The sequence below is a fragment of the Novosphingobium sp. 9U genome (assembly GCF_902506425.1).
GTDB lineage: Bacteria > Pseudomonadota > Alphaproteobacteria > Sphingomonadales > Sphingomonadaceae > Novosphingobium.
Window position 1 is genome coordinate 1 of the sequence record NZ_LR732491.1, and the last position, 44,462, is coordinate 44,462.

Sequence of the window (44,462 nt, forward strand, 5' to 3'; positions counted from 1 at the left end):
GGCGATCACGCTGGCTGTTGAGTGGCTGGTGCAGCCCGTATTTCTGGAAGGCGAGGTTTGCCAGGAAGTGCGGGCCGAACATCCCGCGCGGGGTTACGGGGAACGGTGCCGGAGGCTGGCTGATCTTGGCGCAGCGGCGGCAGGATACTTTTTCCCGCCCTGTCTGGATCACCTTGTGGCGGGCCGGCACTCGCTCGAGCGTCTCGGTTATGTCCGCGGGCAAGTTCGATCCAACCTCTCGCTTTGAACCGCAAGAACACCCTCTTTGCCGGATCAGACGAAGGTGGCGACAACTGGGCTGTGATCGCCACCCTCATCGAGAACTGCAAGCTCTCCGGCATCAACCCGCACGACTGGCTCACCAGAACCCTCGTCGCTCTCGCCAACGGACACCCAGCAAACCGCCTCGCTGAGCTCATGCCTTGGATCGCCGTGCCTTAAAAAGACCGCTTACAAACGATCGCAGCTTGGCGGCATCGACGGACATCAAGGTGCTTCGAGGAAAGCCCGATGTCAGCCGCTAAAGCCGCACTACTTCATGGCGAGGCAGACCGGTGTCGACGCTTGGCGCGGATGGTTGGCGATCCCGATGCAAGGCAATTTCTCGACTTGGCGTGCGACTACGATGAGAGGGGGAACCAGGTCGCACACGACCCGTACAGCTTACTCGATGATCGACCCCGAACGTTCGGCCGATCCGATTGGTAAGCTGCTGCTGGATCTTGCGTCTAGTGAGCCATATCGACGCTCCGCTACGAGCTCATCACCAGCCTCGAGCTCGTGCAAATGGGCGCCGACAGGATGTTCAAAGATGGACAACGCCTATCAGCGACGCCAGCGCAAGCGTGCCGCCTAGCGCTACTGCCCACAATCCGGCGGAGGCAGCTACGATCACACCTAATTTTGTCGTCGGGAGAACAGCTTTCATGTTGCGACCTCTCTCGCCGCTGTTTCCCAGCGTGCGCCTCTAATGGCTCCATGTATTTAACGACTTAGCTAACGTCCAGTTCCATCGTCCACGTTGCTGCGCCCTTTGGAGCGGGGAAGTCTGCGCCAAGCCATTTGTGTCAGCGCGCCAGAGCCTAACAGAAACAGCCAAACGCCCACTGTTGCGGTCGCACGCACGTAGAACGATTGATCCGGATTCATAAACCCCACGACTGCTAAAATCGGCCCGGAAAGGATGAGTGTCCAACAGAGCAGCTTGAGGAGCAGAACGGTGCGCATTGCGTTTCGTAGCGCTTGCGCCTGCCGTTTTCCTTAACGGTCGATGGGCATGCGCCAGTTTCATGGTGACTGGTGCGGCATGCGGACGAGGCAAGTTCTCGTGTGGTCTTAGACAGAGGGGAAGGCAGGATAGCTCCCCCCTGAGTACCGGCCTGCCGCGTTCACCTGGGCTCGATTGGGCGCTCGCTAGAGCCTGGTAAAGAGCTCAGCACACCGACCTGAGAAGAACTGGTGCAGGACGCGCACGCTCAGGATCCGCTACTGCGGCAGCTCTGTTTCTCCGAGCAGCGACACCCACTTCTTGGGCCTGCGCGCGCACACGCTCACGCCCCCTTGCACGGCAAACCTTTGCAATGGCAAGGATGCGCTGATGCTCTTGCCAAACAGCAATATGAGCAACCGCAAAACCGTCGAAGTAGGCAGCTTCTGAGTAATTCATGCGCGCTCACCAGCGCAGCACTTCCAAATGGAAGGCGCTGCAGAACACAGCCTGCGCCCCTCGTACCCGCCCCGCGCAGGCTCGTGGCCACTGAGTACGGCAATAGTTTTAGGAAAGAATTTCATGGAAACCTTCCGGTTGATGAAGGCCGCAGACCCAGGCGAATCTGCGACCTCCATTCGGGTACCGCCTCGGCTTCAGGAGTTCGGGGGGTCTGCCGGGGCAAGTTCACGATGGGGGCAAAGCTTTAACGAGCTGTAAATCTCATTTAAGAAAACGAGCACTTGCGCTAACCATCTAGCGTTAAGAAACGTTCATCAAAGCGGTATTCTGCACGGCCGCAGACGCGGCGCGCCGCGTTCTTCATCACTGAGCGCACCTGCCGAATAGTCCGAGGCGCTTGCGGGTATTGCGCCAGCGACACGGCATGGTAATCTCATCGAAAAAGGGTCGCGATCATTGTCCGTAGGCTCCAGGGATTGATCGTGTATCATACTGACAAAACCACCTGCTATGGCGATCGTTCAATTGCCAATGGGCGCGAGCGTGACAGGCTCAGGCGCATGGCGGAAATGATTGCCGTCCGAGAGCTGCATCGTCTTCGAGCGCTTCGCAAGGAACTCTCTCGGCTGTCACGACATCAAGACGCTGACCTTGCTGCTGGTGGACATCGAGACCACCAACACACTGGTCGAGACGGCGGATCACCTGTTCGATAGTGAGCGTGCGCCGAAGTCCGCGCTGGCAGGCCGCTGAGGAATTACACACACCCGCCGCGGCGCTCACACAGGGTGATTGCAGATGAGGGCTCACGATGACCGATTCTTTTGCACCTTCCGCCGGCCTGCCGCCTGACCTCACCGGCTCCTCCTATGTTCCCCGTGTCGTGCATGCCGAGGGACGAACCTTCGCGTCGATCAGGGAGGCTTCGAGGGAACTGGGTATCACAGCTGTAACGGTCCGAGCACGTTTGCGGCGCAAGGAGCCCGGCTACTTCGTCGAAGAGGTGGAGACAGATCAGCCCGTCACACGCTTCCGAAAGGATGGCCGGCCTGTCGTGATTAATGGCGTGCGATACCTTACGTTGAGAGCCGCGGCCATGGCGTCAGACATAACCGTAAACCGCGTTAAGCGGCAGATAGAGCGCGGCGTTGAGGGCTGGTTTTACGAAGATGAAGGGCCGCTCGTCGATAAGCGTCGCGACATCAGGCGACCAGTTGTGATCGACAGCGTCGTGTACGAGAGCGGCGCTTACGCAGCGCGCGAGCTAAAGATCTCCCGGGCGACGGTCGTGACGCGACTGCAATCTTCCAAGTTTCCGAACTACGCCTACAAAGAATAGCGAGCTTGGCGAGCGAAGTGCAGCATTATCTTGAAAGGCTGTGAGCGCCTTCACCGAATCGCAACACATGTTGCTTACGTAGTTGGCGTCGGTTCCGGATGCCGCCAGTCTTCCAGTGCCTTGGCTGGCCCCGTCCGGAACCGGCAGCATGGTCACTCCTACTCAAGAGCTTGCCGCCAATGCGGACTCGCCAGAAGCCACAACGCCGCCTTGGTCTGCTTGTCGGGGTAGATCTTCGCCGACCTGTCACACCCGAAGCATCGGGGATTGTCGGCTCTTGGCTCACCCTCCGCATCTCGCGAGCGATGCCACGCAGCCGATCAAAGTCGGAGAAGTGAGGCATAGTCGGGATCAATAGATCCCTTCGTACCGCGCTCGTACGTTTGCGTGCCAGACTTCATCTTTTTGTGCTGGTCTGCCGCTGCGAGCAATGATCTGCCAACATCGAACCCGGCTTTCACCAGCGCCATTGTGCCGGCGCTGGGCTGAGCGTTGGCTTCCCCCGCGAAGTTGGACGCTTGGATGTCGTGCCCGCGGACGTCCTGCAGCGTCTGCTGGTAGATGCGCTGGGCGTTCTCACGTTCCAGCATTTCCGTGTCGTCCTGCACCCACTGTGCCGTTCCCATATCGACAGACAAGCCACCAGCAGCGGCACGCGCCCACTGCGCGCCTTTGAGCTGCCCTAGCTTGCGGTAATGATCGAGGTTCGCCTCACACCCGTTCTGAAGCGTCTGTTGCGCCGCCTCACGCTCTATCGACGCGTTGCGGTCGGCAATCTTAGCTTTGAAGCGAGCCTGAGCATTCGCAGCAAGACCGCGTGAAAGTGAGCCGGCGATGGCCAGGCCAGCAGCGGCGAGCGGTAGGCTGCACATGGTCAGCCCCTCCCGCCGAGGGCGCGGCGCCGGCCCGTTACCCAGGCTTGCCACCCCGAGCACTCGACCTCGCCGGCAGGCGCGCGCGTTAGGAGACTGTTCGGCTGCACCTGCCGATCGAAAGGCACATCACCCGAGGCAAGCTGTCCCGCGAGGTAGCCGACCGAGCTATCAGCCAGGCGCACCGTTGCGACCCCATCAGTTCCGAGGGTATGCGCGCCCGAGTTGCCCAGGATCATCACCGGACCACCCGCACGACGTCAGCACCGCGCGTATCGTCGCCGGCGCCATTACGCCGCGCTCCGCTTCCTCGCGGAGAGCCTCCTGCACGGCGTGCCAGCCAGACACCGGATACGACCAATCGCGCACGCGAGCCAGCTCTTGCCGATGCCGGTTGGCCCGATGATGGCACAGTTTTCGTGACGGGCGATCCAGTCACCTTTGAGCAGCATGTCGAGCAGCCGGCGTTCAAGGCCACGAGGAGGGAGCCCGGTGGTCGATGTCCTCAGGAGTGGCACGGTGGCGCAGTTTGGCGTATCGCAGGCGCAAGGCGAGGCGCCGATCGTTTCGGTATGTCGCCTCATGGTCGAGGAGCAATGCCAGCCATTCGGCGTGGCTTAGGCTGGTGGTCTCGTCGTTGGCTGCCAGATCAGCAAAGGCCTTTGCCATGCCGTCCAGCCCGAGCTGGCCCAGCAGGTCGAGTGTGGGGGTGGCGAGGTGATCAAAAGGCGCTGCAAGTTATCCGCTAAGCCGAACGTACGCCGAGGTTTTGGAGGCGCCTAGGTGCTTCGAACGGAACGGTCGAGCTAGCACGACTGCGCAGGGCCACCGACCAGGCGGGATCAAGAAGTGGATGAAGAAGACGGTCGAGAATTGCGGCGCTATGGTTGTCAAGACTGCTGCTGCCGGACCGGCGAAAAGCTCATTAAGAAGAGTTCATCAACAGTCAAGGTCGAAAACGATGATCGATCATCCCGTTCTACTAAGTTTGGCGATAAGTCCATTCGACAACTCTTACGGCTGACCATCGCCCGCTACCGCGATAAACGCATCAGTTTGCATCCCGTCTTGAAGCACCAGCTTCTCAATCTTGTAGGTGGACGGCGCACGCGTTCTGGTGAAGATCACAATTTCAGCGATCAAGCCAACCGCCGCAATCTGCACACCTAGAACGAGCATCACGACGCCTAAGAGCAACATCGGACGATCGGCGAGGAAAACTCCGTGAACTAGCTTCTCGAACAGAAGCGCCGAGCAGATCATCAATCCGAGAATGAACAGCCCTGCCCCAATGGAACCGAAGAACCGGAATGGCTTCTGAAAAAAGGCCACGAGGAAGCCAACGACGATGACATCAAGCACACCTCCCAAGTGGCTGCCGACGCTGTGCGTCCTTAACCGTCGATCATCCTCGGCTTGCGGAAGTTGCACTTCTTCGACCAAAAAGCCCTGGCGTTCGGCCAGCAGCGGCAGGAACTGGTACTGCTCCTCTTGCAGCACCAGTTCGCTGAATACGGCGGGCCGCACCGCCCGGACAATGCAACCGGGGTCGGTGTAGCGCGAACCAGCGATGCCTGCGAGCCATTCAAAGACCCAGCCTCGCATGCGATTGACAATATTGTCTTCGCACCGATCCCGCGATACCGTCACGACGTCGGCTGTCGCTAGCCGGTCAATAAGGACCGGCAGTGCTCCCGGCGCAATCTGGAGATAGGGCGGCAGGATTATCAGCCCATTGCCGCTTGCATGTCGCACCGCTTCCGTCAGACAGGCCGCCTCTCCAAATCGGCGTGCTAGGCGGATGACTTGCACATCATCCCGGGAACTCTCAATTTGTTCGAACTCCCGGTCGAAATGTGGATTGGGCCCATCCAAAACGTAAATGAACTCAAGCGTCAGGCCGATGCTCGTCAGCGCATCGTGATAAGCTCGCCACACATTTGGCGGCGAATCGAAGCGCTTCGCTACCGGAATCAAGACCGACAACGCCGTGATTGGCCGCTGATCTACTGGCAGTTTCATGTCCCGGCTTCCTGATCAAGATGAGCTTCTAGTCGCGTCGACATGGTGGACGCGAGCGTCGCATAACGTGCCATCTGTCGATCCATAATCGTCAGCGACTGGCCAATCAGGCCCCACGCGAAAAGAAAGGCGGCGAGTGACACGAAGCAGAATGCGATGCCTATCAGGATGAGCGAATTATGAGCCTCATTCGCCATGCTTATAACGAAAAACAATAATCCAGTCAGCAGTGACAGCAGGATAGGCAAGCGGAGCCATCGCATAGGCCGCCGAGCGTAACTCAGCAGCGCCCGAATTGATACAATGTCGAGCATGACCTTGTAGATGCGGGAGAAGCCGTATTTCGATACGCCAAACTGGCGAGGTCTATGATTTACCTCGATCTGAATAAGCCGCGCGCCGGCGAGCTGCGAGAGTGCAGGGATGAACCGGTGCATCTCGCCATACATCGGCAAATTCTGTATGAGCGGCGCACGGAAGGCCTTTAGCGAACAGCCACTATCCCTGATTCTGACGCCCATGATGCGTGCCATGATCGCATTCGCAATCTTTGAAATCAGAACGCGCGCGATCTCGTCCTCGCGCTGTTTTCGCCAGCCGACTGCAATGTCGTAGCCCTGATTGATAAGCGTAAGGAGCCGCGGGATGTCGGCAGGATCGTTCTGAAGGTCGCCATCCATTGTGACGATTACCTCGCCGCGTGCGGCCTCTATGCCCGCCGCCATCGCGGCGGTCTGTCCGTAGTTGCGGCGAAACTTGAGAACGCGGACGTGGCGGTCGTGCCCGACCAACGCGATAGCAACGGCACACGTAGCGTCGTGGCTTCCATCGTCGACGAGCAGGAGCTCATAATCGATCCCGATCGGAGCCAGCGCATCGCTGACTGCGTTATAAAGCAGAAGAACATTGTCTTCTTCGTTGTAGAGCGGCACGACCACAGACAGCGGAAGCGACATGCGGGGTACTTTCGTCATCGCTGGAGTATACATAGATCCTCCACTTCCCGATCGGCTGTCAAGGTAGCCAGACTTTCAACTTGATGCAAAGAGCGAAGGGTCACTTGAAACGCCTATCGTCGAAAGCATTGCCTCCTATATGTGGCAGCTCAGACTACCTTCCCATGCCGAGCTTCCGGGATTCGACCCAGTTATAGAGAAGACCACCGACTCCAGCCGCGAGGAATGTCTTCAATCGGTGAAGCAGCGCCGCTGAGAATGCGACGGCTGGTGGAACGCCAAAACTGGTGAGCACAGCCGTATAGGCAAATTCCTCGATCCCAATATTGCCGATGCTCAGCGGAAGATTCATGATCGTCATCATCAGTGGGCATGCAATCAAGACTGAAAGAAGCGGGATCGTCGGGTCAAATGCGACGATGTTAACCCAAAAACCAACACCTGCGGCGAGGTAGAAGACGCTGGACACCAAAAACGCTAACAGCAAATGTGCCCACCTGCTACGGTAGAGCGTAATGCCCCCGCGAACCTTCTCCATTCGGGTGAAAAGCTTGTCGAGACGGGGAAAACGTTGGGTTAGCCGCGCCCGTATGAACTCGAAAGGCCGTTGGTCCAGAATCATCCACAATACGAGGCCCAGCCCCGCTACGGTGACGATGATCGCCTCCGTCACCAGCGGCTGGTTGACGGATCGCAGGGTCAGCAATGTCGCCACCAATGCGAACGCCACCAGGGTAATAAGCCCCGTGAGCCGGTCGACAAGCACGCTCGCCGCGGCTGACGCTGTGTTGCCGCTGATTCGCGCCTGCAGGCCCACGCGCAAGACATCTCCACCGATATTGCTTGGCAGCACCAGATTGAAGAAGCGGGCACTCAAGTAAATCTCGAATAGCTCCCATGTGCTTCCCCGCAGCCCTAACGCTCGCGACAGGATGCGCCATTTAAAGGCGCTGACTAGATCGAGCAATCCGTTCATGGCGATCGCCGCAAATATGAACTCGATGCGTGTTCCCGCCAACGTCTCGGCTAGTGTGCGACGCCCGGCCGTGTTGAACAGGCCGGAGTAATAGAACACGGCTCCGAGAAGCAGAATCGTGGCGCTAGCCCGCAACAGCTTCAACTCAGCCCGCCCCTTCATCACTGTGGCAAAGCTAGCATGGCGCCGCTGATCCAGTCGAGATCTTCCTTTGGACCAGACGCAGTGCCTGCTTCCGAAACCGTGATGCGCGGAGCGGACGGAGCCATCGTCAGCTCTCCGGCGCTGGCGAGGCTGGACATGGCGGTAGGGGCCCGGTATTCGACCATGTGAACAGGTGGAACCCTGGCACTGAAGATGGTATTCTAGTGGCAATCCGCTCGATGCGATCAGCCGTATCGGCCGGTATCCAAGCCGCCGATCGCCAGCGCCTGTCCGGTGAGACGATCAGCCCTTTTTCATGGCAGGCGATCACGCGAGCGACCCCGTCGGGTGAGAAAAGCACCGGCCGGCCAGTCCGGAAATCCTTGGCGAATTCGACGGCAGGAAATATCTCGTCGATCCTTGAGCGGTTGATCAGATAATCATATCGTCCGAAACGATAGACCGCCTCCGTGTCCTGCGCGGTGAGTAGCGTAGGGTATTCGGCGGCGAGCTTGCGCAATTGCGCTAAGTCGGCGGACCAAGGCGGATCGTCGATCTCCCTTGTCACTCTTGCGGGCTGACGTGCCGCCTGAATTCCTTCGATTGCGAAAAGGCGCACAGTTCCGCGATAGCCTCGGTCCAGCAGCATGATTCCAGCTAGCACCGCCACTGTCAGCGCGCCTGTGGTCACCCCGGCGCGGCGCCAAGATAGGATTGCAGGGATTCTTTGCAGACGCTGAACCGCGATCCCAATAGCGAGTGCCCAGATGCCGAGGAAGAACGGCGCCAGATAAAGAATGTACCGTTCTTCTTTGCGCGCCGCGACCGAGTGAATGGCGAGGGGAACGACCAGTAACACTAGCATGCCGCGGGTTAGCCGGGCGTCCCGGCGCCAAGCCAGCAGGACTGCGACAGGAAAGGCGAGCGTGAGCAACGGCATAGACGCGAGAAAACACCGAGCGTAGTAGAAGGGCGCACTCATCCGGTCCGCTTCAAACTGTGGCGCCTGGAAGAAGCCGGACGCATAGGGTCGAACGAAATACCCGGCCAGCGCGACGATCACCGGGAGCACAAGCAGCCACCGCTTGTGATCGCGCCATAACCGCAATGTGCCCGACAGCTCGGCTTCCAGAACGAGCCAGATCATGACCGCTGTGATAAGGAAGACCGTGGTAGGCTGAAAAGCTAGCGCGACGAGAAAAGATAACAATGACATGATCGTGGCCGCAAGCATGACCGCGGGCGATCGGCTCGCCACCGAACGAAACAGGAACATTGCGCCGATCCAGACGAACAGCGCCTGCATGGTATAGAAACGAGCGAAAGCAGAGTTCCGGAGCGCCCACTCATTGAAAATCCATAAGAAAGCAGCGGAGCAGGCCGCGACCGCGCCGGCCTTGTGATACGCCCAATAAGTGAACGCCCCTGCCAGAGCCGCGTTGGCCGCCATAGCGGGCAATCTGGCAACGCCAAGGCTGTCGCTCCCGGTCAGTTTCATCAGGCCGCCAACGAGCAGCGTATAAACCTTGCCGCGTTGATAAGTACCCTCGGCGATATCGAAGGTGCCGAGATGCACCCAGGATCGCGCGGCGAGAAGATGAAATAGCTCATCGGTCATTACGGTCAGAGCCGGCGAACAAACAAGATGGAGTAAACAGGCGAGCGCCGCTGCCGCAAGGGCAATTGCGTGCGGCCGCCACACCGATTTGTGAACCATTGCTCCCATGCCAAACATATGCTCGGGCGCATTCCGGCGTGTCAAGCAGAGGACTTGTTAGTTGCGAAACTTGGTCTTGGCCTTCAGGCTTGATTTAGCTGCGCCATTCGTGTGCATGGTTGTGTCATGCGGATCGACGGATCAGCATCCTGATTCGAAAAGGGGACGGCCATACGCTACCGTGCGGACATTGATGGCCTTCGCACTGTCGCAGTGCTGCCCATCGTTCTCGCACATGCAGGCGTTCGCCAAGTTCCCGGCGGTTTCGTTGGCGTCGATGTATTTTTCGTAATCTCCGGATTTTTAATTACGTCCATCATTCAGCGGGCAATCAACGAAGGGTCCTTTTTTTTAATACAGTTCTACAAGCGGAGAATAGTTCGCATATTGCCCGCCTTACTCCTCATGATTCTGATGGTCAACGCAGCAGCAATCGCATTGCTTACGCCGGCCGAGTTCCGCACCATAGCGCAAAGCTCCGCCGCGACCGCTGGCTTCGTATCGAACATTTATTTTTGGAACCTTATCGACTACTTCGACAGCTCAGCGCTCGTCAAGCCATTACTGCATACATGGTCACTCGGCGTCGAAGAACAATTCTATATCCTCTATCCGTTAATCTTGCTGGTACTTAACAAGTTATGGCCAAGCCGGCTTGTCGCGGTGCTGGCAGTGATCGTCGTGCTGTCTTTCGCTCTGTCGCTCGTCCTTGCGTACCGGCAACCAGAATCCGCCTTTTATCTTTTGCCGAGCCGCGCCTGGGAACTGGGCATTGGCGGCCTAGTAGCGCTGAACGCTCTCCCAAAAGCCCGCTCCCCGTTTGAGCAAAGTGGATTGGCTCTGGCCGGTCTGGCGCTGATATCTACCGGCATATTCGCCATCAGGCCCGGGATCGCGTTCCCCGCGCCCTGGGCCCTGTTGCCCTGTATAGGGACGGCGTTGGTGATCGGTTATGGCGAGTTGTCCATAGCGGCCAAGCTCCTGTCCGTGCCTCCCGTGCGCTGGATCGGTAGGGTCTCCTATTCGCTCTATCTGTGGCATTGGCCGCTCATCACCTTCTGGCGCCTCCAGTTTGGGCCAACTCTCTCCCGTCCTGAAACCGCTCTTCTGATCGGCATCTCATTATTCGCCGCCACGATGTCCTATCTGCTGATTGAGCGCCCGTTCATTCAGCGCTTCAAGGCAAGTGCGGCAAGGGCGACGAATGTGGCTGGATGTGGCGCGGTCTTTGTCATGGTCGCACTCACTCTGGGAGTGGCGGCCAACGCGACGCGGATAAAGCCAGTGCCCGAACAGATCCGGCATATCACCTCATTTCTCACCTACCGTTATTCAACTACCAACCACTACCAGTTCCGGCGCGGGCTCTGTTTTGTCGCGAAGGGTGACGAGACTTTCGACTGGAATACATGCATGAGCGCACGGCCGGGTCGACGAAATGTTCTGATCGTCGGAGACAGCCATGCAGCCCAATATTGGCGTGCCTTCGCGCTGCGCTATACCTCAGATAATGTCATGCAGGGAACCGCCTCGGGTTGTCGTCCCGCGATCCTGCCAGCCGGTCGAGCGCGCTGCACGGCACTGATGAGCCGTATTTTGAATGATTTTGCCCGCGAAAGTCGCGTTCATATAGCGGTCCTTGCGGGACAGTGGCGCGCAAAGGACTTGCCCGCTCTGCTTCGCACAATTCGAATCCTCCGTTCGCGCAACGTCGGCGTCGTGGTGATCGGGCCGACGGTCGAGTACGATGGGCAGTTTCCTCACATCCTGTCCCAGGCGTTGATGAGGGGCGACATGGCGATGGTCGATCGCATGAGGATCAGGCGTCCCTTCGACCTCGACCGCAAAATGGCTCGTTTGGTCCGCGCTACCGGCGCGCGCTATTTCTCAGAAATCGAGGTCGAGTGTTCGTCGGGCGAATGCCGGCTGTTCGACAGCCGAGGCGGTCCCTTCCACTTTGACTATGGTCATCTCACGCTTGACGCCGCCCGGGACGTAGTGAGGCAATTCCCAGCGCTCTAGAGGTGTCCTGGCCGGCGACACCGAGCCTATTGTCGGCGGCACACCGGGACAGCAAGGGAGAGATCATCGTCCATGAAGGTATAATAAGCGCTTGTGCACCTCAGAAGCATTCTCAGTCGTGCATTCCTGATGGCTTCACGGACATGGCCGCCGAGCGGCTCCAGCAACGCTGCACGAACCCGGCGCTCGAACACACGGTTGCCGCCAGAGCGGATAGCACGGCGCAACGCTTGCCGTTGCGGAAGGTCCCAGAGCACGCCCGGCGCTCGCATCGCGTGACGAAGCAGGGACATGTCCAGCGAATAGCATTCGCCCGGCTTGAGGCCGGCCGCCATCCGGCTCGCTTCGGCAAAGTCATCGTACGCGAATTGCCAAAGCCCGCGCGCGCTCATGGCGGCGGCCCGTGCAAGCAGCGCTGAGATCTGCTGCAGGCTGGTCAGTTCCGCGGAAGTGGGCAGCTGAAGATAGAGCGGCAATCCGTATCGGTGATAAGCGTTCGCAAAAATGCGCTGACCGAATCTGCGCCAATTTGCGACCACATCGGCCGCTGTGACCTGAGCATGGGCCGGCCCTCGCATGCCATCATGCTTTCGCTGGTGGAAGATCACTTCCGGCAAGTAGACGCTCGAATAATTCGCGGCCAGGCGAAGTAGCATGTCTATATCCATACTCCGTGGCAGCGACTCGTCGAACGCACCGAGCGCGTCGTAACAGGACTTGCGCACAAGCATGGCTGGCTGATGAACATAGGTCCGAACCATTGTGTCGGCGAACAGCGTTTCCGAACTAGACGGTGGCGCTGCAGCTTCCTTGATTTTACGGATACCGTTTTCGTCCCAGAAATGTCCATAGCGCCCAAATACAAACCCGGCGGTCGGATTAGACACCAGCGAGCGTTCCAGCAATTCGAGGGACCGCGATAACGGAAGATCGTCGTCGTCGAAAATCCAAATCATTTCGCCAACGGCGCTGGCTAGACCATGATTGAGCGCCTTAGACTTTCCGCTGTTTTCTTGCCTAAGGTAAAGAATGGACGAACCGAGTGACCGGGCGTAATCTCCGGTTCCGTCAGTCGAGCCATCGTCGATGACAATGATCTGACGCGGCTGCACCGTTTGAGAGAAAAGCGCCGCAAGACTTTCGCTGAGATACGTCACTCGATTGAAGGTTGGAACCAATATAGTTACATCGCAGGAGCGAGTCTGCGGCATTGTCATCTTCTCCACAGATAATATGTGGCGACGCTAGACGTTGGACGCTATGATGAGCCTGCATCTTTGACTTGAATTCGACGCGATACATCACGATCTGGCGGCCACCACAACGGCTTGTCCGGTCTCTGGAAACATTTCCTCGTAAGTGCCACGCCGTACGATTGCGCCCGATCGGAGTTCGACGACGAGGTCGCACTGCCGGAGCGTGCTGGTGCGATGCGCGATCATGATGACGGTGATATCGGCACCCAGCCGGGCAACCGAATTCATAATCGACAATTCGGTTTGATCGTCCAGCGCGCTCGTTGCTTCGTCGAGGATCAGAACCGACGATTGCTTGTACAGCGCGCGCGCAATGCCGATCCGCTGGCGCTGCCCGCCCGAAAGCCGCACGCCTCGCTCACCGATCACCGTATCGAATCCGTCCGGCTGCTGCAGGATGAACGATGCGATATCGGCGTGTTCGGCGGCCCTTCTCGCACGTTCGAAATCGATTGATTGCCGTTTCACGCCGAAGGCAATGTTTTCGACTATTGTCGTATCGGAGAGGTAGATGCTCTGGGGAACATGCGCAATCTGCTTATACCAGCGGCTGATATTGTCGGCATTCAGGGGCACGCCATCAATCGTCACACACCCTGCCGTGGGCATGAGCAGGCCCATCAGCAGGTCGACAGTGGTCGTCTTGCCGCTGCCCGTTTTCCCGACCAGTCCCACTCGCGAACCTTTGGGAATGACCAGATCGAGATTGTCAATTACCGGAGGCAGCGCCGATGCGTAGCGGAACGCAACTTGGTCAAACCGGATCTGCTTTGTGAACGGCAAGGGTGGCGCATTCCGGCTATGCTCGCGATCGACAGGCAGAGGGCGGCCAAGCAACTGAAGCACGTCGTGCAGCAGTACGCTATTACCCTGCATCGAGGTCCACCCAAGATAGATCTGCTGGAGGAGCGGCAGCAGGCGCTGCGCGCCTAGCGCGATGGCTCCGAGCACCGGCAAGGCCGACGTGAGACCGCCAGGCTGTCGGTTAAGGTATAGGGCCAACAGCGCAATTATAACCATGCCAGCCCCTTCGATCACGAACCGGGGCACCGCGGCGATTAGTGCATTTGTCGCCTGAGCGTCGCGCAATTCGGAATCCAGACTGGAGAACTTCGCGAGAAAGACTGGTTGTGCTTCGTCAATGATCACGTCTCTTATGCCGCCCAGCCCTTCCTGTATAACTTTCAGGCGGTCGGTGCTCGTCTTTGCGATGATCCTGCTGTTGGCCTTGAGTCGTCTGCGGCTCGCATAGGAGACGCTCACGTAGATCGCGCCGAATAGCGAGAAGGACACCAGCGCGATAAAAGGGTCTATGTAGATCAGGCCAGCCATGATGAAAGTGGCCACAGTTAACGATGTGACGCACTGGAGAGCCGGCAGCATCGACTGGTTCAGAACGATCTGCACTTTGCTGACGCCGCTGATGATCATGCTGCTGTTCTTGGCCGTATGCCACTCGTAGCTTTGAAACAGCATCCGCTCGTACAATGCCACGCCCAGGTCATACCCCAAGCAGAACACGTATTTCTGACTTGCCCAAGCCAGCGCAATCCTGAGGCACGCAGAAATTATGGCTAGTGCGCAGAAGACGCTCGCCAGCACGACTACGGCGTCCGAATAACTTGCGACGCCAATCCGGTTCAGCACCCGCCACAACAAGTGTTGCCGAGCCAGGAAATTAGGGTCGGCAATAAGGGCGAGAAAGGGAACGACCGCACCGATCGCGACAAGTTCCGCAAACGCCCCGACCACCATCAGGCAAAGTACGCCAGCACCGTGCCCAATTCTTCGAGAAGGAACGTAAAGATATAGACGCTTCAGCATCGGCAAGATGCCGGCACCTTCCCCCGCCATCATTTCGAACTCCGTCACCATCCACCTCAAGAACGGCCACGATAGCATGTTTCTTGCGTGATCTAAGAGGCTGTATGGAAAATCTGCGGAAGGGCTTGTCAGGCGCATAGGTGTCTGGTTCGGGCTCTGCATGTGGACGCAGCAGAGCCGGGGGCGATTGGCCACGACTGCCAGGAGAACGAAGCTCTGCCCGAGCGATCTTACCAACGACTAATGGGATCGCCTCTAGCCGTCGATTCCCGCGCCTGAGCATCAAGGCCGCCGGCGGGAGGTGGATTTCGCGAGGTGATCAACGCTGTTCGGTACCTTGTTTGTTCGGGATGTGGCTGGCGATTGTCGACGATCCACTCTAGGCATGGCAGCCAGTCTATGGCTGGTTTTTGGGGATTAGCGCACAGGTTTCCGTTTCGAACGATCCACGACGTCGAGATGATGCTGCTTCGTGGGCGCCGCGGGCGCGAGGCCAGCCCAAGCGCAACATTGGTTGAGAGCCAGTCGGCCAAGGCACCATCGACGGAAGAGCGCGGGTTTGAAGCAGCCAAGAAGGTCGCGGGACGCAAGCGGCACATCGTTGTCGAACGCCATCGATTGTGAACCTGGGCAGGGCACGCATAGCATGCCTGCCCCTTACGCCGCTATCGACACATGGCCAACCCGTCGGTACATTGACGAGGAAGCGTTTGCTCCATGGTATGATTGCGGAGGATGGTTTTGTGGCGGTGGCTCCATCAAATCTAAAATTCACGCTTTTGTCCGCTCTAATTATCGGCATTCTCGTGATGCAGACCCTCGTCGGATTCCGGAAAGGGAATTACTTCACTCCGTTCATGCCCTACCCCATGTATTCGACCGCTCATTTCGCGGGCGAGAGGCTCGACGTCAGCCATAAGGTGTTTGCCGTCGAGGCGGACGGGACACGGCGCGAGATCAACGCGGCGCGCGATCTTAACGTGGATTTCTGGCGGTTTGAACGGCGCTTCGTCGCTCGCCTTATGCAAGCGCGGTTCGATGAAGCCGCCCCCTTTCTCAAGGTAGTGATCGCGCGCTATCCCGCAACGGTGGCAGTAGAAGTTGATAACTATCCGATGATTATCACGCGCGATGGCCCGAGACGGAAGCCCGTCCAGACGATCGTCCGCATTCGGCGAGACCAAATCAACGAGGCCATTCAATGATCCCTCGCGCGGTTGAGGAACGGTGGAACAGATACTGGTTCCCGAACGCTCCTTTGGCGGACCTAGCGATCCTGCGCATCATCGCGGTCGGAACTCAGCTTGTCCTGATGCTGCTGGACGAACGCTACGGGCTAAAAAGCCTCGTCGAGATCAGCAAGCTGCCGGCCTTCATGTATGAGCCGATGCTGTTCCTCAAGCTGTTAACCACCGCGATGGGTGGCTACAAGTTTATCTTACATGACATGCAGATCATGTGGTTTGTCACGGTCGCAGCTGGGCTGTTCTCCCTTATCGGTTTATGGACTCGGGTAATGCTCCTAGTCTTCGCCGCCGGCGTTTCGGTAATGCAACTCTGGGTGATGTCTCACGGCGACGCTCATCATCCCGAAGCGGCGATGATGTTGGCTCTGTGCACGCTAGCACTCGCGCCGTCTGGCGCAACTTTCTCAGTCGACTGGTGGATCAGGCGGCGCCGCGATAGCCGCCCCGCGCGGTCGCAATTGCTAGAGATGAGCCGCGAGGCCAAGTGGCCGCTGCTGCTGCTGCAGTGGATCTTCGCGCTGATGTACCTTTCCGCCGCCTACGCGAAGATCGTGTACGGCCACGGGCATTGGGCTAACGGCTATACGCTGCAATTCTATCTTGCCCGTGACGGCCTACGCTGGGACTCGCTCCTGGGTGTCTGGCTGAGTCACTATCATTGGCTGTCATTTTTTTCTCAATGGGCTATCCTAATATTCCAGAGCACCTTCGTGGTGTCGATGTTTGTACCAAAGCTAAAGTACATCTACGTGCCGATCGGCATGGCGATGCACATTGGCATCTACCTCATGCTGGAGGCGCCGTTTTTCCAATGGTCGGCGCTATACCTGGTTTTCGTTCCCTGGACGTCGATCATTCTGGAAGCTCGCCGAGCCATACGCGGCGGCGCTGAACCACAGTTCGTCCTGGAAGGACGTCGGGTATGACGGATCATGACCTCGCCACTCGCCAACCGCAACCTACGCGGCCTGATCCGAACGACCAGACCTACGTCCTTTATGACGGCGAATGCCCTTTCTGCTCGGCCTATGTTCGCTTTATGAAGCTAAAGCAGAGCGTCGGACCTGTACGCCTTCTGGACGCACGGGACGGCGGCAATGAAGTGGAAGATGTGGTGAAAAGGGGATTTGACCTTAATGAAGGGATGATCTTCCACTATAGCGGCGTCTATTATCACGGCGCAGACGCTCTCACCATGCTGGCTTTGCTTAGCGGCAACAGTAGCGTTTTCAACCGCGTGAACGCCACATTATTCCGGTCACCGCGTGTGGCGCAGATCGCCTATCCGTTCCTTCGTGCCGGCCGCAATACGGTGCTGAAGCTGCTTGGAAAGAAGCAACTGGATCGATAGGTGCTCGGCTCTTCAGATCGAGCAGGTTCGACATCGTACGGAAGAGGCGGGCGTGTCGACGAAGAGTTCAAGCTCGCGGATGCTCCCCACAAGCGTTCTGACCCTCTCCTGAAATGCAAGCTCTTGTCAGGTCAATGCCCATGAAATGAGATGCTTAAGCTCGAAATTCGCTGGATCGTCCGTGATCGGGACCATCGGCCTCCAGCCAGCCTGATGGATGTACGAGCCGGGATCGGCAAGCAGGAGGCCCAGGAACGTCTCAAGGATGATGGTGCTGCCAATTGGCCCTAAATGATGTCCTCCAAGCATGTCGTTTACGCCCCGCTGGTGGCTGGGCAGGCCAGGCGCATCGCCCACGTCCCGGGTTCCATACCATTCGGCTTCTCGCAATATGTAATACCAGAGCGGCGTATTCCCGGCGAATTGTCCAGCTAAAGGACGTCGCAGATCGCGCGCTATGTTGATACCTTCGTCGTCGCTCTGTTCGTTGAAGGGCGCTGAGTTGCGCGATCCCGCCGACCAGATCTGCTCTGGGCTAAGCAGGGGGAATCTGGCTGCGGGGAAAGAACCCACGTTCATCTCCAAAGCGACCTGTTCCGCGGTTGGCAACCGCAGCCGCGACCCGCGAAGCAGGTTGAGGTAAGCGAGGTTGCGTTCGATGGCCGGTCTTGCGAGCAGGTCCGGATTGACGAGAAGGCGGAGCGGATCGACAAGAAGGGTGTCGATCCGGTAGGCCGGCTGCAGCGTCCCCGACCCGAGCTGTTCTGCCGGTGCTTCGCCCGGAAGCTCGAAGAAATAGCCCCAGTCTATGCCCCAACCTTTGGGCATAATTCGGAAGCCACGGAGGTCCCCCTTCGAGCCTGCCCCATCGTGGAAAATGGGTTTGCGGGTGAACGGTGGTGGGCCTTGTTGGACGCCCGTTTGCGCGTTCAGAGCATAGGACGGCCGGACCATCGAGTGTCCGAACCTGTACGCCGCAGCCGAGAACTCGATCGGCAGATAGGGGTACGTCGCGACCTCCGCAGCCTTCGGATAGTAGCGAATGCGTGGCGTTCCTCCCGGGTTGACTATGTCGTGATAGATTTCCGGCATGCAGATCCGCTTGAGATAATCGTTCACTATCAGCCACTGATAATGCCAGCGGGTCACGCGTGCAGCTCGGCGGAAGCGCTCGCTGCGGTGGTGGTGGTCGGCCGGAATTTCGCCCATCAGCGCGGGCGTGTCCAAAACTTTGTTGTGCAGTTGCGTCATCGCTTGATGCAGCTGCGCGACAATAACGTTCTCGTCGTTGCGCGGATCGCCAATCATCGCGATCTCGCTCGAGTCGCGGCGATGATCGAATTGGGTGCGCACGTGTCCCGATGTGGGCGCCGGGGTCGCCGCGATGCGGTGGGTTGACAGACGAAACTTGAAATTGCTGTCATAAATGACGAGGTCGCCGCCAGGGCCGTTCCCGTAGACGCAGTCGAGATCGAGAGCCGCAGTGCGGAAATTATCAATTGCGTCGGGATCGCTTTCCTGTTCTCCAATACTCGTGCTGTCAAGCGTCAGATCGTGATCAACGAATTGGCCGAAATAGGTGTATCCCGCCGGAAGGAAGATGTTCTCGTCGCTGTCTGCCTCGTTGAAGAACTTGCCGTCGTCAGCTTTGATCATAGTCTCGGCCAAAGCAGCGAGGGCGGTAGGTTCGAATTCGGGGCCTTCCAGATGCTCGAACATCCTGCCGAAGCGCCCAAACTTGCCATCTGCGGCGGCCGCAAGGCCGCGGTGACCACCCTGAAAATGCGAACGCGCCATGGCTGCTGCACCCCTCTAGAAAGAATTGTATTTTTCTCAGGTAATTAGGAGTAGTGGATACAAGACCACAATGTGCGGTGTAGACCGCAGGAACATGAGTTGTACGCTCTATCTCTTCCTGCGGCAATAGACGTCATTAGATAGCTTTTGCAACCGTATCGAACGACCAATCACGCAAAGATGTTGATTAAAATGAATAAACTATACTATCCCGTCTCGAGCGATCTTGATTGTAGCTGGAGTAATCGGCGCATATGCGGGCAAAAAGGAGGTGGACGAGTGCCCCGATCAGGATTCAAATGTCACAAAGGTTCCGCTCGCGAGCTTCCCTGGGCATGTCGCTGAGGCTGGAGAATGCCTTTTCCAAACCGCTTACAGCGGTTCAAGCCTGCGCTCGGGGTCCTCTCTCCAATCCGTGTCCATCATCAGCCCCTCCAAAAGCTGGCCGCCTATCAATCACCACATCTCTTGTTGGGAATCCTAAAGATTAGCAAGCTGGGCACTAACGTGATGTAGGGGACGAGCCCTGCAGGAGCGTAGCTGTGCAATGATGTGGTCGTTGAGCCACGTCTAGGAGTTGGTCCATGCAGCAGGATGTCGTTACCGTCGGTGTCGATCAGGCGAAGAATGTGCTCTAAGTTCACGCCATTGCTGACGATGGCAAGGTGCTGGTGCGTCGGCAGCTTCGGCGTGCCGAGGCGTTGAAGTTCTTCTCGTCCTTGCCGCGCTCCCTGGCGGGTATGGAAGCATGTGCTTCGGAACATCATTGACAAACCGCTCAGACCGGGGATCGAACAAACCGAGGGGAGCAGAGCGCTTCGAGCGCGATGACGTGATTAGGAATCCGATCCGCAGACGTCATCAGGGCCAGCAGCCATGTAGTGCTGCGCAAGTAGGTCAAACACATGGATGCACCGACCGGTGGTCATCGCTACATGAAAGCTCTTGCGCCGCAGGGGCGGTCCACATATGGCGCCGCGATTTCGCCGGCGTGTTGCGACGTCCAACGCACCGGCGGAAGTTTCAGGTCTTCATCAAAGTGGTAGTCGTCGATGGGGGGCTCGGCGGAGTTGGACGCCTTGACCGTCTTCGCTGAAGCTAAAACGAGCATAGCCCAAGAGCACTAGGAAGAAGCTCAACAGTGTCGCAGACGTACCACATTGTGGTGCGGATGCTCCCTAGGGGCAAGGGAGTGGTTTTATTTTTCAAGATAATGTCAGGGAGCTGCCTGCTACAAAGAACGGATTTTCCGAGCAGAGACAAATCAGCCCGATCAATGCACCGTGTCCAGACGACGTTCAGCCAAAGTCCTTAGATGGCGCAAGCAACGCGGCCTCGCCCGCTGCGGTGCAAAGCGGTCTCTGGGACCGGAGAAAGTCTTCGGCTTATTCATTATGAAGCAGGCATGATCATCAACCTTCAATCTTCACAGACCGGTACCCGGTCAATGTGGTCGGCGCTTTTAGCTGGCCTTCTTCTGCCGGTCGGTCTGGCGGGTCTCGCTCTCAGTGCTAGCTGGCAATCGGCGCCGATTACAGCATCAAAGACAAGCAACATTGCGGCCAAACGCGCGGCTAGTCTTAGATCTATCCCCCAAGTTGAGCCAGTCATTTTGAAGAATGTTAAGCCGCCTGACGCGCGAGCCCTGAACGCATCGATCCCGTTTAGCACGGCCTCTAATCCTCCGGCACGGCCGTTCAATTTTCATGGGACTCTCGAGAACAGGGCACGAGCACTCGATTGTTTAGCTGCTGCAGTTCTTTATGAGGCCGGGGACAATTCAACTGGGCAACGCGCAGTTGCACAGGTAGTGCTGAATCGAGTCCGACACCCAGCCTTTCCTAAGAGCGTCTGCGGGGTAGTCTTTCAAGGATCCGAACGTCAAACTGGATGCCAATTCACGTTCACCTGCGACGGGGCACTCAATCGCGCGTACGCGGAGCCGCTCTGGCGACGAGCACGCGTTGTAGCTGACGCAGCTTTGTCAGGCACCGTATACAACCCGGTGGGACAGGCAACCCACTATCATACAGACTGGGTGGTACCTTACTGGAGCTCCAGCTTGGAAAAGATCGTTGCCGTCGACACACACATCTTTTTTCGATGGGCGGGTTGGTGGGGGACGCCGCCCGCTTTTCGTTTTTCGCCAACTGGAATCGAACCGCACATCAGCAAACTCGCAGCACGTTTCCCTGAGCATGATACTTCAAGCCTACTTGCACCTATAAACGAGACTAGCGGCGAAGGTGGGGCACTCGCGGGTGAAGCCGCAAGTGCGACATTGAAACCCAGCGTTGATGATCCAAACGTGTTTATCTCTGTACTCGCCAAGAAGGACTCCGAGAAATTTCCTACCATTGCCAGGCGTGCTTGTGGCACCAGAGCTTACTGCAAGTTTAGGGGATGGACCGATCCAAGAATGGTGCCTCATGACAGCTCTTCAGAACTTCGACCAGAGCAACTCGATGCGGTATCATTTAGCTTCTTGAGGGATCCAGCTATAAGCTTCGAACGAACACTTTGGAATTGTGCCCAGTTCAAACATCCTGCTGAAAATTGTATGTGGAACGCCTCTGCTGGACTGCGCCCTCTGAAAACGGCTCGTCAATTATCCAAACATCAATAGATGAGTGACTCAGCCAAGCAGAACCGGGCTTGACGTGAATGCGGTGTACGGCCTTTGCATGAGCGTAGCTGTGCAATGATGTAGTCGTTGAGCCACGTCTAGGAGTTGGTCCATGCAGCAGGATGTCGTTACCGTCGGTTTGGATCTGGGGAAGAATGTATTCCAAGTTCACGCCATTGCTGACGATGGCAAGGTGCTGGTGCGTCGGCAGCTTCGGCGTGCCGAGGTATCGAAGTTCTTCTCATCCTTGCTGCGCTCCTTGGTGGGTATGGAAGCATGTGCTTCGGCACATCATTGGAGTCGGGAGCTTCTAGCTCTGGGCCGTGATGTGCGGCTGATGCCTCGGGCTTATTTGGAACGGTACGTGAAGCGCGGCAAGATCGACGCTGCCGATGCGGAGGCGATCTGCGAGGCCGTGACTCGGCCTACGAAAGCCGATCTACGACAAGCCGCATAGCCAGCGTGCCCGGCCGCCTTCTGCACAACTTGCCGCACACAACCGAACAGGGAAGGGTGCTGGCCTGGTCCTGCCCTTCTGCAACACCGAGACTGTCGCTGCACCTGGCTGAGATCGCGCTCGCCGTCGCGTCGGGCGCATGCCGTGGTGCTGGTGGATCAAGCCGGTTGGCACATAACGGCAAGCTCGAGATTTCCGCCAACATCAGTATCGTCGTGTTGCTGGCCAAAATGCCCCGAGCTCAACCCGGTCGAGAACATCAGGCAGTTCAATCGCGACAACTGGCTTTCCAAAAAATCGCGTTTTCACGTCCGACAACAACATCGTCGACCATTGCTGCGAGGCGTGGAACAGGCTCGTCAATCAACCGTGGCGCATCATGACCCATCGGCCGCCGGAACTGGGTATGCCGGTTCTGATCAATGCAGGTCGGTATAACGGAGACCTGTGCGCGGGTGGTTGTAGACACGCAGGTTGATCACTGACTCAATGGGTTTTCCCAAGAGGAGAGCAGGCGTTGGCGCAGCGTTCGGTAGGGGCGCTTCTTGATCCCGCTTTACCCGGCCGCCAGAGGTGAGCCGGCCTGGCCACCTTTCGCCATGTTCAGGGCGCTGCTGCTATCGATCTGGTACGATCTGTCGGACGTGAAGCTGGCTGAAGCGCTGGCCGACCGGGCCTTTTTCCGCCGCTTTTCCGGGTTCGCCGCGAACGAGACGACACCCGAGCGAACCGCTTTCGTTAGGTTTCGCAAGCTGCTCGTTGCTCACAACTTCGAACGTGGCTTGTTTGAAGTCGTGACGGCGCAGCTCAGGGCGAAGGCGGTGATGGTCAAGACCGGACCTTTGATCAATGCCACCATCATCGTGTCGGCCAGCGAGGACGACCGCCGGGTGAAGCACAAGGGAAAGCGGGCCGTGCACGGCTTCAAGGCCCACGTTGGCACCGATGCCGACACAGCGCTAATCGAGGAAGTCTCGGTCACCTCGGCCAACATCAACGATGGCAAGGCGCGCCCTGGAGCCTTGCCCGATAATCCCGGCGAGGTATTTGCCAACAATGCCTACCGCGGTGCTCACTTTTGCAATGCAGTCCTGGCAAAAGGCGGCGTCCCCCGGATCGTCGCGACCGGAAATGTGGGGACGCGACGAGCAGGAAACGCTGCGTAAGCTTCACGAGTGGAATCAACCCAACCATCGCGTACGCGGCCGGATCGAAAAGATCTTCGGAACGTGGAAGCGCTCCTACGGCCTGCGCCTAATGCGATGGCGAGGCCTCCCCAAAGCTGCCGCCTTAGGTCCACCTCACCGCCATCGCCTACAACCTCAAGCGCATGATGAACATTCTCGCTGTGGCCTGAGACGCGCCGACTGCTTCAGAGAGCTGGGCGGCGACGACACCGGCTACACAATCCGTGAAACACATCATTCCAGCGCTATACAACCACCCCGGCGCAGGTCTCATTAGTCCCGATTGAAGCGGCCGCCGCGCCCACTTCGCAGTCCTCGGCCAAGGACCGGCTGCTCCATATCGCCGGTGTCGCCCTTGTTACGATTGATTCTGCTGGCGCCCGCGTTGATCGTGCGCGGAGTGGCAACGATGACATCGGCGGCTTGGGCGAGGGCAGCGAATTCATAATCGGGCCCGGCTTCAGCTGGGATGCGACGAAGCAGGTCTTCCACGTTCGATGCGATACCATGCGAGGCATTGTCGAGTGCACCAAATGGTTGTCCTTAGCAGATGCGGCGATAGGGCGATAAACTTCTTATATGGACCGAGCTCGCTCGATTGCGCCAGGCAAGTGCTTGTGCGCCTGCAACACCCCGCTTATGCGTTGGACGTGGACCAGGGAAGGTTCGGAGGGCACATGTCGACGCAATTTTCCGCAGTTCTGGTCACCGGAGCCGCAGGCTTCATCGGTGCGGCGCTCGCGGACCAGCTGATGGCGCGCGGGCAGACCGTGATCGGCATCGACAATCTCAACGACTACTACCCCGTCCAGCTCAAGCGCGACCGCTTGGCGCAACTCGACGCGCGTTTCGGTAACAAGTTCACCTTCCTTGAACTCGATTTTGCCGACGACGCGGCGCTGGGCCGGGCGCTCGCCGGGCGCGAGTTCGACGCTATCGTTCACCTAGGTGCCCAGGCCGGGGTGCGGTACTCGCTAGAAAACCCGCATGCTTATGTGCGCTCGAACCTTGCGGGCCACGTCAACATGCTCGAACTCGGGCGCGCGCGACAGACACCGCACCTAGTCTATGCCAGCTCCAGTTCCGTCTACGGCGGCAACGAGAAGCTGCCCTTCGCAGTCGAGGACCGCACCGATCACCCCGTCTCGCTCTACGCCGCCACCAAGCGTGCGGACGAACTGATGAGCGAGACTTACGCCCACTTGTTCCGCCTGCCGCAAACGGGCTTGCGCTTCTTCACCGTTTACGGGCCCTGGGGCCGGCCAGACATGGCGCTCTGGATGTTCACCGAGAAGGTGCTCGCCGGCAAGACGATCCCGGTGTTCAACAACGGCCAGATGCAGCGTGATTTCACCTACATCGACGATATCGTTGCCGGCGTGATCGCCTGCCTTGACCGGCCGCCGGCAGACAATGGCGCGGTTAAACCAGGTGGCAGTACCAAGCCGCATGCCGTCTACAACATCGGCAACAATCGCTCCGAGAAGCTGATGCGAATGATCGAGGTGCTGGAAGAGGCCTGCGGGCGCAAGGCCGAGCTGCAGATGCTTCCCATGCAGCCCGGGGACGTGCCCGCGACTTACGCCGACATCAGCGCCATCGCCCGTGACACTGGATACACGCCGACCACCCCAATTGACGTCGGAGTGCCGCGGTTCGTTGAGTGGTACAGGGCATATACGGGGACTTGAGCTTCGGGAGCAAAGGGACTGCCGCCCCTTACGTTGAGCCCAGGACTACGTGACCGCTCCTCAGATACTTCCTCCTAGAGAGGGCAACAGCTGCCGCAGGCGAGAGAGGCGGGAGCGCAGTCCATGGCGCAACGCTTCGTTGCGACCCGTACCGGTTTGCCGCCGCCCAGGCCGCTTCGACCAGTATCGCGCGGGCGTGGCTGCGACCGGACTTGCGGATGCGTCCGTGGTGGGCGGTACCGAGACCCGACTAACGAACCCGCGGGTTGAGACCGAAGTAGCTCACCAGCTTTCGGCGGACTCGAGAAGCGCCTGATATCAGCGATCGCGGCGACAAGGCCAGTGGCGACCGTCAGGTTGACGCCGGTGATCATGCTCAGCCGTGCACCCGAGGCGTCGTCGAGTGCTTCACCGGCGATCTCCTTGTCGAGGGCAGCCAGGCAGATGCGTCCATCCTCAAGGAAGGCGGTGAACGCGGGTCCTTGAGCATGTAGTCGATGGCCTTGGCGACATCGGACGAGCGTGAAAGGCTCGAACGCTGCTCGGCCATCCAGGACCGCAGATCGGCGAGCACAGGACCCGCGTGCTGCTCGCGGGCAACCTGCCGCTGGAGGGCGCTCTGGCCCATGACGGTGCGCTCGACCGCAAAGATAACGATGCGGCGCACGGCCTCGACAGCAAGCGGCGCGATCACCGGGAGCCCTTGCGGCGCTTCTTAAGCTGAGATGCGGCATCAGCCAACTCGAAGAAGTGGCGTCGCGCATGCCCCCAGCACAAGGCCCGCTTCAATGGCTCGGGCTGACGATCCTGCCGGAACAGTCCATTGTAGCCCGCATAGGCATCTGCCTGGAGGATACCACGATAGCTCTGCAGGTGAGCGCCAGCACCGCGGCTTTCTCGGGCTCGCTGTATGTGCGCCGGCCCTCGGTACGAGTGATGAGCTCGATCCTCTCCAATCTCCTAACCTCCTTCTAGACTCCAGAAGCAGACCTGAGGCCTCGTCAATCGCAGCTACGGTCGATCGCGCAACACGTGCAGGACCGGACGCTTACCAGCTATCAAACGCGATCCGCTTTGGCTGCGCTCGGTCCCGCTGTGAACGCCGCAAGCGCCCTCACATGCGCAAGGTCTTTCACCTCGGCGGCGGTCGGTGGTGGGACGCTGATCCTTGTCGCTGGCGAGACGATCACGGCAGGGTCATCAAAGTTGGCGGGGCATTGCTTCAGGAGGTCCGCAGCACATATGTGGTTCTCGCCTGCGCTCACCTGAACCATAACCCAACCGACAATGATCCGGCCAACCTCGCAGCCCTATGTCAGCGTTGCCACATGCGACACGACGCGAAGGAACATCGTTGGTAGCGTTGGTGGAATGCTTTTCGACACCGCGGGGTGCGAGATCTGTTCTGTGATCCGCAAACCTTGCGTCTCGAATATCTTGATCGCGGTCAAGCCCAGGCTATAATATCTAGAAGTTGTGATGCCCGCTCTCAGCCAAGATGATAATACTTGTTATGTTAAATCAGCCATGGACCTTAGTCGGGTTCAGTCACTTGCCTGAAGTGTGTCGCTTGGCAAGCGCGGTGACGGATTTACGTCTCTAGCGTGTCTGTGACAACAGCTAAGAGACGTCCGCTAACCGATCGCGTCATCATAGCCCGCTCTCTTTATCGAGAGATTTGCCCCGCTTGATCTAGCTGAGTGTCTAGAGGCAGGCGAGTGCTGCCGGCGTCATCGACGCGCCCAAGGTCGGGCGTATGCCGATGCCTCGTTCAGACGATGGCGACTTCAAAGTCGCGCAGCACCTGCGCCAATCCCCTCGCCCGCGTGAGCGGAGCGATGCCAGTGCAGGCAAGCGCCGGCACGGCGCGATCGTAGATGGCAAGATTGTGCTCACCGTTGAGGCGTGACGGATAGATGATCCCGTCGATTGCTGCCGGATGGTCGTGGAAGGCGACTGACCATACCCGGGCGAGCGACTGCTTCGCACCGCGAACAACGTCGCTGGGGATCCCCATCTTAACTGGGCCGTCGCGGCGCAGATCGAGCAGCTTTAAGTCGCGTGTCGGCGCGATCGCGCCGACCACTCGCCCGGTGAGCAGCTTGCCAGCCATCGGGAACATGCCGACGACATTGTCGCGGTCGTCGCGCAGGATCGCTTCGAGGAAGCAAACCTTCAGCGACGAGCCGATATAGAGAACGCCGAAACGACCCGCGTCAACGCGGCGCCGAGGATCGCTGAACCGGCTCCTGCCCTTCCCAAAGCCGAGGGGGTCGGGGAAGCTCGACAGCCAGATGCGCCGATAGGACATACCCGCCGGGATGATCGCGATGTCGAGGGTGGCACCTGCAAAGGCGGCCGTCGGCGCACGCTTCATTCAGGCAAACGTGCCCTGTGCGATGCCGCGGGCGGTCTCAACGACCGCCTCGTCCTGCCGCCGGCCGAGCGCCTCCCAACCGGTCAGACCCTCGAATTCGGCGTGTCGTTGCGCGAGCAGGCGGTAAACCTCCCACGGATCGCCATCGAGAATGTTGAACAACGTGGGCAGAACACTGAAGGGTCGCCCGTCCTCCCCCACCTGCCAGACTGGATAGCGATAGCCTCGGGTCGCGCCCTGGAGCGCGAGTACCTGGTGCGTCTTGCGACGGCTGTTGACCGTCTCGCGCGTCATCTTGAGGTGGGCCGCGAAGGCATCGGCGCTCAGCATGTCGGCACCGGCGAGGATCTCGGCGACGGCATGGCGACCACGCTCGCGCGCCTCGTCGAGCGCCACGTCGAGCTCAGCGGCCTCGTCCGCGCCCATCTCGAGGGCACCGGCCGTCGGCGACGGCGTCTGCAGCGGGTCGCCAAACGCCTGCACGATCCGCGGTTCGCCGTTGGGTTCGACCTCGACCACGAATTGCAGCGCCGTGCCGGCATTGCGGCTCTCGAACGCCGCAGCGCGCAGCGCATCGAGCACAATGGCGACCGAGTTGGTCGGCATCGCCAGCGAGCGTCCGATCTCCTTCGGGAGCGGCGCATGCTTCGCCTGCTTGACGGTGAGAAACTGACCGGTGTGGGCATTACGCATCGTGAAGTGCTTGGCCCGGCGCCGTTCCGTCCGGCGGCTCTTCGTGGCAACGTCGCTCATGTCGTCAATGTGGGCAGTCTCGTCAGGTTCGTCAAGGTCGATATGATCCACTTGCGCTGCCCTGTTGATCGCTCTCACGAGAACCTAGATGGGAGACGTTCACCAGCAACCATAGCGGTAGCCTTACGATGAACGATCCCGTCCGCCCTGCCCATCTAGATCTCGAGGGCTGTGCGATAGCCGCGATAGTTCAAGCCAGCCTGGGCGGGTATGAGGTCGTGCTCGGCACGTCCGGTCGCTGCCGCTTCTGCGGCACCGCCGATCCGCAAGCCTTCCGCAACGTCGCACACACCGTGCCGGAAGCGTTCGGCAACAAGTGGGTGACCTCGCTCGACGAATGCGACGCCTGTAACTCACGCGTCGGTAGTTTTGACGATGTGCTGGCCAAGAGCCTCGCCCGCTATGTCGGCGAACAGCGACGGTCGCTTTGGTATGGCCAAGGACGCGGCAGGCACCCGTCGCTACGAACCATGGCGCACCGTCGATCATCACGCTCGAATCTGGCGGTCCCCTAAGGCGAACAGGGGGTGCGGGCCTTAGGACGTCGACTGAGCATCGCCGCACTGACGCAAACGCCTTTCAGTACTTTGCAAGGCCCTCAGGAAGTCCGCCGACGCGATAGCCAGTGGGTACGCCTTGGCCGACACCGCCTGCGGCTGAAGGGAACGGCATGTCACCTTCTATCTGGCCGACGGCGAAGCCGTTTAGCCAAGCGGAACGGAATGAGGATCGGGCATGATTAAACGGGCAGGCAGCCACAGTGCTGCGGCGATCTAAACCTGCAAGTCGTCCATTACAGAACGCATCATCGAGACGCTCGAACTCGCTGCTCTTGCTCATATGCACCCCACCATTGCAACATGCAGCGAAAAGGTTAATGACTTCTCGCCATTGTTTGCCGGCACGACGGGGTAGTCGATCAGGGCAGTCATTCCCGGCTTCCTGGTCCATGTGACCCCGTGCGGGGAGTGTCGGCCGTAAGTGAACCCTTTCTCGTGTCCTAGGAGCTGCGCGGCCTCAAGCTCAGACAAACCCGTTGCGATCATGTAATGGCCCGTTGGGCTTACTGAAGGCGGTCGCGTTCACGTAAAACTTGTTTGCGTCCGCAAGCGGCTCGGTCAGCGGGATCAGCATAAGCCAAGTTTACGTCCTGGCCGTCCATATCAGTGCCAGCGTCCGGCCGAGGTACGTCTCGGCTAATTCTGGTATTCCAAATCAGAGCGTCACCGCCGCGCCTTCAACAGGGCCACCGGCCTCCTCGCGTACGGCAGGATGCAATGCGCATCAGCACCTCTCAAAGATTGACATACTACGTAGTTGCCCGATCCTTGCAATTAGCTATGTTTCCGCGCGTCGCGGATACAAATGATCTCGTCTCCAGGTCGCTCGAGTTCGCAGCCTTATGTCTAATATTTGTACCCTTCGACGCCAACCTTACCCGGCGACGGACACGCACGAAGAGGTGATGGCAGAACGGCTCGGCCCTATAGCAGCTGTTCTGAGGAGCCCATGCAATCATCGCACCCCAGGGCGCCTGCCGAATGCAACGCTACCTGATCTCGCCTTTCGTGAAGGGCCTTCCGCGATCGCGCGTGATGGAAAACTTACCAGTCTCACCTTTGTCGACCCGAACAGCGAATCGGCGCTGGCGATGACACTAGCTGCCATGGCCGATCCAGGCGGGCCGATCGCTGCAGATCCCGAAAGCCTCTCGGTCTTCGCCCTCGCCGATCGTCTGGCCGTCAGTGACATCCCCGTCTTGATTAACGGCCCGACCGGAACCGGCAAGGAAGTGCTCAGCCGCTTCATCCACGCGCGCTCAAAGCGTGCTGCCGGGCCTTTCATCGCCGTTAACTGTGCCGCTATGCCCGAACACATGCTCGAGGCCATGCTGTTCGGCCACCAGAAGGGCGCTTTCACCGGTGCGACCGGCGCCAGCGAAGGCTTCATGCGTGCGGCCGACGGCGGTACCTTGCTGCTGGACGAGATCGCCGAGCTGCCGCTCTCGCTCCAGGCCAAGCTGCTGCGCGCGCTGCAGGAGCAGGAAGTGGTGCCGATCGGCGCGACCAAGCCGATCCCGGTCGATATCCGCGTGATCGCCTGCGCCAACCGCGACCTGCCGACCGAAGTCGCCGAGGGCCGGTTCCGCGCCGACCTTTATTATCGCCTCAACGTGTTCCCGCTGTCGCTGCGCCCGCTGCGTGAGCGCGCGGACGACATCGCCCCGCTCGCCTTCGGCATGGCGTTGCGCCATGCGCCCAACCCGGCGCGGGTGCCCTGCTTCAACAAAGCCGCGCTCGCCATGCTCAAGATCCACGCCTGGCCGGGTAACGTGCGCGAGCTGGAGAACGTGGTACGGCGCGCACTCCTGCTCGCCGGCGAATCGGGCACCATCACCCCCGACGATATCGTGTTCGACAGCCCGGCTCGCCTGGTGAACGTGCCGCCCTCGTCTACAACGCCTGCCGAGATGATCGAAGCCGAGCCCGCCGCCCGCAAGCTGTCGAGCGTCGTGCAGCTCTCCGAAGCGCGCGCGATCATCGACACGCTGGAAGCCTGCGGCGGTAACCGCCTCCAGGCCGCTCGCGAACTCGGCATCTCCGAGCGCACCCTTCGCTATCGCCTGGCATCGTTCCGTGACGCCGGCATCGAGATCAGCCGCGCCCCGGCGGGTGGCCGTCGATGAGCGCGATCTCCGGCATCGGCGGCGCCGCGCCCGGCGTCCAGCAGATCATGGCGCTGCGCCAGCAGATCATGGACCGCAACCAGGTACTGCAGCAGCTTCACGCCCCACAGGGCGCTGGTCAAGTCGCCAACACGCAAGCAGCTCCGGCTCAGAACTTCGCCGACGCGTTTAAGACGGCGGTTGATGGCGTCAACGCCACGCAGCTGAAGGCGGAAGGCATCTCCGAAGCCTACCAGCGCGGCGAGGTGACCGACGTCGCCAAAGTCATGCTGGCCCGCCAGGAAGCCGGCGTTGCCTTCGAAGCGACTCTGCAGGTCCGCAACAAGCTGCTCAGCGCCTACCAAGACATCATGCGGATGGGAGTGTGATAGCTGACTGGAGCGAGGAATGCTTGCGGCAGCCAGAAGGGCGTCGACGTTTGATATTGTTTGATCGCGTCACGAGGTTACGGACGCATCCGAGCTGAGTTCCAGCGCTTAGAACTCGCGCGCGCAACCTCGCCCCGTGAGATCATTGTAAACGCGGAGTATCTGGGGCGGGCGTGAACTACCCACCTCTAAGTAGTGAGCGGCCCAGTGCTTGATAAAGCACGGTCTTGGGTTGCACGAGCCCCGGTCGCAGACGCCGACTGGATCTCAGCCTCCTCAAGGGCATGGGCTGCGCTCACAGTGATATTTCAGAGCTGGCGGTGGTGGGGCGACGGTCGCTCCGATGCGCAGCCGCGCACCGGATCCCGCACGACCATGCCGCCGAACTCTGGATCAGCCCCTCGCAAGCGAACGGTTGTAGCAGCGCCACAGCGCGATCTGTGCTCCCTTGAGAGCGCGCGAGCTTACCGCCGTCGTCCAAAGCCAGCGGACTTCGTTTGCACCCGCAAAAAGGGCGCCACTTACGCAGCGCCCTTTCTCACTCATGCTTCAAACGTTCGCCGGGGGAGCTGGCCTATGCTAGCTCGCGTCGGTTCAGGCGCTCATGCTTTAGTCGGTTCTGCTGCAGCTTTGTCGCGCGAAGGCCGGAAAGGCCGTCTCGCTCGACCGCGCGCTGCCAGGACACAAGTTCCTCGAGGGACAATTCATACCGTCGGCAGGCTTCGCTAGCGCTCAGCAGCCCACCTTCGACTGCCGCAACCACTTCAGCCTTGCGCCGGGCCACCCAACGAGTGGTGCCGTGATCCGGTAGTCGTTCTAGGGTCAGTCTTTCTCCAGCAGGTCCAACTACTTCGCGGATCGTCTTGTGGTCGATGTTTGCCAAGTTCATTCTCCCCAGAATGTAGCGTGGTTCATTTCCTGAGGCCTTTATGAGCTTCAATCCTTAACGAGAGTGTACCCAGGATAGTTAACAAAGGAGTTAACGGTGTGGGTTTCACGTCTGTGTGAAAGAATTTGAGGAAAGCTTTTGTGATCCGGTCTAAACCACAAAGGCTAATAGTGAAGTTGAAACGAGATGAACACTGGTTCATCTTCTAGTCTCGAGCGCACGCGTGGCGCGAGGTGTTGTCAGAGCGCTAAACGGGCCTGCCTCCTCGATGGTTCCCTGGTGAGTGGAAAAAAGTTTAGCCTCCTCAATCCTTTGGTAACAAAGCAATGGTATTAGCGACCTAAAGCCGCGCAGGGGCACAAGGTGGCTAGGGGTCGCACGGTGATTAAGACAACGCCGCAGATCGGCAGCTATGAGTACGCCACGCAAGAGGATCGGTCCGCGGATCGCGTGCGGGTGGCTATACCTGGGTACATCCGTCCTGTTGGAGGCAAGCGCCTGGCAACAACCACGCGTGACATCTCGTGCTCCGGCTTCGCTGCGATAGCAATTGCCCGCGTGGCCCCCGGAACCAAATGCTGGCTCACCCTGCCCGGCTTGCCCGCGTTCGAAGCCGACGTGATCTGGTGGGAAGGCGGTGTTGTGGGCTGTGCCTTCACTCAGTTGCTCTCCGCTGACGGCTGCGCTGCGCTCGTTGATCGCTGGCAGTGAACCCGGCCTCGGTTCGGCACTGAGCGGGCCGAAGGGCAGGCAAAAGGCTTGATACGAACCGAGGTAAGTTTAGTGGTAAGCGGCGCCTGCGGCGAAGCTCAAGGCATGTCTGCCACGTGCTCGAGGAGCTTCGTTGCTCGTCGCTACCCGACTCTACTTTCCAGTTCTCGCGGCTATCGCAGCACTCTCCATCTTCATATCTCCTTCAAGGGTTGACGGTAGACGTGGCGCGACAAAGAATATGGTCGCCGTAACGATGAAGTCGAAGTTTCTCCTACGCGCCAGGAACTTGCGCGAGTTTTTACAGCAGTTCCGCCGGGACCAGCGTGGGAACACGTTCCTCGTCGTTGCAGCTTGCTTGATTCCTATGCTCGCGGTGATCGGCGGCGGTATCGACATAAGCCGCGGCTATCTGGCGCGTACCCGCTTGCAGCAAGCCTGCGACTCGGGCGTGCTAGCGACGCGCAAGAAGATCGGCGGCACCGTCATCACAACCGGCATCATACCTACAGACGCAAACGCGGCGGGCACCCGCTTCTTCAACCTGAACTTCCAGGATGGAGCTTACGGCACCACAGACCGGGCGTTCGCAATGACGCTCGCCTCCGACTACACCATCAACGGCTCTGCCAGCGTGAGCGTGCCGACTTCGGTCATGAAGCTATTCAGCGTCGATATCCTGCCGGTATCTGTGAACTGCTCGGCCCAGTTCCACTACGCCAACACCGACATTATGATGGTGCTCGACGTCACGGGATCGATGAACGACACCAACTCTGGCGATACTAGCAGCAAGATTTCGGTGCTGCGTCAAACGGTGAAGGACTTTTACGCCTCCATCGAGAGCAACAAGACGCAGGGCACCCGTATCCGCTACGGCTTCGTGCCCTACTCGACAAACGTCAACGTGGGATACTTGCTCAAATCGGCCTGGGTTGCCGACACCAGCGATCTCGAAAGCCGTAGCCAGGTGAGCACGGGATCCGGCTATAAGTGGCGCTACAAGACCGAGACGGTCAATGTCAGCAGCCTTAAGTCGGGAAGCAGCAGCAACCTGCCTAAGGGCACCTCGCTGAACATGAAGATCGGTGGGACCGCATCCTCCCCGACGCAGGTTGCGGTGCCTTTTGACGGCTGCATCGAAGAGCGCAAGACGTACGTCATCAACGACTACAACAACGTTGATCTGACCAAGGCACGCGACCTCGACATCGATGCCGTACCCGACAGCAGCAATCCCGACACGCAGTGGCACATCATGCTGCGCGATGTGTCGTTCTTGCGCGCCTACACGATCACCCAGAACTGGAACGGCAGCCTGAGCATCAGCGGTTCGTGGCAGGGAAAAGGCTCCGGATACGAGGACTCAAACACCAACTACACGGCCGCCGACTCTGTAGGTCTGGCAGCATGCCCAGCTGAGGCGCGTAAGCTTGCCGAGATGACCTCGACTGAGGTTGCAGCTTACGTCAACAGCCTGGTTGCCGCTGGCAGTACCTACCACGACATCGGCATGATCTGGGGCGGGCGCCTGATCTCACCCACAGGCATCTTCGCCAGCGAGAACGGCGACGTAAATGGCCGGCCCAGCATGCGCCACTTGATCTTCCTAACCGATGGCGACACGGCCCCGCTTGAATATTCCTACGGGACCTACGGTGTCGAACCCCTCTCGCAGCGGCGGTGGAACTCAAGTTCCAGTTACAACTTGACGCAAACGGTCGAGAACCGGTTCACCTATGCGTGCAACCAGGTGAAGAACAAGAACGTCACTGTCTGGGTTATTGGCTTCGGCACCAACGTAACAGACCTAATGAAGAACTGCGCGGGATCGGGTCACTGGTTCCAGGCCGCAAACGCCACCCAGCTCAGCAATGCTTTTGCTGCGATCGCCGCTTCAATCGGAGACCTTCGGATCATCCAATAGGCGTCAGGCTTAACTATCCGCTGCTCCGATGTTGGATAAGCCATTCGCTTTGGCGGAAAAGCTTCTAAACAGTACTTGTATAGGTGCTGATAAGAAACACCGGTGCCCTCCCTTAGCTCGGGGAGCGGAGTTGTTTTGCATTTGGTGCTTGCAACCGTCGCTTGTACTGCGACCCTTGTGCGTCCCTCGTTAACGCGTCGCTGCAAGGTCGGCTTGTTCCAGTCCATTACTCGCTTGCCATGGCCAGTAAGCCGGTGATTTTGGATTGGCGACGCTTGCAGCTGAGGATGCAGCCAGTACGTTGCAGCCGAGCTGCTGTTCTAAACAGGCTACACGCGATCAGGCTATGGTTGCTCGATCTAAGATTGAGCCCGCCACCACGCCCGATTGCTACTGTGATTGCCTATTCCAAGAGTCACCTGACGTCTTCCGCGCAGCCTTGAGCCGCTCAGCCTGGATCTTCTCAGCCATCGCCTTCGCCTTCGACATCGATGTCAGATCATCTCGCTGACGGATCTCGCGAAAGCTCATAATGGTTTCGCTTAGGGGTGGATTTTGATGACTGTTGCTCATACGGTTGTCTACCGCAGCTCATCTGACAAATGGTAAAGCGTTCCTCTCGCTAACACTCACCCAACCCAGCATGCCTGAACGCTATAGGTAGCCGATGCTCGACTTGTCTCGGGAAATCTGAACAGCGGGTGTAGGTGGATTGCCGATTTGGCAGCGGCCATGCTGGCCATGAGCAGGACGTAAGATGAGCGACGACCCAGTCGGAATCACAGCCCGGCGTTCGAGGCGGTGGTAGCGTTGGCTGCCGAGAGAGGCGGGAAACGCACATCGCCTCGACAGAGCAGCTCGGCATCAGCCGCGGCACCATGACCGATTTTTTCGAGCTCACTCTTGAGAAGTATGACGCTTCCGGCGGCAAGCTGCCGCTCAAGGGCAACGTCATTACAGGTTGTTGATCAGACAGTGCATCCCGTGACCGGATGGTGCACGCGGGCACGCAGTTACCGTTCTTGCCGCTGCACACAAATCCAAAGAAGATGGCTTGACGCGGATGCAAGCCTCCGACGGATGAAGGTAGAGCTTGTCAGTGCTACGCCGCTTCATTCATGCAGGCAGGGCTGCACGTTCCTTTGGTCTCATGCCTATCGCTTGCCCACGCGAGCATCTTCGCGTGCGCGGCGCTCATTGGACGACCGAAAAGATAACCCTGACCAAAACCGAAGCCCAGCTTCTGGGCAGTCTGCGCTGCATGAATCGTTTCAATCCCCTCAGCGGTGACGGGAAGGTTCATCGCTCGTGCCAGGCCCGCCACTGCAGTGGATATCTTCAGACTATCCGGATTGTCGAATGTGCGCACGAACGACGAGTCGAGCTTCAAGCTGTCGAACGCCAATTCGTGCAGCTGGGAAAGGCTCGAGTGCCCTTTACCGAAATCGTCCAATGCCACTCTAATGCCGGAATTGCGGAATGCGTTGATCACCTCGGCTGCACGGGCACGGTCGCCGATAACTGCAGTTTCGGTGATTTCCATCACCAATCGGTGTGGAGCGAGCCCCTCCTTCGCCAAAATCGACATCACGCGTGGGCCGATCCATTCGTCGCCCAGCAGCAATGGGGAAAGGTTCACCGACACTGAGACATCGGACGGCCATTCTCGGGCCGCCCTACATGCCTGGAGCAGCACCTGGTTCGTCAATTCCGAGATGATGCCAGCTTCTTCTGCGAGAGGGATAAACTGGTCTGGCGCCACTGGGCCGCGCAAAGGATGTGTCCAGCGCGCGAGTGCCTCAAAGGAGGTGGTACGATTTTCCTCGAAGCAGTGGATGGGTTGATAGTGAACGTCAATCTGTCCAATCTGAACTGCGATGCGCAGATCGGCTTCCATCTGAGCGCGATCCTGCAGCCACCGATCCATGTCATCATCGAAGAAACGGAAGGTGTTCCGTCCGGATCGCTTGGCCTCATACATAGCGATATCGGCTTTTCGTAGAAGGTCGGACACCTGCGTGCCGTCACGTCCATACCGGGACAAGCCGATGCTAACGCCAATCGTCAGGCGGCGACCGTCGATGTCGAACGGCCGGGCCAAAGTTCTGATAGCCTCGGCCGCGAACTCGTCGGCCGATCCGTCCTCGCCAAGTTCCACCACGATCACGAACTCGTCACCTCCCAGTCGGGCGGGTTTGGCATTATGGCTCACGCAGAGCGCGCGCAGCCTGTTAGCGACCTCAACCAGCAAGAGATCCCCTACTTCGTGGCCATGTATGTCGTTGATCGGTTTGAACCGGTCGAGGTCCATCAGCATCAACGCCACGTTGACGGGTTGGCTGCCGGGTTCGATTACGCCGCGCAAAAGTTTGGTACGCAGGTTACGGCGATTTGGCAGTGTGGTGAGCGCGTCATGCTCGGCCAACTCAATGGCCTCTCGCTCGGAGCGTTCCCTTTTCACGACCTCCTCGAGTGCCTGCTCGAGTTCTGCGTTGGATTGTTTCAGCTCATAGTTGACGGCACTGATCCGGCGCCGGCCAAGCAACGCCAGGCCTAGGCCACCACCAAGGGCTGCAAGCGCAAGAGTGCCGGTCGCGCAAGCCCAGATCAACGCGACACGTTGAAAGTGCGTCTTGCGTCTGAGCCGATCGGAATTGAGCTTCGCGATACGCAGGTTCTGATTGGCATAGTCGAACTGGGCGGCCAGCAAGGCATTCTGCGCATCAAGGCTAGCCTTGACTGACTTGTCCTTCAACCTGGTCGATAACTCCTGCTGCTCGAGCGCTGAATCTGTATCGCCCAACTCCTTAAAGACTAAGAAGGCTAGCTCATGAATCCTGCGATCACCTAGCGCTGCGTCGCGGCCTTTTACCATGCCGATGGCGCGGTTGATCAAATCGCGGCCGACGGGATGATTATCAAGAGCCGTCGCCAGCAAGGCACTGACTGCAAGATGATATTCGCTGGTAGGGGTGCTTTTGGCCAAGACGTCCGCGCGTGCGTTTACTCGTCTCGCCTCCTTCAGGTCACGCGCGTCAAGCAGAAGCTGCGTGTCGCTATCCAACAGTTCCATTTCCAAGGACGGCATAGCCGCCTGCCGGGCAAGCAGTGCGCCTGCCGCGTACTCGGTATGCGCATCCGAGCGCCGCCCTGTGTCGGAATAGATGCTCCCTAGCGTCCCGTGAATGGTAGCGAGGAGAGCGGGTTCTTCTTGGTAGACTGCTGCCGCTTGCTGGATGTACCGCGCTCCGCGAACAGGATCGTTCGCTCTCATGTAAAGACTGCCAAGGTCCTGCAGAGTGATGGACTGGCTCCTCCTGTTTCCGAGGCGCTGAAATATGTGAAAAGCGCCTTGGTAACCGCGGATGGCCAAGGCCGGGGAGCCTGACTCTTCGTCGAGCGAGGCAACGCTCACCGTTACGTCCGCCAATGTTTGCTGGTCGCTCGCTTGAAGGGCGAGTTTGCGGGCGCGCTGCAGCCGTTCGCGTGCGGCTGCGAAATGCAGCTGCCGGGTCGCAGCTTCGCCAGCCATCCAGTGGAGCTTCGCAAGTGCGACTGTTCGTGCAAGGCTCGACGGCAGCAATCTTAGACGAGCTTCGTAGGTCCGTGCCATAGGTTCAACCTTGGCTGGATCCTCCATCATGGTGTGCCGTGCGCCACGGATCATCTCGTCCGCAAGCACGGTAGCAGCTGAGGTCATGCCGGCATCAGATCTGCTCTGCGCGCTCGCCTTCCCGTGGAGCGCCAGCAGAAGCATTGTGCAAACCAACGTCCTCAAGGCGGAGGCCATGAGGTATCCCTCCTTTTTCCTACCTCAAGTGCGGCGTCATCTTGCCACCGGCGGTATGGCTATACCGCCCTTGCGATCGTCTCTGATCCTAGCCGTCAATGCGCAGCCAATTGACAACCTGTAGCGGCCGAAAGTTAAGCCCTCCCCAACACTGAGCGGCTTGTGGGCAGATCGGCAATCATCCTAGAACGCGCTCGCTTTCACCCTTTCTGACTGGTGAAGCTTTCATCCCGCATGAGCCCAGCTGCGTGCGAGGCGGTCCTATTGGCAGCGGTTGGAAGCGCGGCGCAGCCAGAGTACCCGGCACGCAGCAGGTCATTACCGAAATCGCTAAGTCATTCCTAGAGCCGATCGGCTCCTTGTACCGCCTCAGGACAAGCTCGCGAGATCGACTCCGCTCGATCACTGGGGTGCGATCTTGGCCGTTTTCGCAAAGCTTCCCGACCGGTGCAGTTCCCCTGCGCCTTTCTCATGAGGGCTACTTGCCAAGCACCTGACAGCATGCCGAAAAGTAAGCCCTTGTCCGATTTAACGCTTTCACAACGGCACAGGACCTATGCGCATCAGGGGCAAGGGATATACCATGGGTCGCGTTACTTTCGTTCTGGAGCATCAGCACAACGTACTTCTAGTCGTCGTGTCAGTCATGGTGTTCATCTCCTCATGCCTCGTCGGCTTCGGCGGGATCGACAACGCCTTACGCGAACCGTCTCAAAGGCGCTTATGTGTGGCGCTTTCAGCTGTTGCGACCGGCTTCGGAATCTGGGCATCGTACTTCGTGGGTATGCTGGTCTATGACCCGGGCGTCGATCTGCTCTTCGACGTTCCAACAACTATCCTGTCAGCATGTGTCCCTGTGGGCTTGGCCGCGTTGGGGTGGACACTTGCGCTCGATCGTCGGCCCTTGATGTCGCTCGTTGGCGGATCGGTCATCGGGGTAGGTGCAGCCGGCATGCCCTATCTTGGTACTTGGGCTCTGCGGATGCCCGCCCATATCGCCTGGCACCATGATCTGGTTGCGGCGTCGATTGCACTGAGCATCGGTCTCGCTGCGCTCGCCGTTTGGTACCACCGCCGCAAAGTGAACGCTGGCTTAGTCGCTTGGGAAGGTGGCACGCTGCTGACCCTTGCCATTTGCAGTGGCGATTTTCTCGTAAGAGCCGCAGCCGAAATACAGGTTCCTCCCGCTGCACCTCTCGCTGCAGCATGGACGATCGATCCGCCAACCTTGACGATCCTTCTGGTCGTCGTCGCCCTCGTGATCATGGGGGCCGGCATCAAGTTGATCACGGTACAAGATGGAACGAACCGGGGCGAGCTGACGCAAGCAAAGGATCGGGCAGTCTGGGCCGATGAGATCTTGCGCGGGGCCGAGGAGCGCGAGCGCCTGACGGCGGAGCTTAGACGCCAGGTGGAGATCACCGAGGCCGCGATCGAGCACATGCCGCAAGGACTGTCGATGTACGACGCCGACCACCGGCTTGTGATATGTAACCGGCGGTACGGCGAGCTCCATGGCATCCCCATGGAAATGCTCAAGCCGGGTGTCCACCTGGCCGATCTTTACGCGTACATGGTGGCCGAGGGAAAGCTTACGGCCGTGCCCGAAATGTCCGCCCAGGCGGCCGCGTTTGAGCCCGAGTGGGCCAACCAGCATGATGTCAAACTGCCCAACGGCCGCATCATCGAGTTCAGTCGGTGTATCCTGCCGAGCGGCGGTTGGGTCGCGACCCATGAGGATGTGACCGATGCACGCAAAGCAAGCGAGCAGATCGGCTACCTGGCAGCCCACGACACACTGACCGGGCTTCCGAACCGCGTGACCTTTGCCAGCAATCTGGAAGCGGTGGCCAAGAGCGGCAAGCCCTTTGCGCTCCATACGATCGATCTCGACCGCTTCAAGGAAGTGAACGATACCTTGGGCCATCCCATCGGGGACCATATCCTCAAAGGCGCAGCGAAACGCTTGCAGCGCCTTGTCGGGGCCAGCGACATCGTCACCCGCCTGGGAGGAGATGAGTTCGCGATCCTTCAACACCAGGTTGATGCGCAAGTGAGCCCGGACACGCTGGCGACAAGCATCGTGGGAAGCCTGAGCGAGCCTTTCCAATTCGAAGGTCACACGGTTTCGATCGGTGCTAGCGTTGGGATTTGCCGAGCGCCCGAGCACGGGAGCGAGGGCGACGACATCATGAAAAAGAGCGATCTGGCACTCTACCGTGCCAAGGAGGAAAGCCGCGGCACATATCGCTTCTTCGAGCCGGGCATGGATTCGCGCCTCAGCGAGCGTCGACAGCTGGAGGCCGATCTGAAGGAAGCGATCAGCGCCGGCCAATTTGAAGTCCATTATCAACCGCTGCTCGATACCACCAGGAATACTATAGGTTCGTTCGAGGCGTTGGTGCGCTGGCGGCACCCCACGCGAGGATTGCTCGCGCCGGGCGAGTTCATCGCCACTGCTGAAGAGAGCGGGCTCATCATCCCGATCGGGGAATGGGTCATGCGCCAAGCCTGTCAGGATGCGGCATCGTGGCCCAACGACATCAAGGTGGCGGTCAACCTCTCCCCCGCTCAATTCAAGCGTGGCGATCTTATTGCCATGGCCATGAGTGCGCTGACCGCGGCAGGGTTGCCGCCTCGGAGGTTGGAACTCGAGATTACCGAATCGGTCCTGCTGCATGACGAGGCATGGGTTCAATCAACGCTGGAAAAGCTCTCCGCTTTGGGCATCTCTATAGCGATGGACGATTTCGGCACCGGATATTCGAGCCTCAGCTACTTGCGATCGTTTCCATTCAACAAGATCAAGATCGATCGGAGCTTCGTTGCCGATCTCATCAACACCTCGGATGCGCTATCGATCGTTCAAGCGACTATTCAGTTATCCAAGAAACTTGGCATGCAAATTACCGCAGAGGGCGTTGAAAACGCCGAGCAGCTTGATCTCCTGGTCGCAGAAGGCTGCACTCAAGTTCAAGGATACCACATCAGCAGGCCCATCCCGGCGCAAGAGATCGTTTCATTGCTGACGAGGTACGGCGAGAACATGGGGGATTGCGTTACCGCGGCAGCAGCCTAGTTGCCCCTCAACGAGACAACCTGTTACTGCGACGCAAGCCAGGATGGATCGCGCCTAGGACGTTGCTACGGGCAGATCGGGCCGGCTGACAGCTTGAGTTGGATGGAAGAGGGCATCGCGAAAAGCTAAACGTCATCCGTACCCAAATCGCCGCCCGAACGACATAGCTAAGTTCCTGAACTACAAGAAGTTAGTTGCCCGCGCGGCGACCGCATATGCATAAGGCATAGGGTCAACAACGCTTCGACTTGCACTGGTCTAAACATGTGTTAGTCGGTGCAGGTGTTTAGAGGTTCTGCTCTTCAGCTTAGGCCCGAGTTGAAAGGTAATCTGGTCCGTTTGCGTCGCCCAGTGCCTGTCGATGCGGACGCCATCGTGGCTATACTTTCTGACTGGGAAGTTTCTCGGCATCTTTCTCTAATTCCCAATCCGTACACGCTTGCAGATGCTGTATTTTTTCTCGAGCACATCGTGTCGAACGAGTGGGTGTGGGCTGTCAACTTACCCGGCTCGGCCGCGCTGATCGGTGCGGTGAGCCTCATGCCTCGAGAGCGGCAGGATGTGGCTGAGCTAGGCTACTGGCTCTCGCCGGATTACTGGAACCAAGGCCTGATGACCGAGGCTGCGCTGTTGGTGATCTCGTACGGCTTCGAGGGGCTGGGCCTCACCGCGATCACCTCCGGGTGCTTCCAGGACAACACTGCCTCAGCCAGGGTGCTCGCCAAACTCGGCTTCGTTGAGACCAGACGAGTTAAGCGCCCGGGAGCCTTGGGGCACGACGACGTGAATTCGGTCGAGGTGATTTTGCAAGCGCCAGAATAATGGTCATAGCTGCGGCACAGCGCCGCGCCATCACTCGACCTTCATAGCAGCTGCGAGCTGCTTCTTGATTGTAGGGCCGCTCAGATGATCGTCGATCGATGAGTAGCCTTCCTGCTTCAGCCGGCGCCGGATATCGTCGATGCTCGTGCACGTACCGCTTCTGGCGAGGTCAAAGGCTCGGCTTACTGTTCCATCCTGCGTGCTCGCTATGTAGCTACGGACGCGATCTCATGTAAGATCTTGCAGTCATAGTAGTGCCGCAGCATCCGATATTGCTGCGGCGCGGATGACGATGCTGGGTGCTCTTCCACCCCAGCCTATCGGTGCGGAAGACGTGAGCGATGACCCAGACAGAACGAGACGCGATCATCATCAAGCTCCGGGCGAAGATCGGAGCGAAGGTCGAGAAGTTCGAGGACAATGTTGCGACGATATGGCCGACGATGAGCTTGGAGGAGCGTGAGCAGGCCAAGTGGATCGCCCAAGCATGCGTCGACTTGGATCCTTGGTTTTTGAAGTGATCAGGGAACTCAAGGAGCATTGCCCGCAAGCTCTGCGTCGAGATTAGATCGAGGCTTCATTAGATGACCTGATCCGCCGACCGGGCAGATGCCGGTTTGCAGCAAGCGGGCAATTGTTCGCTCGACGCTATACTGCAAGCAATTTGCAACGAATCGTTTTTATGGTGATCAGGTCGGTTCCGGATGCCGCTGGTGGAACACGTCACCAGCCCCGTGCGGAACCGGCACCCGCACTGCTGTAGTTAGTCGCACTTGCGCTTGCCTATCGGATGGCTGCCGGTGCTTGTGCCACGGGCGGGCTACGGACCTCGCGCCGTTGCGAGAGGTTCGATTTGACTCGCATGCCATCGATCCCGGTTGTCGCGCACCAGAGTTAACCCACATGAGTCACACAGCGCGATGTAGGCACCGTTTTTACCTCGAGCGATGGACACCAGCGAGGTTTTGTGTCGGCCAAGAGCGCACAAGATCGACATGCATGCATAACCCGTTTCTGGATGAGTTGTGCCATCCTCGCTTACCGCGCCTTCCGAGGTGACACTGACTCTCGGTGCTGCAGTCGATGACAATGCGAGCGATGCCTCGCAGTGGCTCGGTAGAAGGCCAGCGTCATCGATCAGTTCCCTGTTTAGCCCTGCGCGGCGGAACGTGCTCGTGATGTGCGCGTTTGCAGGCACGACGACGTTGCTGCAGCGTCCCCACTTTGCCGAAATCATCAGGGCGCCCCATGTCCGCAACTGCCGAAACCACCCGCACGCTCGTGGAAGCAGAAACCAAGGGGTTGAAGGCGCGCTCGCGCGATGGCGACAGTCTGGGGCACATCAGCACGCTTATGGTCGACAAGCGCTCAGGCCAGTCGACCTATGTCGTCCTGAGCCTTGGCGGGTTTCTCGGCATGAACAAGAGCTACTATCCGGTGCCATTCAGCCTTTTGGCCCATGATACCGCCAATGACGATTATGTGGTCACGATAGACCGGCGCGTGCTGGAAGGGGGCCCGAGCCGGACCAACAATGCGCCTGAGTTCAATCAGGCGTATGCCGATCGCGTGTCCAGCTACTACGGCACGGAGCCTACGCGGATCGCGTAAATTCCTGCCCGCTTGCAAGCTTGCGAATGGGAAGCCGCTGCCTGAGGGTCTCAGGCAGCGGCTCCTTGCTAAAGCTGCTTAGATTGGCGCGCCGGACGGGATGCTGGGCGCAGTAGCTGACTGCTCACCATTTGTTGCTGGTGCAACGTGCTCTTGAGCGGCAGCCACGAGGTCATCCTTCTTCTCGCGCGCCGCGCTCACCAGATTGTCGGCCTGCTCAGAAGCGACGTTGCGGGCCTTCTCACCGATGCTCCCGAGCGCCTGATGTTCAGCATCGCTCTCCGGTAGCAGGCTAC

At 59.0% G+C, this 44,462-nt stretch carries 40 protein-coding genes and 4 pseudogenes; 23 read left to right on the top strand and 21 right to left on the bottom strand.

What is annotated here, in order from left to right:
* Window positions 1–253: pseudogene (locus tag GV044_RS15385) on the bottom strand (IS66 family transposase zinc-finger binding domain-containing protein); the annotation flags it as partial.
* Here GV044_RS15385 and GV044_RS15390 point away from each other — a divergent pair.
* The 3 genes and pseudogenes from GV044_RS15390 to GV044_RS15400 all read left to right on the top strand — a co-directional run.
* Window positions 226–441: pseudogene (locus GV044_RS15390) on the top strand (transposase domain-containing protein); the annotation flags it as partial. The pseudogenes GV044_RS15385 and GV044_RS15390 sit on opposite strands and share 28 nt — an antisense overlap.
* 1,801 nt (window positions 442–2,242) lie before the next feature.
* A complete protein-coding gene (locus GV044_RS15395) occupies window positions 2,243–2,422 on the top strand; it encodes a hypothetical protein (RefSeq protein WP_159872472.1) in 180 nt (59 codons plus the stop codon).
* Between the two features lie 58 nt (window positions 2,423–2,480).
* Window positions 2,481–3,008, top strand: coding sequence for an NUMOD1 domain-containing DNA-binding protein (locus tag GV044_RS15400; RefSeq protein WP_159872474.1), 528 nt, complete (start codon window positions 2,481–2,483; stop codon window positions 3,006–3,008).
* 320 nt (window positions 3,009–3,328) lie between these two features.
* Here GV044_RS15400 and GV044_RS15405 read toward each other — a convergent pair whose 3' ends face one another.
* The 7 genes from GV044_RS15405 to GV044_RS15430 form a co-directional block, all read right to left on the bottom strand.
* Window positions 3,329–3,880: a hypothetical protein gene (locus GV044_RS15405; RefSeq protein ID WP_201299127.1), complete on the bottom strand. Its 552-nt coding sequence runs from the start codon at window positions 3,878–3,880 to the stop codon at window positions 3,329–3,331.
* Window positions 3,881–4,170: 290 nt separating this feature from the next.
* Window positions 4,171–4,332, bottom strand: a complete 162-nt coding sequence (locus tag GV044_RS22815) for an ATP-binding protein (RefSeq protein ID WP_371741634.1) — start codon at window positions 4,330–4,332, stop codon at window positions 4,171–4,173.
* A gap of 16 nt (window positions 4,333–4,348) precedes the next feature.
* A complete protein-coding gene (locus GV044_RS22645; RefSeq protein WP_305778437.1) occupies window positions 4,349–4,549 on the bottom strand; it encodes an ATP-binding protein in 201 nt (66 codons plus the stop codon).
* Window positions 4,550–4,894: 345 nt separating this feature from the next.
* Window positions 4,895–5,902: a glycosyltransferase gene (locus tag GV044_RS15415; RefSeq protein WP_159872476.1), complete on the bottom strand. Its 1,008-nt coding sequence runs from the start codon at window positions 5,900–5,902 to the stop codon at window positions 4,895–4,897.
* Window positions 5,899–6,858, bottom strand: coding sequence for a glycosyltransferase family 2 protein (locus tag GV044_RS15420; protein WP_159872478.1), 960 nt, complete (start codon window positions 6,856–6,858; stop codon window positions 5,899–5,901). The genes GV044_RS15415 and GV044_RS15420 overlap by 4 nt, the downstream gene beginning before the upstream one ends.
* 154 nt (window positions 6,859–7,012) lie before the next feature.
* Window positions 7,013–7,996 (bottom strand): lysylphosphatidylglycerol synthase transmembrane domain-containing protein, encoded by a 984-nt coding sequence (locus GV044_RS15425; protein WP_159872480.1) that lies wholly within the window; start codon window positions 7,994–7,996, stop codon window positions 7,013–7,015.
* 109 nt (window positions 7,997–8,105) lie between these two features.
* On the bottom strand, window positions 8,106–9,704 hold the full coding sequence (locus GV044_RS15430; protein ID WP_159872482.1) for a hypothetical protein: 1,599 nt from the start codon (window positions 9,702–9,704) through the stop codon (window positions 8,106–8,108).
* Window positions 9,705–9,884: 180 nt separating this feature from the next.
* Here GV044_RS15430 and GV044_RS15435 point away from each other — a divergent pair, with 180 nt between their 5' ends.
* Complete coding sequence (locus GV044_RS15435) at window positions 9,885–11,717, top strand: acyltransferase family protein (RefSeq protein ID WP_256377282.1); 1,833 nt, start codon at window positions 9,885–9,887, stop codon at window positions 11,715–11,717.
* Between the two features lie 26 nt (window positions 11,718–11,743).
* Here the strand turns inward: GV044_RS15435 and GV044_RS15440 are convergent, their stop codons facing one another.
* Window positions 11,744–12,934 (bottom strand): glycosyltransferase, encoded by a 1,191-nt coding sequence (locus GV044_RS15440; protein ID WP_236555019.1) that lies wholly within the window; start codon window positions 12,932–12,934, stop codon window positions 11,744–11,746.
* 84 nt (window positions 12,935–13,018) lie between these two features.
* The gene (locus GV044_RS15445) at window positions 13,019–14,845 is read right to left on the bottom strand and encodes an ABC transporter ATP-binding protein (RefSeq protein WP_159872488.1); all 1,827 of its coding nucleotides are present in this window, start codon (window positions 14,843–14,845) and stop codon (window positions 13,019–13,021) included.
* A 351-nt stretch (window positions 14,846–15,196) separates the two neighbouring features.
* On the opposite strand from GV044_RS15445, the gene GV044_RS15450 reads away from it, so the two are divergent.
* From GV044_RS15450 to GV044_RS15465, 4 genes are all read left to right on the top strand, one after another.
* Window positions 15,197–15,421 (top strand): hypothetical protein, encoded by a 225-nt coding sequence (locus GV044_RS15450; RefSeq protein ID WP_159872490.1) that lies wholly within the window; start codon window positions 15,197–15,199, stop codon window positions 15,419–15,421.
* 98 nt (window positions 15,422–15,519) lie between these two features.
* Window positions 15,520–16,002 carry a hypothetical protein gene (locus GV044_RS15455; RefSeq protein WP_159872492.1) on the top strand — a complete coding sequence of 161 codons (483 nt, stop codon included), beginning with the start codon at window positions 15,520–15,522 and terminating at the stop codon, window positions 16,000–16,002.
* Window positions 15,999–16,970, top strand: coding sequence for a TQO small subunit DoxD (locus GV044_RS15460; protein ID WP_159872494.1), 972 nt, complete (start codon window positions 15,999–16,001; stop codon window positions 16,968–16,970). The genes GV044_RS15455 and GV044_RS15460 overlap by 4 nt, the downstream gene beginning before the upstream one ends.
* Window positions 16,967–17,395 (top strand): DCC1-like thiol-disulfide oxidoreductase family protein, encoded by a 429-nt coding sequence (locus GV044_RS15465; protein WP_159872496.1) that lies wholly within the window; start codon window positions 16,967–16,969, stop codon window positions 17,393–17,395. The genes GV044_RS15460 and GV044_RS15465 overlap by 4 nt, the downstream gene beginning before the upstream one ends.
* A 126-nt stretch (window positions 17,396–17,521) precedes the next feature.
* Here the strand turns inward: GV044_RS15465 and GV044_RS15470 are convergent, their stop codons facing one another.
* Window positions 17,522–19,192, bottom strand: a complete 1,671-nt coding sequence (locus tag GV044_RS15470) for a heme peroxidase family protein (RefSeq protein WP_159872498.1) — start codon at window positions 19,190–19,192, stop codon at window positions 17,522–17,524.
* 647 nt (window positions 19,193–19,839) lie between these two features.
* On the opposite strand from GV044_RS15470, the pseudogene GV044_RS22245 reads away from it, so the two are divergent.
* The 5 genes and pseudogenes from GV044_RS22245 to GV044_RS15490 form a co-directional block, all read left to right on the top strand.
* Window positions 19,840–19,959 (top strand): annotated as a pseudogene (locus tag GV044_RS22245) (IS110 family transposase); the annotation flags it as partial.
* A 680-nt stretch (window positions 19,960–20,639) separates the two neighbouring features.
* A complete protein-coding gene (locus tag GV044_RS22555; protein ID WP_256377283.1) occupies window positions 20,640–21,818 on the top strand; it encodes a cell wall hydrolase in 1,179 nt (392 codons plus the stop codon).
* Window positions 21,819–21,930: 112 nt separating this feature from the next.
* Window positions 21,931–22,248 (top strand): annotated as a pseudogene (locus GV044_RS15480) (IS110 family transposase); the annotation flags it as partial.
* Window positions 22,249–22,331: 83 nt separating this feature from the next.
* Window positions 22,332–22,658: a hypothetical protein gene (locus GV044_RS15485; RefSeq protein WP_159872502.1), complete on the top strand. Its 327-nt coding sequence runs from the start codon at window positions 22,332–22,334 to the stop codon at window positions 22,656–22,658.
* A gap of 162 nt (window positions 22,659–22,820) precedes the next feature.
* Entirely contained in the window at window positions 22,821–23,441 is a 621-nt protein-coding gene (locus GV044_RS15490; protein WP_256377280.1) for a transposase, read from the top strand.
* A gap of 294 nt (window positions 23,442–23,735) precedes the next feature.
* Here GV044_RS15490 and GV044_RS15500 read toward each other — a convergent pair whose 3' ends face one another.
* Window positions 23,736–23,954: a hypothetical protein gene (locus GV044_RS15500; protein ID WP_159872518.1), complete on the bottom strand. Its 219-nt coding sequence runs from the start codon at window positions 23,952–23,954 to the stop codon at window positions 23,736–23,738.
* A gap of 185 nt (window positions 23,955–24,139) precedes the next feature.
* On the opposite strand from GV044_RS15500, the gene GV044_RS15505 reads away from it, so the two are divergent.
* Window positions 24,140–25,153, top strand: a complete 1,014-nt coding sequence (locus tag GV044_RS15505; protein WP_159872520.1) for an NAD-dependent epimerase/dehydratase family protein — start codon at window positions 24,140–24,142, stop codon at window positions 25,151–25,153.
* A 28-nt stretch (window positions 25,154–25,181) separates the two neighbouring features.
* Here GV044_RS15505 and GV044_RS22820 read toward each other — a convergent pair whose 3' ends face one another.
* From GV044_RS22820 to GV044_RS15530, 5 genes are all read right to left on the bottom strand, one after another.
* Entirely contained in the window at window positions 25,182–25,373 is a 192-nt protein-coding gene (locus tag GV044_RS22820) for a hypothetical protein (protein WP_201299128.1), read from the bottom strand.
* A gap of 156 nt (window positions 25,374–25,529) precedes the next feature.
* Window positions 25,530–25,847: a transposase gene (locus tag GV044_RS15515; protein WP_159872522.1), complete on the bottom strand. Its 318-nt coding sequence runs from the start codon at window positions 25,845–25,847 to the stop codon at window positions 25,530–25,532.
* Entirely contained in the window at window positions 25,844–26,110 is a 267-nt protein-coding gene (locus GV044_RS22825; protein WP_159872553.1) for a transposase, read from the bottom strand. The genes GV044_RS15515 and GV044_RS22825 overlap by 4 nt, the downstream gene beginning before the upstream one ends.
* 814 nt (window positions 26,111–26,924) lie before the next feature.
* Window positions 26,925–27,530: an RES family NAD+ phosphorylase gene (locus GV044_RS15525; RefSeq protein WP_159872524.1), complete on the bottom strand. Its 606-nt coding sequence runs from the start codon at window positions 27,528–27,530 to the stop codon at window positions 26,925–26,927.
* Window positions 27,531–28,283, bottom strand: coding sequence for an XRE family transcriptional regulator (locus GV044_RS15530; protein ID WP_159872526.1), 753 nt, complete (start codon window positions 28,281–28,283; stop codon window positions 27,531–27,533).
* A gap of 128 nt (window positions 28,284–28,411) precedes the next feature.
* Between GV044_RS15530 and GV044_RS15535 the strand changes: the two genes are divergently transcribed.
* Window positions 28,412–28,798, top strand: coding sequence for an HNH endonuclease (locus GV044_RS15535; protein ID WP_159872528.1), 387 nt, complete (start codon window positions 28,412–28,414; stop codon window positions 28,796–28,798).
* Window positions 28,799–28,862: 64 nt separating this feature from the next.
* Here the strand turns inward: GV044_RS15535 and GV044_RS15540 are convergent, their stop codons facing one another.
* The gene (locus tag GV044_RS15540; protein WP_159872530.1) at window positions 28,863–29,234 is read right to left on the bottom strand and encodes a hypothetical protein; all 372 of its coding nucleotides are present in this window, start codon (window positions 29,232–29,234) and stop codon (window positions 28,863–28,865) included.
* A 514-nt stretch (window positions 29,235–29,748) separates the two neighbouring features.
* Here GV044_RS15540 and GV044_RS15545 point away from each other — a divergent pair.
* Both GV044_RS15545 and fliE read left to right on the top strand, forming a co-directional pair.
* Window positions 29,749–30,969 carry a sigma 54-interacting transcriptional regulator gene (locus GV044_RS15545; protein WP_159872532.1) on the top strand — a complete coding sequence of 407 codons (1,221 nt, stop codon included), beginning with the start codon at window positions 29,749–29,751 and terminating at the stop codon, window positions 30,967–30,969.
* On the top strand, window positions 30,966–31,337 hold the full coding sequence (fliE, locus tag GV044_RS15550; RefSeq protein ID WP_159872534.1) for a flagellar hook-basal body complex protein FliE: 372 nt from the start codon (window positions 30,966–30,968) through the stop codon (window positions 31,335–31,337). The genes GV044_RS15545 and fliE overlap by 4 nt, the downstream gene beginning before the upstream one ends.
* Before the next feature lie 574 nt (window positions 31,338–31,911).
* Here the strand turns inward: fliE and GV044_RS15555 are convergent.
* Window positions 31,912–32,220, bottom strand: coding sequence for a DUF1153 domain-containing protein (locus tag GV044_RS15555; protein WP_236555016.1), 309 nt, complete (start codon window positions 32,218–32,220; stop codon window positions 31,912–31,914).
* Window positions 32,221–32,607: 387 nt separating this feature from the next.
* Here GV044_RS15555 and GV044_RS15560 point away from each other — a divergent pair, with 387 nt between their 5' ends.
* Complete coding sequence (locus GV044_RS15560; protein WP_236555017.1) at window positions 32,608–32,937, top strand: PilZ domain-containing protein; 330 nt, start codon at window positions 32,608–32,610, stop codon at window positions 32,935–32,937.
* A gap of 133 nt (window positions 32,938–33,070) precedes the next feature.
* On the top strand, window positions 33,071–34,864 hold the full coding sequence (locus GV044_RS15565; RefSeq protein WP_159872538.1) for a pilus assembly protein: 1,794 nt from the start codon (window positions 33,071–33,073) through the stop codon (window positions 34,862–34,864).
* A 1,102-nt stretch (window positions 34,865–35,966) separates the two neighbouring features.
* Here the strand turns inward: GV044_RS15565 and GV044_RS15570 are convergent.
* Window positions 35,967–38,654: a bifunctional diguanylate cyclase/phosphodiesterase gene (locus GV044_RS15570; RefSeq protein ID WP_236555018.1), complete on the bottom strand. Its 2,688-nt coding sequence runs from the start codon at window positions 38,652–38,654 to the stop codon at window positions 35,967–35,969.
* A 583-nt stretch (window positions 38,655–39,237) separates the two neighbouring features.
* Here GV044_RS15570 and GV044_RS15575 point away from each other — a divergent pair.
* The 4 genes from GV044_RS15575 (at window position 39,238) to GV044_RS15590 (ending at window position 44,166) form a co-directional block, all read left to right on the top strand.
* Window positions 39,238–41,733, top strand: a complete 2,496-nt coding sequence (locus GV044_RS15575; protein WP_159872542.1) for an EAL domain-containing protein — start codon at window positions 39,238–39,240, stop codon at window positions 41,731–41,733.
* Window positions 41,734–42,015: 282 nt separating this feature from the next.
* On the top strand, window positions 42,016–42,555 hold the full coding sequence (locus tag GV044_RS15580; RefSeq protein ID WP_256377284.1) for a GNAT family N-acetyltransferase: 540 nt from the start codon (window positions 42,016–42,018) through the stop codon (window positions 42,553–42,555).
* Window positions 42,556–42,896: 341 nt separating this feature from the next.
* A complete protein-coding gene (locus tag GV044_RS15585) occupies window positions 42,897–43,076 on the top strand; it encodes a hypothetical protein (RefSeq protein WP_159872547.1) in 180 nt (59 codons plus the stop codon).
* Window positions 43,077–43,803: 727 nt separating this feature from the next.
* Window positions 43,804–44,166: a PRC-barrel domain-containing protein gene (locus tag GV044_RS15590; RefSeq protein ID WP_159872549.1), complete on the top strand. Its 363-nt coding sequence runs from the start codon at window positions 43,804–43,806 to the stop codon at window positions 44,164–44,166.
* Between the two features lie 78 nt (window positions 44,167–44,244).
* Here the strand turns inward: GV044_RS15590 and GV044_RS15595 are convergent.
* On the bottom strand, window positions 44,245–44,462 hold a 218-nt coding region (locus tag GV044_RS15595; protein ID WP_159872551.1), incomplete at its 5' end, for a hypothetical protein.

Bases quoted from the DNA above. Each gene is read 5' to 3' on its own strand.
- GV044_RS15400 (WP_159872474.1), top strand. From the start codon at position 2,481: ATGACCGATTCTTTTGCACCTTCCGCCGGCCTGCCGCCTGACCTCACC.
- GV044_RS15405 (WP_201299127.1), bottom strand. From the start codon at position 3,880: ATGTGCAGCCTACCGCTCGCCGCTGCTGGCCTGGCCATCGCCGGCTCA.
- GV044_RS22815 (WP_371741634.1), bottom strand. From the start codon at position 4,332: ATGCTGCTCAAAGGTGACTGGATCGCCCGTCACGAAAACTGTGCCATC.
- GV044_RS22645 (WP_305778437.1), bottom strand. From the start codon at position 4,549: ATGGCAAAGGCCTTTGCTGATCTGGCAGCCAACGACGAGACCACCAGC.
- GV044_RS15415 (WP_159872476.1), bottom strand. From the start codon at position 5,902: ATGAAACTGCCAGTAGATCAGCGGCCAATCACGGCGTTGTCGGTCTTG.
- GV044_RS15420 (WP_159872478.1), bottom strand. From the start codon at position 6,858: ATGTCGCTTCCGCTGTCTGTGGTCGTGCCGCTCTACAACGAAGAAGAC.
- GV044_RS15425 (WP_159872480.1), bottom strand. From the start codon at position 7,996: ATGAAGGGGCGGGCTGAGTTGAAGCTGTTGCGGGCTAGCGCCACGATT.
- GV044_RS15430 (WP_159872482.1), bottom strand. From the start codon at position 9,704: ATGGGAGCAATGGTTCACAAATCGGTGTGGCGGCCGCACGCAATTGCC.
- GV044_RS15440 (WP_236555019.1), bottom strand. From the start codon at position 12,934: ATGACAATGCCGCAGACTCGCTCCTGCGATGTAACTATATTGGTTCCA.
- GV044_RS15450 (WP_159872490.1), top strand. From the start codon at position 15,197: ATGGCTGGTTTTTGGGGATTAGCGCACAGGTTTCCGTTTCGAACGATC.
- GV044_RS15455 (WP_159872492.1), top strand. From the start codon at position 15,520: ATGATTGCGGAGGATGGTTTTGTGGCGGTGGCTCCATCAAATCTAAAA.
- GV044_RS15460 (WP_159872494.1), top strand. From the start codon at position 15,999: ATGATCCCTCGCGCGGTTGAGGAACGGTGGAACAGATACTGGTTCCCG.
- GV044_RS15465 (WP_159872496.1), top strand. From the start codon at position 16,967: ATGACGGATCATGACCTCGCCACTCGCCAACCGCAACCTACGCGGCCT.
- GV044_RS15470 (WP_159872498.1), bottom strand. From the start codon at position 19,192: ATGGCGCGTTCGCATTTTCAGGGTGGTCACCGCGGCCTTGCGGCCGCC.
- GV044_RS22555 (WP_256377283.1), top strand. From the start codon at position 20,640: ATGTGGTCGGCGCTTTTAGCTGGCCTTCTTCTGCCGGTCGGTCTGGCG.
- GV044_RS15505 (WP_159872520.1), top strand. From the start codon at position 24,140: ATGTCGACGCAATTTTCCGCAGTTCTGGTCACCGGAGCCGCAGGCTTC.
- GV044_RS15525 (WP_159872524.1), bottom strand. From the start codon at position 27,530: ATGAAGCGTGCGCCGACGGCCGCCTTTGCAGGTGCCACCCTCGACATC.
- GV044_RS15530 (WP_159872526.1), bottom strand. From the start codon at position 28,283: ATGAGCGACGTTGCCACGAAGAGCCGCCGGACGGAACGGCGCCGGGCC.
- GV044_RS15535 (WP_159872528.1), top strand. From the start codon at position 28,412: ATGAACGATCCCGTCCGCCCTGCCCATCTAGATCTCGAGGGCTGTGCG.
- GV044_RS15540 (WP_159872530.1), bottom strand. From the start codon at position 29,234: ATGGACCAGGAAGCCGGGAATGACTGCCCTGATCGACTACCCCGTCGT.
- GV044_RS15545 (WP_159872532.1), top strand. From the start codon at position 29,749: ATGGCAGAACGGCTCGGCCCTATAGCAGCTGTTCTGAGGAGCCCATGC.
- fliE (WP_159872534.1), top strand. From the start codon at position 30,966: ATGAGCGCGATCTCCGGCATCGGCGGCGCCGCGCCCGGCGTCCAGCAG.
- GV044_RS15570 (WP_236555018.1), bottom strand. From the start codon at position 38,654: ATGGCCTCCGCCTTGAGGACGTTGGTTTGCACAATGCTTCTGCTGGCG.
- GV044_RS15575 (WP_159872542.1), top strand. From the start codon at position 39,238: ATGGGTCGCGTTACTTTCGTTCTGGAGCATCAGCACAACGTACTTCTA.
- GV044_RS15585 (WP_159872547.1), top strand. From the start codon at position 42,897: ATGACCCAGACAGAACGAGACGCGATCATCATCAAGCTCCGGGCGAAG.
- GV044_RS15590 (WP_159872549.1), top strand. From the start codon at position 43,804: ATGTCCGCAACTGCCGAAACCACCCGCACGCTCGTGGAAGCAGAAACC.